This window comes from Pantoea sp. AS-PWVM4, assembly GCF_000468095.1.
Classification (GTDB): Bacteria; Pseudomonadota; Gammaproteobacteria; order Enterobacterales; family Enterobacteriaceae; genus Pantoea; species Pantoea phytobeneficialis.
Genome location: NZ_ASZC01000021.1, coordinates 57,672 through 115,342, shown reverse-complemented (window position 1 = coordinate 115,342; position 57,671 = coordinate 57,672). Strand labels below are relative to the sequence as shown.

Annotated in this window: 52 protein-coding genes and 4 tRNA genes (2 of these 56 cut by a window edge); 27 read left to right on the top strand and 29 right to left on the bottom strand. The window is 54.0% G+C overall.

What is annotated here, in order from left to right:
• The 3 genes in view from yjjG to L579_RS19095 are tightly spaced (at most 20 nt apart) and all read right to left on the bottom strand, a layout consistent with a single transcriptional unit that may run on beyond the window.
• On the bottom strand, positions 1-96 hold the start of the coding sequence (yjjG, locus tag L579_RS19105) for a pyrimidine 5'-nucleotidase (RefSeq protein ID WP_021185813.1). The gene continues 588 nt to the left of window position 1, outside the view; 96 of the gene's 684 nt are visible here — the first part of the coding sequence; its start codon is at positions 94-96; the stop codon falls past the left edge of the window.
• A 20-nt stretch (positions 97-116) separates the two neighbouring features.
• Positions 117-557, bottom strand: coding sequence for a ribosomal protein S18-alanine N-acetyltransferase (gene rimI, locus L579_RS19100; RefSeq protein WP_036627496.1), 441 nt, complete (start codon positions 555-557; stop codon positions 117-119).
• Complete coding sequence (locus L579_RS19095) at positions 529-939, bottom strand: DNA polymerase III subunit psi (protein WP_036627493.1); 411 nt, start codon at positions 937-939, stop codon at positions 529-531. The genes rimI and L579_RS19095 overlap by 29 nt, the downstream gene beginning before the upstream one ends.
• A gap of 106 nt (positions 940-1,045) precedes the next feature.
• Between L579_RS19095 and rsmC the strand changes: the two genes are divergently transcribed.
• The 4 genes from rsmC to L579_RS19075 all read left to right on the top strand — a co-directional run bounded on the left by rsmC (position 1,046) and on the right by L579_RS19075 (position 2,541).
• Positions 1,046-2,077, top strand: a complete 1,032-nt coding sequence (rsmC, locus tag L579_RS19090; protein ID WP_021185812.1) for a 16S rRNA (guanine(1207)-N(2))-methyltransferase RsmC — start codon at positions 1,046-1,048, stop codon at positions 2,075-2,077.
• 142 nt (positions 2,078-2,219) lie between these two features.
• Positions 2,220-2,306: transfer RNA gene (locus tag L579_RS19085), tRNA-Leu, on the top strand.
• Positions 2,307-2,338: 32 nt separating this feature from the next.
• Positions 2,339-2,425 (top strand) — tRNA-Leu (locus tag L579_RS19080).
• Between the two features lie 29 nt (positions 2,426-2,454).
• Positions 2,455-2,541, top strand: a tRNA-Leu gene (locus tag L579_RS19075).
• 84 nt (positions 2,542-2,625) lie between these two features.
• Here the strand turns inward: L579_RS19075 and L579_RS19070 are convergent.
• Positions 2,626-2,910, bottom strand: a complete 285-nt coding sequence (locus L579_RS19070) for a DUF1435 domain-containing protein (protein ID WP_021185811.1) — start codon at positions 2,908-2,910, stop codon at positions 2,626-2,628.
• A 232-nt stretch (positions 2,911-3,142) separates the two neighbouring features.
• Between L579_RS19070 and L579_RS19065 the strand changes: the two genes are divergently transcribed.
• From L579_RS19065 to L579_RS19055, 3 genes are all read left to right on the top strand, one after another.
• Positions 3,143-4,237: a diguanylate cyclase gene (locus L579_RS19065; protein WP_021185810.1), complete on the top strand. Its 1,095-nt coding sequence runs from the start codon at positions 3,143-3,145 to the stop codon at positions 4,235-4,237.
• A 113-nt stretch (positions 4,238-4,350) separates the two neighbouring features.
• Complete coding sequence (fhuF, locus tag L579_RS19060) at positions 4,351-5,154, top strand: siderophore-iron reductase FhuF (protein ID WP_021185809.1); 804 nt, start codon at positions 4,351-4,353, stop codon at positions 5,152-5,154.
• A gap of 85 nt (positions 5,155-5,239) precedes the next feature.
• The gene (locus L579_RS19055) at positions 5,240-5,692 is read left to right on the top strand and encodes a YbaK/EbsC family protein (protein ID WP_021185808.1); all 453 of its coding nucleotides are present in this window, start codon (positions 5,240-5,242) and stop codon (positions 5,690-5,692) included.
• Here the strand turns inward: L579_RS19055 and L579_RS19050 are convergent.
• From L579_RS19050 to L579_RS19035, 4 genes are all read right to left on the bottom strand, one after another.
• Complete coding sequence (locus L579_RS19050; RefSeq protein ID WP_021185807.1) at positions 5,689-6,909, bottom strand: MFS transporter; 1,221 nt, start codon at positions 6,907-6,909, stop codon at positions 5,689-5,691. The two genes, L579_RS19055 and L579_RS19050, sit on opposite strands and share 4 nt — an antisense overlap.
• Before the next feature lie 217 nt (positions 6,910-7,126).
• Positions 7,127-8,110 (bottom strand): nucleoside hydrolase, encoded by a 984-nt coding sequence (locus tag L579_RS19045; protein WP_036627489.1) that lies wholly within the window; start codon positions 8,108-8,110, stop codon positions 7,127-7,129.
• 8 nt (positions 8,111-8,118) lie between these two features.
• Positions 8,119-9,141, bottom strand: a complete 1,023-nt coding sequence (locus tag L579_RS19040) for a LacI family DNA-binding transcriptional regulator (protein ID WP_021185805.1) — start codon at positions 9,139-9,141, stop codon at positions 8,119-8,121.
• A 53-nt stretch (positions 9,142-9,194) separates the two neighbouring features.
• Positions 9,195-10,589 carry an MFS transporter gene (locus L579_RS19035; RefSeq protein ID WP_021185804.1) on the bottom strand — a complete coding sequence of 465 codons (1,395 nt, stop codon included), beginning with the start codon at positions 10,587-10,589 and terminating at the stop codon, positions 9,195-9,197.
• A 584-nt stretch (positions 10,590-11,173) separates the two neighbouring features.
• Here L579_RS19035 and L579_RS19030 point away from each other — a divergent pair.
• A complete protein-coding gene (locus L579_RS19030) occupies positions 11,174-11,728 on the top strand; it encodes a histidine phosphatase family protein (protein WP_021185803.1) in 555 nt (184 codons plus the stop codon).
• On the opposite strand, the gene L579_RS19025 is transcribed toward L579_RS19030, so the two are convergent.
• Positions 11,721-12,671 carry a hypothetical protein gene (locus L579_RS19025; RefSeq protein WP_021185802.1) on the bottom strand — a complete coding sequence of 317 codons (951 nt, stop codon included), beginning with the start codon at positions 12,669-12,671 and terminating at the stop codon, positions 11,721-11,723. The two genes, L579_RS19030 and L579_RS19025, sit on opposite strands and share 8 nt — an antisense overlap.
• A 401-nt stretch (positions 12,672-13,072) precedes the next feature.
• Here L579_RS19025 and L579_RS19020 point away from each other — a divergent pair, with 401 nt between their 5' ends.
• The gene (locus L579_RS19020; RefSeq protein WP_021185801.1) at positions 13,073-14,092 is read left to right on the top strand and encodes a glycosyltransferase family 32 protein; all 1,020 of its coding nucleotides are present in this window, start codon (positions 13,073-13,075) and stop codon (positions 14,090-14,092) included.
• On the opposite strand, the gene L579_RS19015 is transcribed toward L579_RS19020, so the two are convergent.
• Positions 14,066-14,989 (bottom strand): LysR family transcriptional regulator, encoded by a 924-nt coding sequence (locus tag L579_RS19015; protein ID WP_021185800.1) that lies wholly within the window; start codon positions 14,987-14,989, stop codon positions 14,066-14,068. The genes L579_RS19020 and L579_RS19015 overlap by 27 nt on opposite strands.
• A 120-nt stretch (positions 14,990-15,109) precedes the next feature.
• On the opposite strand from L579_RS19015, the gene L579_RS19010 reads away from it, so the two are divergent.
• The 4 genes from L579_RS19010 to L579_RS24210 all read left to right on the top strand — a co-directional run bounded on the left by L579_RS19010 (position 15,110) and on the right by L579_RS24210 (position 20,303).
• Positions 15,110-15,499, top strand: a complete 390-nt coding sequence (locus tag L579_RS19010; RefSeq protein ID WP_021185799.1) for a tautomerase family protein — start codon at positions 15,110-15,112, stop codon at positions 15,497-15,499.
• Between the two features lie 215 nt (positions 15,500-15,714).
• Positions 15,715-18,012, top strand: coding sequence for a phosphatidylglycerol--membrane-oligosaccharide glycerophosphotransferase (opgB, locus tag L579_RS19005; protein WP_021185798.1), 2,298 nt, complete (start codon positions 15,715-15,717; stop codon positions 18,010-18,012).
• Between the two features lie 291 nt (positions 18,013-18,303).
• Entirely contained in the window at positions 18,304-19,905 is a 1,602-nt protein-coding gene (locus L579_RS19000; protein ID WP_021185797.1) for an APC family permease, read from the top strand.
• Positions 19,906-20,078: 173 nt separating this feature from the next.
• Positions 20,079-20,303: a hypothetical protein gene (locus tag L579_RS24210; protein WP_235056628.1), complete on the top strand. Its 225-nt coding sequence runs from the start codon at positions 20,079-20,081 to the stop codon at positions 20,301-20,303.
• A 221-nt stretch (positions 20,304-20,524) separates the two neighbouring features.
• Here L579_RS24210 and L579_RS18990 read toward each other — a convergent pair whose 3' ends face one another.
• A complete protein-coding gene (locus L579_RS18990) occupies positions 20,525-21,235 on the bottom strand; it encodes a GNAT family N-acetyltransferase (RefSeq protein WP_021185794.1) in 711 nt (236 codons plus the stop codon).
• Between the two features lie 103 nt (positions 21,236-21,338).
• Here L579_RS18990 and L579_RS18985 point away from each other — a divergent pair, with 103 nt between their 5' ends.
• Positions 21,339-22,787 (top strand): MocR-like pyridoxine biosynthesis transcription factor PdxR, encoded by a 1,449-nt coding sequence (locus L579_RS18985; protein WP_021185793.1) that lies wholly within the window; start codon positions 21,339-21,341, stop codon positions 22,785-22,787.
• On the opposite strand, the gene L579_RS18980 is transcribed toward L579_RS18985, so the two are convergent.
• The 4 genes from L579_RS18980 to L579_RS18965 form a co-directional block, all read right to left on the bottom strand.
• Positions 22,784-23,230, bottom strand: a complete 447-nt coding sequence (locus tag L579_RS18980) for an RcnB family protein (RefSeq protein WP_036627485.1) — start codon at positions 23,228-23,230, stop codon at positions 22,784-22,786. The genes L579_RS18985 and L579_RS18980 overlap by 4 nt on opposite strands.
• Before the next feature lie 166 nt (positions 23,231-23,396).
• Positions 23,397-24,578, bottom strand: a complete 1,182-nt coding sequence (locus L579_RS18975; protein WP_021185791.1) for a serine hydrolase domain-containing protein — start codon at positions 24,576-24,578, stop codon at positions 23,397-23,399.
• Between the two features lie 144 nt (positions 24,579-24,722).
• On the bottom strand, positions 24,723-25,505 hold the full coding sequence (locus L579_RS18970) for a MetQ/NlpA family ABC transporter substrate-binding protein (protein WP_021185790.1): 783 nt from the start codon (positions 25,503-25,505) through the stop codon (positions 24,723-24,725).
• A gap of 14 nt (positions 25,506-25,519) precedes the next feature.
• A complete protein-coding gene (locus tag L579_RS18965; RefSeq protein ID WP_021185789.1) occupies positions 25,520-26,539 on the bottom strand; it encodes an isopenicillin N synthase family dioxygenase in 1,020 nt (339 codons plus the stop codon).
• A 233-nt stretch (positions 26,540-26,772) separates the two neighbouring features.
• Between L579_RS18965 and L579_RS18960 the strand changes: the two genes are divergently transcribed.
• On the top strand, positions 26,773-27,447 hold the full coding sequence (locus L579_RS18960) for a YecA/YgfB family protein (protein ID WP_021185788.1): 675 nt from the start codon (positions 26,773-26,775) through the stop codon (positions 27,445-27,447).
• 46 nt (positions 27,448-27,493) lie between these two features.
• On the opposite strand, the gene L579_RS18955 is transcribed toward L579_RS18960, so the two are convergent.
• Positions 27,494-28,543 carry a DUF1176 domain-containing protein gene (locus L579_RS18955; RefSeq protein WP_021185787.1) on the bottom strand — a complete coding sequence of 350 codons (1,050 nt, stop codon included), beginning with the start codon at positions 28,541-28,543 and terminating at the stop codon, positions 27,494-27,496.
• A 228-nt stretch (positions 28,544-28,771) separates the two neighbouring features.
• On the opposite strand from L579_RS18955, the gene L579_RS18950 reads away from it, so the two are divergent.
• The gene (locus L579_RS18950; RefSeq protein WP_021185786.1) at positions 28,772-32,005 is read left to right on the top strand and encodes a DEAD/DEAH box helicase; all 3,234 of its coding nucleotides are present in this window, start codon (positions 28,772-28,774) and stop codon (positions 32,003-32,005) included.
• On the opposite strand, the gene L579_RS18945 is transcribed toward L579_RS18950, so the two are convergent.
• On the bottom strand, positions 31,989-32,879 hold the full coding sequence (locus tag L579_RS18945; protein WP_021185785.1) for a LysR family transcriptional regulator: 891 nt from the start codon (positions 32,877-32,879) through the stop codon (positions 31,989-31,991). The genes L579_RS18950 and L579_RS18945 overlap by 17 nt on opposite strands.
• A 90-nt stretch (positions 32,880-32,969) precedes the next feature.
• Between L579_RS18945 and L579_RS18940 the strand changes: the two genes are divergently transcribed.
• Positions 32,970-33,749, top strand: coding sequence for an NAD(P)H-dependent oxidoreductase (locus L579_RS18940; protein WP_021185784.1), 780 nt, complete (start codon positions 32,970-32,972; stop codon positions 33,747-33,749).
• Here the strand turns inward: L579_RS18940 and L579_RS18935 are convergent, their stop codons facing one another.
• From L579_RS18935 to L579_RS18915, 5 genes are all read right to left on the bottom strand, one after another.
• Positions 33,750-34,079 (bottom strand): DUF1493 family protein, encoded by a 330-nt coding sequence (locus L579_RS18935; protein WP_021185783.1) that lies wholly within the window; start codon positions 34,077-34,079, stop codon positions 33,750-33,752.
• A gap of 107 nt (positions 34,080-34,186) precedes the next feature.
• Positions 34,187-35,056 carry an AraC family transcriptional regulator gene (locus L579_RS18930; protein ID WP_021185782.1) on the bottom strand — a complete coding sequence of 290 codons (870 nt, stop codon included), beginning with the start codon at positions 35,054-35,056 and terminating at the stop codon, positions 34,187-34,189.
• Between the two features lie 70 nt (positions 35,057-35,126).
• Positions 35,127-36,083 carry a nickel/cobalt transporter gene (locus tag L579_RS18925; RefSeq protein ID WP_021185781.1) on the bottom strand — a complete coding sequence of 319 codons (957 nt, stop codon included), beginning with the start codon at positions 36,081-36,083 and terminating at the stop codon, positions 35,127-35,129.
• A gap of 215 nt (positions 36,084-36,298) precedes the next feature.
• Positions 36,299-36,766, bottom strand: coding sequence for a hypothetical protein (locus tag L579_RS18920; RefSeq protein ID WP_036627504.1), 468 nt, complete (start codon positions 36,764-36,766; stop codon positions 36,299-36,301).
• Positions 36,767-37,038: 272 nt separating this feature from the next.
• A tRNA-Leu gene (locus L579_RS18915) sits at positions 37,039-37,123 on the bottom strand.
• A 247-nt stretch (positions 37,124-37,370) separates the two neighbouring features.
• On the opposite strand from L579_RS18915, the gene L579_RS18910 reads away from it, so the two are divergent.
• The 3 genes from L579_RS18910 (at position 37,371) to L579_RS18900 (ending at position 39,444) form a co-directional block, all read left to right on the top strand.
• The gene (locus L579_RS18910) at positions 37,371-37,877 is read left to right on the top strand and encodes a DUF2501 domain-containing protein (protein ID WP_021185779.1); all 507 of its coding nucleotides are present in this window, start codon (positions 37,371-37,373) and stop codon (positions 37,875-37,877) included.
• A gap of 176 nt (positions 37,878-38,053) precedes the next feature.
• The gene (locus L579_RS18905) at positions 38,054-38,689 is read left to right on the top strand and encodes a hypothetical protein (RefSeq protein WP_021185778.1); all 636 of its coding nucleotides are present in this window, start codon (positions 38,054-38,056) and stop codon (positions 38,687-38,689) included.
• Between the two features lie 77 nt (positions 38,690-38,766).
• On the top strand, positions 38,767-39,444 hold the full coding sequence (locus L579_RS18900; RefSeq protein WP_021185777.1) for a MarC family NAAT transporter: 678 nt from the start codon (positions 38,767-38,769) through the stop codon (positions 39,442-39,444).
• 173 nt (positions 39,445-39,617) lie between these two features.
• Here the strand turns inward: L579_RS18900 and L579_RS18895 are convergent, their stop codons facing one another.
• Genes L579_RS18895 through L579_RS18885 form a run of 3 tightly spaced genes read right to left on the bottom strand, consistent with a single transcriptional unit; the run spans position 39,618 to position 43,413 of the window.
• Complete coding sequence (locus L579_RS18895; RefSeq protein ID WP_021185776.1) at positions 39,618-40,871, bottom strand: c-type cytochrome; 1,254 nt, start codon at positions 40,869-40,871, stop codon at positions 39,618-39,620.
• A gap of 4 nt (positions 40,872-40,875) precedes the next feature.
• Positions 40,876-42,645 (bottom strand): GMC family oxidoreductase, encoded by a 1,770-nt coding sequence (locus L579_RS18890; protein ID WP_021185775.1) that lies wholly within the window; start codon positions 42,643-42,645, stop codon positions 40,876-40,878.
• Positions 42,646-42,681: 36 nt separating this feature from the next.
• Complete coding sequence (locus L579_RS18885; protein ID WP_021185774.1) at positions 42,682-43,413, bottom strand: gluconate 2-dehydrogenase subunit 3 family protein; 732 nt, start codon at positions 43,411-43,413, stop codon at positions 42,682-42,684.
• A gap of 532 nt (positions 43,414-43,945) precedes the next feature.
• On the opposite strand from L579_RS18885, the gene L579_RS18880 reads away from it, so the two are divergent.
• The 3 genes from L579_RS18880 (at position 43,946) to L579_RS18870 (ending at position 48,447) form a co-directional block, all read left to right on the top strand.
• Complete coding sequence (locus L579_RS18880; RefSeq protein WP_021185772.1) at positions 43,946-45,517, top strand: ABC transporter substrate-binding protein; 1,572 nt, start codon at positions 43,946-43,948, stop codon at positions 45,515-45,517.
• Positions 45,518-45,650: 133 nt separating this feature from the next.
• The gene (locus tag L579_RS18875; protein WP_021185771.1) at positions 45,651-47,153 is read left to right on the top strand and encodes a helicase HerA-like C-terminal domain-containing protein; all 1,503 of its coding nucleotides are present in this window, start codon (positions 45,651-45,653) and stop codon (positions 47,151-47,153) included.
• A gap of 10 nt (positions 47,154-47,163) precedes the next feature.
• Positions 47,164-48,447 (top strand): DUF445 domain-containing protein, encoded by a 1,284-nt coding sequence (locus L579_RS18870; protein ID WP_021185770.1) that lies wholly within the window; start codon positions 47,164-47,166, stop codon positions 48,445-48,447.
• A gap of 79 nt (positions 48,448-48,526) precedes the next feature.
• Here the strand turns inward: L579_RS18870 and lptG are convergent, their stop codons facing one another.
• Both lptG and lptF read right to left on the bottom strand, forming a co-directional pair.
• Positions 48,527-49,603, bottom strand: coding sequence for an LPS export ABC transporter permease LptG (gene lptG / locus L579_RS18865; RefSeq protein WP_021185769.1), 1,077 nt, complete (start codon positions 49,601-49,603; stop codon positions 48,527-48,529).
• On the bottom strand, positions 49,603-50,703 hold the full coding sequence (gene lptF / locus L579_RS18860; protein WP_021185768.1) for an LPS export ABC transporter permease LptF: 1,101 nt from the start codon (positions 50,701-50,703) through the stop codon (positions 49,603-49,605). The genes lptG and lptF overlap by 1 nt, the downstream gene beginning before the upstream one ends.
• A gap of 269 nt (positions 50,704-50,972) precedes the next feature.
• Here lptF and pepA point away from each other — a divergent pair, with 269 nt between their 5' ends.
• From pepA to L579_RS18840, 4 genes are all read left to right on the top strand, one after another.
• Complete coding sequence (gene pepA / locus L579_RS18855) at positions 50,973-52,484, top strand: leucyl aminopeptidase (RefSeq protein ID WP_021185767.1); 1,512 nt, start codon at positions 50,973-50,975, stop codon at positions 52,482-52,484.
• Positions 52,485-52,557: 73 nt separating this feature from the next.
• Entirely contained in the window at positions 52,558-53,016 is a 459-nt protein-coding gene (locus L579_RS18850; RefSeq protein ID WP_021185766.1) for a DNA polymerase III subunit chi, read from the top strand.
• A 5-nt stretch (positions 53,017-53,021) separates the two neighbouring features.
• Positions 53,022-55,877: a valine--tRNA ligase gene (locus L579_RS18845; protein WP_021185765.1), complete on the top strand. Its 2,856-nt coding sequence runs from the start codon at positions 53,022-53,024 to the stop codon at positions 55,875-55,877.
• A 68-nt stretch (positions 55,878-55,945) separates the two neighbouring features.
• On the top strand, positions 55,946-56,449 hold the full coding sequence (locus L579_RS18840; protein ID WP_021185764.1) for a GNAT family N-acetyltransferase: 504 nt from the start codon (positions 55,946-55,948) through the stop codon (positions 56,447-56,449).
• A gap of 93 nt (positions 56,450-56,542) precedes the next feature.
• On the opposite strand, the gene L579_RS18835 is transcribed toward L579_RS18840, so the two are convergent.
• Positions 56,543-57,304 carry a tRNA isopentenyl-2-thiomethyl-A-37 hydroxylase MiaE gene (locus tag L579_RS18835; RefSeq protein WP_021185763.1) on the bottom strand — a complete coding sequence of 254 codons (762 nt, stop codon included), beginning with the start codon at positions 57,302-57,304 and terminating at the stop codon, positions 56,543-56,545.
• Positions 57,305-57,361: 57 nt separating this feature from the next.
• Positions 57,362-57,671 carry the 3' portion of a ribonuclease E inhibitor RraB gene (rraB, locus tag L579_RS18830; protein WP_013507725.1) on the bottom strand. It continues 110 nt past the right edge of the window, so the window shows 310 of its 420 coding nt (coding positions 111-420); its start codon lies off the right edge, out of view; the stop codon is at positions 57,362-57,364.

Here is a 57,671-nt window from a genome sequence, read left to right as displayed (position 1 = left end):
ATAACCGGCAAACATGCGTTGCAAACCGGCATAGGCGTCGAAGTGAAATAGCGTGTCATCCGCATCAAAAATAATGCAGTCCCAGTCGTTTAACATAGATCTCCTCAGCCAAAACGCTACAGCGTCAATGCCATGATAATGGCGTCTTCTCTTCCGCTGGCAGTGGGGTAGTAATTGGGGCGGCGGCTTACCTGGTGAAACTCCAGCTGTTCATACAGCGCTATCGCCGCCAGATTGGAGGCACGAACTTCCAGCCACAGCGTCATGACCTCGCGCTTTTCCAGCTCAGCAATCAGATGCTGCAATAACTGGCGGGCATAGCCACGGCGTTGAAAATCAGGATCGACAGCGATATTGAACAGCGAAGCTTCATCCAGCACCACCTGGGTGATGGCAAAACCGACCAGACGGCCTTCCGCCTCAATGCGAAAATTTAAAAAACGTTCACCCTGATTGCTGGCAAACGTCTGTTCGCTCCAGGGAAACGCATGGCTGCGGCGCTCAATCGCCAGCAGCTGTGGTTGGTCTTCAGGGGTGACTAAAGAGATGGCTGTCATGGTTACACATCTGTTGCCAGAGGGCGCGTTTCGCCGCACCGCTACTGATTAATTCATTGAAAGCGGCGGTCGCAAAAGTGACGCCATTAAAAGGATGCGAGCTCTCGACACCCAGCAACCAGCCGGCACAATCCACCTGTTCCGGTAGCATCTGGAGCTGTTCTGGCGTGAGCGTCATTACCTGCGCGGGTTGCAGGTTTAGGGTACGCAACACATCGCGAACCAACGGCTCATGCAACGCCGGAGCGTGTTCCGCCACCAAGACCAGACGAGTCTCTGGCGTAAGCCGAACGGCAATCTCTCCCTGCAACACGCGTGGACGCCGCAGTTGATACTGCGTAATCCCCATTTGCTGTAAAAGCCAGTCGCGCCTTGATGTCATGCTGTTACCCGTTGTGCTGCCAGAATGCGACGCTATGCTAGCAAACCCATCGAACATGCGCCAACAAAGCACTATAATCCCCGCTCTGATTTAACAGGAGCCATCCATGTCTGCTTTTACCCCGGCCAGTGAAGTGATTCTGCGCCACAGTGATGAATTTACCGCCCGCCATGTTTTGTTTGCTGGCGATTTGCAGGATGACCTGCCCGCTCAGCTGGAAACCGCGTCAACACGCGTGCATACCCAGCAATATCATCACTGGCAGAACCTTAGCCGCCGCCTCGCGGAGCGCGCGGTCTATGGCCTGGTCGCAAGTGCGGCGGATGTGGCAGGCTGCGATACCCTGGTTTACTTCTGGCCGAAGAATAAACCGGAAGCGCAGTTCCAACTGCAAAACCTGCTCTCGCTGATGCCGGTTGGTAGCGATATTTTTGTCGTCGGCGAAAACCGTAGCGGTGTCCGTAGCGCGGAAGGCATGGTGGAGTCGTGGGCCAAACTGGAAAAGATCGACAGCGCACGTCGCTGCGGCCTGTACCACGGGCAACTGGAACAGCAGCCCGGCTTCGATGCCGATGCCTTCAACGACAGTTATATGCTGGATGGCCTGACCATTCACACCCAGCCTGGCGTATTCAGCCGTGACGGCCTTGATGCCGGAAGCGCGCTGCTGCTCTCGACGCTGACGCCGCACACCAAAGGTAAGGTGCTGGATATTGGCTGTGGCAGTGGCGTACTGGCAACCGTGCTGGCGCAACATTCGCCGAAAGTCCGTCTGTGGCTGTGTGATGTGCATGCCGCCGCAGTAGCAGCAAGTAAAGCCACGCTGGCGGCTAATGGCCTTGAAGGTGAAGTCTTTGCCAGCAACGTCTTCTCCGATGTCACCGGTCGTTTTGACCTGATCATCTCCAACCCGCCGTTCCATGATGGCCTGCAAACCAGCCTCGATGCGGCACATACGCTGATTCGTGGCGCGGCAAAACATCTCAACAGTGGCGGCGAACTGCGTATCGTCGCCAACGCCTTCCTGCCCTATCCGCAGGTGCTGGATGAGACTTTCGGAAACCATGAAGTGCTGGCGCAAACCGGACGCTTTAAAGTTTACCGTGCAGTTTACGGCCGCGGCGCGAAAGCACGTTAATTCAGCGATGTTGCTGACGCGGCGGCAGAAACGTTGCTTTTTCCAGCAATCGTTTCACCGCCGCGAAATATGTGTTGACGCATTGAGTAAAATCTCTAAAATGCGCCTCCGTGGTTAGCAATACTTAAGGTATTGCAGGTACGCGAAGGTGGCGGAATTGGTAGACGCGCTAGCTTCAGGTGTTAGTGTCCTTACGGACGTGAGGGTTCAAGTCCCTCTCTTCGCACCAAAAACCACGTAGTTCATATCGCACTGCACAATGCGAAGGTGGCGGAATTGGTAGACGCGCTAGCTTCAGGTGTTAGTGTTCTTACGGACGTGAGGGTTCAAGTCCCTCTCTTCGCACCAATGCGGTGATATGAACAGACAACTACGATGCGAAGGTGGCGGAATTGGTAGACGCGCTAGCTTCAGGTGTTAGTGTCCTTACGGACGTGAGGGTTCAAGTCCCTCTCTTCGCACCAACGTTGTCATCCTTCCCGGTTATCTCATCCATCATGTTTACAGCTTCTGCTCACGCTTATGCGTGATTTTGTCATTTCTGTCATTCAGATCAGATGAAAATTCACTGACACCGCCGCTAATCCGCCCGCCAGCGCCAGGCAGGAAGGCAACAGCAGATAATGACGCAGACGATGATGAAACAACATCACTATTGTCAGCAGCAACGCCACAATCATCACTAACCGCCACTGGCTGAAACTGGGTTCCCATAGTGCGAAGACCGGCATCGCCGCACAGGGCAACAGCACACCCCAGCCGCTATCCAGGCGTTTACCCATAATCCAGCTCACACCCCATAAGCCGCAGGCAGCCAACATCGCCATGATCATCGCGCAACCCTCAAATGATAAGTATTCGTATTATCATATGATAATATTTCTCATTGTGCAGCGGATTTTTTTTATCGAAAAAGCCCTGCGGATGACAGTACTACTGGAAAATGCTAAATTGCCGCCGATAACTATTTTGATAACACAGCAATAATGTGCTCATTACCCTGGCAGGGAGAATATTCCGGCCGGGTAGCGCTTTGATATTTCAGGGCTGTTACGAGTAATAATAATGAAATTACAATCTTACGATGAATTGAAACACAGCAAATATCGGCTCTCACTGATGCTTTTTCTGTTTTTGAATGTCGCTGTTTCACTATTTTCTTTGTTACCATTTTTAGGGGAGGCATCCAGCATCCACTCACTGCCAGCAGTACTGGTGGCAGGCTTTAGCATCTCTTTACTTACACTTTGTTTAATCAGCCCAAAACTAAAATTACCGCTATTAAATCCTGTGGCATTGTTATTTGGTGCATTATGGGCATGGCACATAAACCACAAATACCATCTGGTTTTCTATTTTGATGGTAGTTTTTTAATAATCAGTCTGTTGAGCGTATTTTTTGTCAGTGCCATTGCGCTAAGTGATTATTTAGTTGCTTTCTGTTTACACATCACGCCGCCGGTATTCACTGTTTTACTGCTGGATGATGGTCAGCATTTAATGATGATTTTGTTTACCATCACCTTGCCGTTGATTGGTTTTTCATTACACCATCTGATGCGTCGCCGCTTCGATCATTTCACCCGCCGTCTGGTGCGGCAGCTATATGAAGAGAAAGAGAGTTTCAGCGACTTAAGCATGCTGGACCCGTTAACCGGTTTGTATAACCGCCGGGGGCTGAAAAACCGTCTGGATACCATTCTGGAAAATCACGCAGGCAGCCACTTCGTCTTACTGCTGGATATCGACCATTTCAAGGCCTACAACGACAACTACGGCCATGCGATGGGCGATCAGGCATTGGCACGGGTTTCGGTCGCCATTCGCGATGCCGTACGCTCGCGCGATGTGGTGACACGGTACGGCGGTGAAGAGTTTCTGGTACTGATGACGAACGTTAACGCCTCAATTGCCATGAAACTGGCCGAGCGCATTCGCCAGTACGTGGTCGATCTGGAAATTCCCCATCGCTTTAATGAGAAGGTTTCGACCCACGTCACCATCAGTGCAGGTATCGCCCCGATTTTTGATGATGATTTTGATCAGGCGGTCGCGAATGCTGACCGTGCCCTGTATGTGGCGAAAAATCAGGGACGTAATACCATCCTGGCGTGGGATGATTTACCCAAAGCGCCGCTGGATACTAAAGATCTCGCCTGAAACGTTGGATTCACGGGTGCCATGACGGTGAATCCAACGCCGGGTTGTCTTGTGAGCTGAAGCGGGAACGATTATCATTTGTTTTTCGCTTCCCGTTTTCATTCAGGACCGGCATGGCTACTATCACCCGTCAGGATCATCGCTTCAGCGAACATCCACTGATCTTTATCCAAAGCGACCGCACGCTGGCGAGCGCACTGGAAGATCTGATGCGTGAACAGCGTAGCTACATGCTGGAAACAATCCACCTCGGCCAGCCTGCGCCATCAGGCACCTTAACACTTGCCGAATGGTCCCAGCCCCAGCATTACCGCCGCCTCACCCAGCGCTACAGCGATTATTTGTATCGCAATCATCCTGATGTCCCGCATGAGGCGAAGCCCCTCCAGTCGCTCTGGGCGCAATGGTATTTCGGCCTGTTGCTGTCACCGTTGATGCTGGCACTGCTGCTGGAACCACGCGCGCTTAACTGCGCTCCCCATCTGATTCACGTTGAATTCCATGAAAATGGCCATCCCTGCGCTTTCTGGATTGATGTGCAGGAGGATGAGGATGCTCGTTACCTCAACGCCCAGCAGCGTCTCGATCGCCTGATCCAGCACTACCTGATTCCAGCCGTAAATGGCATGGCACAGCACGGTGATATCAACGCCAAACTGATCTGGAACAACATGGGATTCTCCTTCTGGTGGTTCCTTGGAGAGTTAAAAACGCTGTTGCCCGCAGATGTGGTGTCACAGCTGGAGCAGGCGTTGTTTTTCAGCCGTACCCTGCTGGATGGCAGCGATAACCCGCTTTACCGCACCATGATCCCACGCAATGGCGTGATGGAACGCCGTAGTTGCTGCCAGCGTTACCGCATTCCCGACGTTGAACGCTGTGGTAACTGCACATTAACAGCGGTGTGTGCTCAGTAAATTCTGTTACAGATTCTCCTGCATTCTCGTTTACAGTTGAGAGGGCTTATGGCAGTTTTAGCGCTTGATTTTGCCGGAGAAAAAAATGAGCCTGGAGTCGGTACGGCACTTCTTTGCCGAACATGCACCGGATGTCGATATCATCGAGATGCCGGACGCTGAACTGGCCCTACGCCTGCATGACGTGGAGCCAGGACAACTCGCTAAAACCCTGTCTTTTAAAGTAAAAGATAAAATCGTGCTGATTGTCACGCGCGGTGATGCGCGTCTTGATAATGACAAATTAAAAGCAACACTTGGCAGGAAAGTACGTATGTTGTGCGTCGATGAGGTGGTGAATCTGACAGGCCATCCCGCCCGCGCAGTCAGCCCATTCGGCCTGGAAAATCCGCTAACCGTCTATTGCGATGTCTCATTACGTAGCTACGATGAGGTGCTGCCTGCGGCGGGTTCAATTTACAATGCGGTGCGCATTTCGCCGCAGCGTATGGCGGATCTCACTGCGGCAAAATGGATTGACGTCTGCGAGTCGTTTTAATGCGACTCGCGCGCCACGGCACCGGATATTTCAATGCCACGCGTTTCCCGTCCAAATGCGACAAACACGCATATCAACACCGCCACCGTCCCGGCAACAATCGCCATCCCTAAGCCATAGTTACCGCCGTGTGCCTCCGCAATACGCGATTGTAAGGTGGCGTTAACCGAGGCAATCAGGTTCCCCAACTGGTACACAAAACCCGGCAGCACCGCACGCGCATTGGCAGGCACCAGCTCGGTGAGATAGGTCGGTACCACACCCCATGCGCCCTGCACCATAAACTGCATCAGAAACGCACCGATGCCAATCATCCAGGAACCGCTGGAAAACGCCCACAACGGCAGCACCGGCAGCGCCAGAAACGACGCCAGCATAATGGCTTTCTTACGCCCGATACGCTCCGACAGCGAACCGAAAAAGATACCGCCCAGCATCGCCGCGATATTGTAGCTAATCGCAATAATGCTTACGGTGTGCGGATCAAACTGGTGTTGTACCTTCAGGAAGGTGGGATAGAGATCCTGGGTACCGTGGCTGAAGAAGTTGAAGCAGGCCATCAACAGCACCATGTAAATACAGATTTTCCAGTGCTGGCGAATAATCGGCAGCAAGGCGGTACTCTCTTTACGCTGGCGCGCCGCCAGCCACACCGGGGATTCCGGCACCTTGAAATAGATAAAGGGCAGCAACAAAATCGGCAGCGCACCAATCATAAACATTCCGCGCCAGCCCACGCTCTCGAAGAACAAACCGAAGATGATCGACGCCAGCAGGTAGCCACAGGGATAACCCGCCTGGAAAATTCCGGACATCAAACCCCGTGAGCGATCCGGGATGGTTTCCATCGCCAGCGACGAGGCCACGCCCCAGATGCCCCCCATTGCCACGCCGTAAATCACGCGGAACGTCAGGAAAGCAGCAAAGTTCGGTGACCAGGCTGACAGCAGCTCAAACAGCGAGAACAGCACAATATTGAGCATCAGAATCGGGCGACGCCCATATTTTTCCGCGAGACGACCAAACAGCAGCGCACCAATTGGCCGCACTGCCAGCGTGAGCATAATCGCGATAGAAACATCAGAAACGCTGGTGTGGAAATACTGGGCAAGATCGCTGAGTACAAACACCAGAATAAAGAAGTCGAACGCATCCAGCGTCCAGCTGGCGAAACTGGCAAAAGCCACATTTCGCTGCGTCGCAGTCCAGTTAAACATAGGGGGTATCCTGTCTGACAGCGCCCGGATCGTTGGCCGGACATTCTTGTGAACGTTACCGTGCGAATGATTGCATCGGTTACTATTTTGTTAACTATTTGTATATAGCATGTCAGAAAGGCAGGCTGTGACGCGGAATTGTCAGCGAGTGCGTCCCGGTGTAAGGAAGCATGTCAGGTGAAATACGGTCATCGCCAGCACGATGACCGGGCTTTTTTTAGTTGTTCAGGCCGTTAAATGCCTGCTCGATGATGTCCAGCAACAAGGGGTTATCGACGCTGTGCAGGACATGTACCAGCGCGCCGGCATCGTGCGGAATGCCCACATCCAGACGCAGCGGCGTGCGATAACGCCAACTTTTACCCCGCGTGGCACCAGGCCGTAATTCCACATCGACATGATAATCCATGCCGTCGGCGACACGTTGATTCAACAGCCAGGCGACCACCAAAGCATCGTGGATCCAACAGCCCGGCAAATGGCGGGTACGGATGGAGTAATCAATCCACGGTCGCAGCGTTTCCCGGACAAACTGGGTGAGTGTATGTTGATGGTGGGTAAGACGGCTGAGATCCTGATGCGTCAGCAACGTTTGCGTGGTGACATCCATTGGCACCAGCGTCACCGTCGCCCCGCTGTGCAGCACCTGATGCGCCGCTTCCGGGTCGAGGCCAAAATTGGTGTCTTTGATATAATCGTCCAGCGCAAATACGCCGCCCATGATGACAATCTCCGCCACCGCTTCCGCCATCTGCGGATAACGTTGTAGCGCCTGTGCCACATTGGTAAGTGGACCGATCGCCACCAGGGTAAACTCGCCCGGATTGTCACAAATCAGCTGGCCCATCACGCCTGCGGCATCATTGCCATCGGCTGGCAGCAGCTGTGGCTGACGTACGCCGCGCCACAGTTCGGCCAGTTTTTTGTCCTCGACACCATCAAGACGCGCGCGCCACGGTGCCGGGTCTTCGCGTAATGCCTGCTGGGCACCCTGCACCACCGGAATATTCAGGCCCAGTCGCTGCAACAGATCCTTCACCACCTGGGTTCCCACCGCACAAGGGGTATTACCGGTGACGGTGGTGATCAATTCCACTGACAAAGCAGGTGACGCCAGCGCTAAGGCTAAAGCCAACCCATCGTCGGTGTTTGCACCGGCAATGCCATTCCCCGGATCACAATCAATAATCAATCTTTTCATGGTGTTATTTATTTTCGGCTGGTTAGTTGGCAACCACAGGACTCACCGATCTCCAGATGGTGAGGAAATTCCGCCAGCTCCGCCTCGCCATCCCAGTTTTTCAGCATGGCAATTGCGCGCTGCGCCATTTCACGCAGCGGCTGGCGTACTGTTGTCAGCGTCGGCACATGAAAGGCCGACTGCTCAGTACCGTTAAAACAGACCAACGCAACATCGTGCGGCACGCGTAAGCCAGATTCAGCAAAGGCACGAATGCAGCCAATCGCCTGCCCTTCATTGCTGGCAAAAAGCGCACGCGGCACCCGGTTGCTGTTAATCATCCGCCATGCGGCATCGTAGCCGCCCTGTCGCGTATAACTGGCGGGGAAGATCAACGCCTCATCCACCTGCAAGCCATACTCGGCCTGCGCATCACGCCAGCCCTGAATACGATCCTGCGTATTCAACATTTCCAGTGGACCACTGATCATCCCAACTTGCTGATAACCGTGACTGAGCAGATGCGCTGTCACCTGACGTGCCGCTTCGCGTTCATTCACCCGCAGCATGCTGACGCCGGGTTGTGGCTCAACGCGATCGAGCATGACAAACGGTGTCCCACTGGCTTTGATCACATCGATATAAGGGTGGCGATCGACGCTGTTATAAAACAGGCCGTCGACCTGACGATTCAGCAGTCCCTGAATCAACTCCAGCTCGCGCTGACGATCATCACCAGCATCGCCCAGCAACATGACGTGCCCGTGGTTTAGCGACTCCTGTAACAACAGATGCGCCATCGATGCGACAAACGGGTTGGCAATATTGGGCACAATCAAGCCAAAGGTTTTGGTGCTGCCCGATGCCAGCGCACGCGCCACGGCATTTGGCCGGTAGCCGGTTTGTTTGATCGCCTCCAGCACCCGCTGACGTGTAGCTTCTGCCACCGGGCGAGGTCCGTTGTTGATGACGTAACTCACCACCGCCACAGAGGTGCCTGCGGCTTTGGCGACGTCACTACGCGTGACATTTCCGGACGACGATTTAGCCAATACTTTTACCTCGAATTCTGTTCCTGGCACCCAACCGTAGCGGCAGATGCACGTCAGATCGCATCATCCGGCAGATTGAGGTCACGCCCGCGCGTCTCCGGTGCCACAAAGGTGGTCAGAAACCCAATGGTTGCCATGGCGCTAAAGTAGATAGCAATCGCCCACCAGTGGCCGGTAAACGACAGCAGCGCCGCAGCCACCAATGGCGCAGTGCCTCCTGAAAGGATAGACCCCAGCTCTTTTGCCACCGCCATTTTGGTGTAACGATGCTTCACACCGAACAACTCAACGCCCCACGCCGCCTGTACGCCAAAGATACCGAGTGACGCCAGCGCCATCCCCACCACCATCACCGGAATAACAATGGCCGGGTCACGGCTATCGAGCAGGTGGAACGCAGGCCAGGCGTAGAACATCAGCAGCAGACAGAAACCACGGTAGGTAATGCGGCGGCCAAAGCGGTCAGAGAGCCAGCCGGCCAAAGGAATGATCAGGAAACCCAGAATCGAGGCGATAAACACCGCAGTGGTGGGCACCGATTTGTCCACCATCAGCACTTTCGCCACATAACCCACGATAAAACCTTGCGCCAGATACGATGGTCCATTTTCGCCAATACGCAGGCCAACCATGGTCCAGAAGGCACGGCTACGCTGCCAGAAACTGCGGGTATCGGTGGGTGCGGCATGGGTGGCGAGGCTCGCGTCACGTTCCGCTTTCAGCTCCGCCTGCTGGCGTTCGAATACCGGGGTTTCGCGCAGATGGCGACGAAGCCACAACGCCACCAGCGCAATCAGCACGCTACTGAGGAACGGAATGCGCCAGCCCCAGGCGAGCAGGCTTTGCTGGTCCATCTGCACCACCGCCAGCCAGACCAGTGACGCGATCAACGTACCGCTGTTGGAACCGAGCGCAATCACCGACGAGACCAGGCCACGACGTTGCACCGGTGCATACTCGCCCAGCATCACCGTACCGCCAGACAACTCAGCCCCCGCCCCTAACCCCTGGGTAAAGCGCAACAGGACCAGGCAGGCGGGTGCCCACATACCAATGCTGGCGTATGAGGGGATTAAACCAATCAGCGTGGTAGAGGCCCCCATCAAAATGATGGTGGTGATCATCACCACCTTGCGGCCTTTACGATCGCCAATCCAGCCGAACAGGAGCGCGCCAATCGGACGGGCAATAAACCCAACCGACCAGGTGGCAAAACTGGAGAGCAGCGCCATCGTCGGACTGGCTTCGGGGAAGAATACATCGCCAAAAATGATGCCGGCAGCAAGGCCATAGAGCGCGAAATCCGCATACTCCATTGCCGTACCCAACCAGCAGGATAAGGTGGCGCGCCAGAAATCTTTGCGGCCAGAGGAAGTTTCGAGCCGCGCATCGGCGGCCGAAGAAGAAGACAGTGCGCGTTGTTGCGAAACGGAGTGATGTACCGTCATAACCATTTCCCTGATAGATGAGGATCGAGCAAACGCCCTTCCGTGGTCTGGTTCCCTTGCAACAAGCGGAACGCCCCGGTGGCGACGTTTAGTGGGCAAACCTGGATGCAAGGTCAATAAAGGATTCCCTGGTGTTGGAATTCTCTGATTTGCCAGACTTCGCCGATGTTTTTTTCACCGATCGCATTAACAAGGCAAATGTAACTTCGTCATCTCAAGGCCAACTTCGTCTTTGGCACCGTGAGCTATCACTGTGTAATCAGTCTATCTACGCGCGTAGATAAATCAAGTGATTTCAGTAAAAACAATTAATTTATCTTTACTATTTCTCAGGAATTATCGATAAAAATGGCGTCAATTCATGACATTACAATGCAATGCGAGCGCGCAAAAAAACGTCAAAAATGCACCAGACTGACGATTTCTGCTTATCATTAGCAAAGTGGCGATTGAACCTGCATCGCGCCACTTGTCGCATAATTCAGTTAAGTTTTGATGACAGATGGGAATTTGTCTGAAATCTTGCCACTCTCCCAGGTTGCCAACCGGCTGCATTACACTGGAGAAATTCATTGCGAGGCGTTATGACCATCATTCTTATGCGACATGGCAAACCCAACCATCCGGTGAGCGGGCGCTTTACGGCGCGAGCGCTGGCTGACTGGTGTGAAGGTTACGACCAGGCGGATATCTGTGATTCACCACCACCTCGCAGCATGGCGATCGCCAGCCAGGCCAGTGTCATCGCCTCCAGCCCGTTGCCGCGTGCCCGATCCTCACTGACACGTCTGGGGCTACAGCCACATGCAGTGGATGAAGTCTTCAGCGAAGTGGCAATGCCGCTCTTGCCCTATGCAAGACTACATTTGCCGCTCAATGTCTGGTTGGCGCTGCTGCGCCTGTTGTGGCTGTGTGGCTATTCCGGGCATGTGGAATCGGTGCAGCATGCGCGCCAGCGCGCCCAACAGGCTGCCGACAAACTGATTTTGCTATCAAACCGTGGCACCGTGCTGCTGGTTGGCCACGGCATTATGAACAAACTGATTGCACGCGAACTGCGCAAGCGCGGCTGGCAGGCAGAAAAACACGCCAGCAGCCGCCACTGGAGTAGCGCCATTTATCATCGCCCCTTTATTTGAGGGTGAAATAACTCAGCACCTCACAACCCGTCCCAACCTGCGGCGTGGCCACCACCCTTAACTGCGCCAAATCGATCACGCTCAACGACCCCTCGCCTTCATTGGCAATCAACAACGTGCGTTTGTCATCACTGAAACAGCCATCCATCGGTTTATCACCCACGGCGATATCACCCAGGGGATTGAGAAGATCGTCGAACAGCGTAATCACTGCCTCATGATCGCCAATCGCCACCAGCCGCTCACCGTCTGCGCTGAAACGGACGACCTGACAAGGTTGCTGATGACCCGCTAAACGTAACCGCTGGCGAATGCGATGACTCTGACGATCCACCACATAAAGTAAGGGGGCATCGGCCGCGCTGGCGACCAGATAAGGATGTTTTGGCGAGGCGGCGATACCGGCAATCGGTCCTGGCATCAGAATGGTGTCGATAACCCGCCCTTCAGCCTCACAAAGATCAACCACCGTAATGCTGGCATCTTCTTCGTTTTCAGTGAACAACTTGCGCCCACTGGGTGACAGTGCCAGCCGGTGGGCGTTATGTGACGGCAGGGGAATGGTTTTCTCCAGCCGATCGGTAAGCGGATCAATCACCGCCACGGTGGCGCTGTTTTCGCAGCAGAGATACACTTTACCGTCGCGCCCCAGTTGCCCGCTGTGTGGCGCCTGCAAGGGCGTAACATCGATAAAACCACTGATCACCCGCTGACGCAGATTAATCACCGCGATTTTGTGGCCCGGATGGGGATTATCGCCGTGGATGCCATCACCATAAATCGGGACATAGGCTTTCTCCCACTGCGGCAGCATCAACAACTCATGTGGCCGGGGTGGAAAGGCATTCAGTTCCTGTTGCACTGCAAAAGTGTCCGGGTTGAGAAACAGCACGCGATTGCCCTGTTTATCGACTGCCAGTAATCCGCGGTTATCAGGCTGCATAGCGTCTCCTTTTTTAACAACGTCCTTTAAGCGTAGCTAACGCGGATCAGCGTTGGGTAGGCCAGTGAAAAATCCAGTACGGTTAACCCATCATTTGACTCCTGTTTTTTAATCCTGCCCGCATCAAACCACAGCGAAATTCTATTTTATTAGGAATAGTCTTATCCGTGCTTAATTAAACAACCACCGATTACCAAATTTATTTAATGATAATTTTAACTTGAGTGGCTCATTCATTTTCCGGTTTATCTGAAAGATAAAGAAAATGATGGTCTCGCGCGCAGGAATGTTTTATTAAGCAAGGGTAGTCTTTTACACACAGCCGTGAGGAAACAAGAGCGCGCCCACGCGCCAGCATCAGGGAATCCCCAACCGCGATAATCACAATAATCAGGTGCACCATGACAAAAAAACGCCTCCAAACTGCCCGTATGCTGTGGCAAAACTGGCAGAAAATTGCTTTTACCGGCCAGATGTTACTGCAAAAAAAGCAGCAAAATAGCCTTGTCGCTCCGGAATACGATCCGAGCGAAGAGGATAACGTGGTGTTGATTTCTGCCGAAAAAGAGTTGGCAGATATCCCTAAAATAGTCTGGATGTATTGGGACGATGAATATTTACCGAAATCAATGGCGTTAAATATTCAAAAAATCCGCCAGGATAATCCCGATCATCAGGTGCATTTGTTAAATCGTCAGACGGTAAAAGAAGTCTTGCCCGATTTTATCTTCACTTCACCAGAATTAACGCTGAAACAAAAAAGTGATGCCATTCGGTTGGAATTATTATTACGCTACGGTGGTATCGCCATTGATTGCAGCACCCTGCTGTTTGAAGATCTCGCCTGGGTACATCGTGTGCATCAGGAACGTCCTATGGATGTGATTGGTTTTTATTGCGAAGTCTCAACCATGAATTACCTGTCGCCGGTGATGGAAAACTGGTTTCTCGCCGCCAGCCCCAATAATCCTTTTATCCGCGAATGGCAGAAGCAGTACGCGCCGATTAAACATCTTGGGGCGCAACGTTTCTTCAGTGAATTGAATAAGCGCGATGATTTTACCCTGCTGGCGCAAAAAATTGCCGAGCCGGAGCAGCAACTTTGCTCCCTGGCGCAACAGGCGGCGATGCGTGAATATCGCCGGGCGAATATCTATCTGCGCAAGGGCGAAGCGAATGCCTACTTTTATCAACGCCTGAGCGGCTGGAATAGTGCGGCGTTTGCTAAATCGGTGTTATTTCAGCAGCGCCCGCACACCCCGCCACCGGTGATTAAATTAAGCGGTAATGAACGTCAGCATCTCGACTTCAACTTGCGCCTTGGCAACTACAATCGCACCAGCCTGCTGGGACAAATGATGCAACCCCATGCACCGGTTGCGCTGGTGTCGCCCTCAGCCATCAACAAAGCGCGCGCGTAGCCAGTGAATAAAGGTGGTGACCGCCCGTGGCACCTGGGCCGCATAAGGGCGCACCACCCATAAACGATCGGCGAAGGCGTCCACCGACTGCCATTGCGGTAAAACCCGTTGTAACGTACCCGCCGCCAGCGCCGCGCTGGCGCTGAAATCTGGCAGCATAGCAATGCCCAGCCCCTGCAACGCCGCATCGCGAATCGATTCGCTATTGTTAGTGGCAAAATTCCCCTGGATTCTGACCAGCACCGTTTCGCTGGCGTCGTTAAGTTGACGGAAACGCCACTGTGGTGACTCCAGCCCGCGCGGATAGTACAGGCAATTATGCTGCTGCAATGCCTGTGGGGTTTGTGGTGTACCCTGCTCCGCCAGGTAAGCGGGGGACGCCACCAATAAGGTCTGGGTTTCACACAGCGGCAATGCGACATGCGTTTCCGGCAACTGCTGGCTGTGACGAATCGCCAAATCAAAACCCTCACTGCCGAGCGAGACTAAGCGGTCGGTCACATCCAGTTGGATACGCACCTGCGGATATTCACGCAAAAAATCGCCGATGATCGGCACCAATTGCTGCCGGGCAAAGGCTACGGGGGCGCTGACACGAACCATGCCGCGTACCGGGCCCGCTTCATCACGCACGCTGAAAAAACTCTGCTCAATACGCGCAAAGGGATCTCGCAGCTCATCCACCAGCTTTTCTCCGGCAGATGTCAGGCGTACGCTGCGGGTGGTGCGTTGCACCAGCGCGACGCCCGCCATTTCTTCCAGCTCTTTAATCTTTTGACTCATCGCCGCCTTACTGACGTCCAGCCGTTCAGCCGCACGGGTAAAGCTCCCCAACTCAGCCAGCACGGTCAGCCAGTGCAGGTGCACCCAAAGTGCATCGGTTTTAATCTCTTTCATGATGATTGTTCAAAATAATAAATAATCATTTCAGGCAGCGCGCTTTTTCTTTGCAACGGTACACGGCAGCATAGCACCACATCCTACTCTTTCCATGTGAGCAAAAACGAGGGTTTATTTATGCCGTTACTGCAATTTGACGTGATTCAGGGCCGTTCTGAATCAGAATTACGTACTCTGCTGGATGCGGCTCATCGCGCCGTTCTGACTGCTTTTAAAGTCCCACCCCGCGATCGTTATCAGATTGTTCACGAAAACAAAAGATATCAGATGGTTTTTCAGGATACCGGCCTCGGTTTTGAGCGCAGTGACAATCTGGTGATGGTACGGGTCTACACCAGCCCGAGAAGTGAAGAACAGAAAACGCTCTTCATGGCAGAGTTAGCACGCGAGTTACAGGAAAACTGTGGCGTGCAGGGCAATGACCTGATGATCAGTTTTATTACCAATAATAAAGGTGACTGGAGCTTTGCCGATGGCGAAGCGCAGTACCTGACCGGCAAACTCTGATCCTCTTCTCTTCCCCCTTATCTGGCAGCGATGTTTGATTGCTGCCAGTGCAAACCATAGCCTGCCTAAACCCGCTTTAAACAAAGTCAAATCAGCCGCACAAATCTGACTGGTCGTGTTGCAGACATGTGACAGCCAATATAGATTGACGCAAAAACCCCCAAAGAGGGTGGTTACGCACGGATTGCGTATTCAATCAGCCTGAGGATCCGACCTTGTCCGAAGTATTATCGGTTGTACTTTTTTTAGCTGCGATTGCAGTCTATTCCCACAAAGCCGGGCGTAATAAGTTCTGGTTTGGTGTGATTTTGCTTCTTCTTACCCTGTTCATCGTGCTCAACATCACGCTGTTTGCCAGCAACTATTTTACTGGCGACGGGATTAATGACGCGGTGCTCTATACCCTGACTAACAGCCTGACCGGTGCGGGTGTCAGCAAATACGTGGTGCCGGCGATCGGTATCATCATTGCCTTATTTCTTCTGTTCTGTCTGCTCACATGGCTGCTACGTCGCCGCAAACAGAAACACCATCTTGGCTGGAGCCTGCTGGCTATCGCCTGTGCTGCGGGTTCAGTGCAAACCACCCCGGCGTTTCGTCAGGTGAAAGATTTAATTGCTTCCCATAATCGACTGGCGGATTCCGATTTCGAGACTTACTACAAGACGCCAAAATCGGTGATTAGCGAGCCAAAGCTCAACCTGGTCTATATCTATGGCGAAAGTCTGGAGCGAACCTACTTTAACGAAAAAACGTTCCCCGGCCTGGCGCCCGAGCTGAGTCGTGAAAAAGATCAAAGCCTGGATTTCAGCAACACCGAACAACTGCCCGGCACGGATTACACCATCGCCGGTATGGTCGGCTCACAATGTGGGATTCCGCTGTTTGCTCCGTTCCAGGACAATGCGTCGGCCGCACTGTCCAGCTTCTTCCCACAAAATATCTGTCTCGGCGATATCCTGAAGAATTCCGGCTACGAGAACTGGTTTATTCAGGGTGCCGACCTGCGCTTTGCCGGTAAAGATACCTTCCTGAAATCGCATGGTTTTGACCCGGCACATATGTACGGTGCGCAGGAACTGAAAGATCGCGTGGCTGACCCTGACTATCGCAACAACTGGGGTTATTACGATGATACCGTGATGGATGAAGTGTTTAAGAAGTATGAGGAACTGTCGCGGCAGCAGAAACGCTTTGCGCTCTTTACCCTCACCGTCGATACCCACCACCCGGACGGCTTTATTTCCCGAACCTGCCAACATAAAAGCTATAGCTATGATGGCAAACCAAATCAGTCATTCAGTGCGGTGGCCTGCTCCCAGGAACATGTGGCGCGACTGATTGAACGTATTAAAGCCTCGCCGTGGTTTAAAAACACCATCATTGTGGTGACGTCCGATCACCTGGCGATGAATAACACCGCGCATCAATATCTGATCCAGCAACCACGCCATGACCTGTTTATGGTGATCCGTGGCGATCAGCCTGAAGCGAAGGTGCTGGATGGCAAGCGCAGCACGCTGGATAACGGTGCCACCGTGTTGGATATTCTCGGTGGCGATAAAGCCATTGGCCTTGGCCGCAGCGGGCTCAGTTCCCCTTCGCTTTCCGCGCAGTTTGATAACATGACGCAGAAGGTGTTGACATGGAAACCGGATATCATCCAGCTGTGGAATTTCCCCAGCAAGCTCGATGCCTTCACCATCGACCAGCAGAAGAACACTTTCAGTTTCTCAGGTACCACCTTCAAGCTGCCGATTCTGTTCCGCGTGGGCGACAAACGCGTGGAACCGCTGCCGGAAGGTGAGTATTCCGCGCCGCTGCGATATCAACTGGCAGACTTTACCGCTGCGGAGAAGTTCGTCTGGGTGGATCGCTGCTTTAAGATGGCGCGCCTGTGGCAGCCTGATCTGGCACTTTCCAGCGACCTCTGTCTCTCAATGGGGCAGATGGGCGGTCAGCCAACGGTTACGCGTATTGATAAACCGGTGTGGAAGGGAAAAGCGATCTTCCCGCTAACCACCCTCAGCGATGCGCAATATCAGCACAATGAGCAGCAGATCCGTATTGAAGACAACGCCATTCGCTATAGCGCTGACAGCTTTATGCTCAACGTGCCCGGCGCACCGCAAAGCGTGAAAAGCTTTACCGGTATTTCACGCCCGGAGCTGTGGGGACGCTGGTCCAACGCCAATCTGGCACCGGAAGTGAACATCGAATATGTCGATCCGCTGCCGGGAAGTTTTGATGTGGTGATCACCGCCCGTGCATTTGGCCCCAATGCGCATCGGCCAATTCCGGTTCGCGTTGGCGATCAGCAGCAGGAATTAACCTTGGGTGACGATGTATCGACCACCACGCTGCATTTCACCAATCCTGGCGGCAGCCATAATTTAATTATTGCCCCGCCGGAACCTCAGCTCTCCAATGTGGGAAATATCATCGGCCAGGACCCTCGTAAATTAGGTATTGGCATGGTGGATATTAAAATTATTCCACAACCGCAGGGTTAACGGGAATTATGTCATTCCTGTTGCAGGGATGACATAATGTTTCAACTACATGCATAATGTATATTTCGGATCATCGCGGTGCGTCCTGCACCGCGAATCCATAGGTTCAGGTAGTTCCCGAATATATTGAATCCCTATTTCCATGTCAGGCATTTACCTAAACCGCCCATTCTCCAGGTGATGCCAGAATATTTATTTCATCGCTAAACCTTCACATCCGTAAAATATTACTGGCACGCAATATGCTTTATTCCCCTCTCACAACATCTAATAATCAGACAGGGGCATGTTATGGCGTCAAGTGGGCTAAAACAGAAATTAGGGCTGGTCGATCTGTCGTTACTTGGCATTGGATCGATGATTGGGTCGGGCTGGTTATATGCCGCACTCAATAGTTCCGGCTATGCGGGCAGCCATACTGGCTGGGCGTGGGTATTAGGGGCAGTGATCGTGCTGCTGATTGGCCTGGTGTATGCCGAGCTTTCATCGGCGCTGCCGCGCGCGGGCGGCTTTGTGCGCTATCCCAACTATTCACACGGCAATATCGTCGGTTTTGTTATTGGCGTGAGTTCACTGCTCGCCTACACCAGCACGGCCGGGGTGGAGGTTGAAGCCGTGCGTCAGTACGCCATTTATTGGTGGCCAGCGCTGGGACATGCTGATGGCAGCCCGACCGGACTGGGTTTTGCCGTGCAGATTGGGCTGCTGGTGGTGTTTTTCCTGCTTAACTACTGGAGCGTCAGTTTCTTTGGCCGCGTTAACACCATTGTCACCACCTTCAAATTTATCGTGCCGCTGCTGACCATTGTCACCCTGCTGCTCTACTTCCATGCGCCAAATCTTGAGGTGCCACCGGCACCTCCGGGTGGTGCTCATGGCGTGTTCAGTTCACTGACCGGCGCAGGGATCGTGTTTGCCTACCTCGGTTTTCGTCAGGCGGTGGATTTTGCCAGCGAAGCCAAAAACCCACAGCGCAACGTGCCGCTGGCGATTGGTATCGCTATCGCCGTCAGTTTCGTTATTTATCTGGCACTGCAATACGCCTTTATGGGTGCAGTGCCGACAGATTTACTGTCGCAACACGGCTGGGCTGGTCTGAAGCAGGTATTCCAGTCTCCCTATGCTGACCTGGCACGCAGCCTTGGTCTTACCTGGTTAATTAACCTGATCTTGATCGACGCCGTCATTTCACCGGCCGGGACCGGTAACATCTATCTGGCTGGGGCCGCACGCGTACTTTTCGCGTGGGCGCGCAACGGCCATCTGTTCAAGGTGTTTGGTGAAGTGGATGCGAAATCTGGTGTGCCTCGTGGCGCGTTGTGGCTGTCACTGCTACTGGCGATCGTCTGGACGCTGCCATCAGAGTTTCAGGTATGGGGTGGCTTGATTGGTGCAGTGACCTCCGCAACGGTGTTTACCTATATGCCCGGTCCAATTACCCTGGGCGCGTTCCGTAACCACTTGCCAGATATGCAGCGCCCGTTCCGTTTACCGATTGCCGCGATCCTCAGTCCTCTGGCCTTTGTTGCCAGTACTCTGCTGATCTACTGGAGTGGCTGGTCAGTGAATGAGATCCTCATCCCGATCCTGATCGTCGCCTGGATTGGCTATGCCATTTTTGGCAAGAAAAACAGCCAGTTCCGTCAGGATTTGCAGTGCGCATGGTGGCTACTGGCCTACTACATCGCCGTAATGGTGATTTCCATGCTCGGCACCTATGGCGGCAGCGGTGTGATTGGTGCGCCACTGGATATGATCCTCGCCATCGTTGCTTCACTGGTCTGCTACTTTTGGGGAGTAAAAGCCAGCCTGTCCGTGCCCGCCATCACCGATGAAGAGGATGAAACCCCAACTTCCGGCAAAAAAATTAGCGGTAAATACGCACATAATTAATCCCCCACCCGCCTGTGCCACGGCACAGGCGGCCTGCCCCTGAAAATCTCGTTACTCGTTGTCCTAATTGATTTTTTTCGAGATAGCGCGCAAAATACATACTGTCACATGGCGCAACTATCACATCCCAGATAGGTTTCTCCCCAGGAGAAAACCATTCAGGGAGAACAGGGATGATACTGACGATGATGAATACCCATAAAGCGTTCAAATCGTTGCAGCAGGCAGGTGTGGACGAACGCCAGGCAGAAGTGCTGGTCGAGATCTTCGCCGAAATGCAGCAGGAACATTCACTGACTAAAGCCGATTTATCCCAGGCGATGGAAGGGGTGGTAAAAGGACAACAAGCGCTCCAGACACGCGTTGACCGCCTTGAAGATCGGGTCGACCAGTTTTAGAAGAACGTCAATCAGCGCTTTGAACACGTTGATCAACGTTTCGACCAGGTTAATAAGCGCTTCGAAAAACTTGAAGCGCGTTTTGATCACACGGATTCCCGTATCAGTGGCATGAATCTCGACATTGTTGGGATGAAGAAAGAGCTGCAATGGCTGAAGCGGGTCATGATGGCAGCAACCTGTGCCATCGTGCTTGCCGCCAGCAAATATATCTTTCTCACTTAACCCTGACGCAGCGCTTCCAGTCGGTTGCGCTGCCTTCCCCCGGCGTCGAAGTTATCCGCTGACAACCAGCGTTCAAAGCCCAGTTTCACCTGCGGCCATTCGCTATCAATAATCGAAAACCAGCAGGTATCACGGCTGCGGCCTTTATAGACAATGGCCTGACGGAAAATCCCTTCCAACTGGAACCCCAGCCGCAGTGCCGCATTACGTGATGGCTGATTGCAGCTGTCACATTTCCACTCGTAGCGGCGGTAGCCAAATTGTTCGAAGGCATAGCGCATCAGGAGATAATGGGCCTCGGTTGCCATACGCGTTTGCTTTAAAAGCGGAGAAAACGCCACATGCCCAATCTCCATCACGCCATGCGTAGGTTCGATGCGCATCAACGCCAGCGTTCCGACAGCACGCCGACTTTCTTTATCAATCACCGCGAAATGCATGGGGTCTTGCCCATTCTCAATCTGACGCGCATACGCCAGATAGGCCGCTTCATCCTTGAAGGGTTGCGCAAACATATAGGTCCAGTCCCGGCCATCTTCCGCCAGCGCATAGGCAGCATAGAGTTCGCGACCATGACGTTCGGCACTGAGCGGTTCGAGGAAGCAATAGTCGCCGGTAAAGGGGATAAATTCCGGTCGTGGACGCGGTTGCCAGTCAGGTAATGCAAACCCCACGGGTTGCCCCCAGGCATTGGTGTTCTGAGACATCGTGTTTCCCTGTCGTTGGATTGGGTAGAGGTAATTTGCCACTTTGCTGGCCCTGTAAAAAGCGCCACAATCATGCTTATTGTTAGATCCACGCGAGCACGGCATGAACGACTTCGACCTCAGCACCCTGCTAACGGCACCGCTGGCAAGCCATCACCCTTTGACGCTACAGCAGCAGCTGTTCCAGCGTATCCGGCAGGCGATTCTGGCTGGCAAACTCCCCGCAGGCACCCGACTGCCCGCCACGCGCCAGTTGGCACTTGAACTTCAGGTTTCACGTAATACGGTGATCGCCGTCTGGACACAGCTACAGGCTGAAGGTTTTCTGGTGAGCGATCGCCAGGGTAGCCGCGTCACGCCGGTTGCACAGCTCCCCGCCCCTGCTGCTATGGCAGGACATGACAGCGAGCCACGGCTGGCAACTCGCGTGGCCCAGTTAAATTCATCACACCGTCCGTTCAGTCAGGAAATGGCGCTGAGGCCAGGCGTGCCGGCGCTGTCGCATTTTCCACTCGCCCAGTGGCGACGCGTATTTAATCGCGTGATGCAACATCAGCCTCACCAGTTGCTGGGCTATGGCGATCCGCTTGGGGAAAGTGCATTACGTGAAGCGTTGGCCCAACATCTTGCTCTGGCACGCGGAGTACGCTGCACCCCGGAGCAAATTGTCATCACCGAAGGCGCACAACAGGCGCTGTCATTATGTGTGTTGCTCCTCAGCAATCCGGGTGACATCGGTTGGGTGGAAGAACCGGGCTATCGCGGGGCGAAAGCCGCGATGCGCACGGGAGATCTGCACATCGAGCCTGTCGCTGTAGACACTCACGGGCTGGCACCGCAGCCGCAAGACTGGCAACAACGTCCACCAAGGTTGATTTACACCACACCGACCCATCAGTATCCCACTGGCGTGGTGATGAGTGCGCCACGCCGTCTGGCGTTACTGGCGGCGGCGCGGGAGCATCAGGCGTGGATTATTGAAGATGACTACGACAGTGATTTTCGTTACAGCGGCGAACCCATCGCGGCAATGCAGGGGATGGCGCAGCACGCCCCGGTGATTTACGTGGGTTCATTCAGCAAAACCCTGTTTCCTGCATTGCGTCTGGGTTTTATGGTGTTGCCGCCCCAGTTGTTACCGCGTCTGCGCCCGGCGCTGCATGAAGTGCTGCGTGGCGGTAATCGCCTGGAGCAGCAGGCGCTGGCGGCTTTTCTCCGCAATGGCGATTTCAGTCGTCATCTGAGCAAAATGCGTCGCCTGTACCGACAACGTCAGACCGCATTGCGCAACGCACTCATCCAACAATTGGGTGAAAAGGTTTCATTGCTCGGTGGGGAATGTGGCATGCATTTGGTATTACAGCTCCCACCCGCAATACAGGATATCGCGTTGGCAGACCAACTGATTCAGTCAGGTTGCGCGCCCGGCGCACTGTCAGGGTTTTATCTGGGAGAGCACAAACAGCAAGGACTGGTGCTGGGATACGGTAATACCAGCACCAGTCAAATCAGCAATGCGGTGGCGCAGTTGGCGCGCCTGATTAATCGCTAGCCTTTAAAGAAGATGTCACCGGATTTCGCCATCACGATTTTACCGGTGTCATTGGTGATCAGGATGTAGTTAGCGTTGATATATGCCCAATGGGTATCTTCCTGCGGTGCTGGCAGGTGACGCGGCTGCCATTCGCTAATGATGTAGGATTTACCGCGATACTCATCCGGCACCACATCGCCGACTTTATATTCTTTGTAATCAATCACGATAGTGGTGAGATCGTAGTTGTTCGGTGCGACAGGCTGTGCGGCGTTATCCTGCGGTTGCGCCGGGGTTGCCACTACCGGTGCCTGGGCCTGTGCGTCTGGCGCGGTTTGCTCAACCTGCGGCGGCGGTGGCACGTTATCAGTTTGCTCGCCTTCGGCCAGCGCGGCGGGCGTCAGGGTTAACGAGCCCAGAAAAAGTCCTGCAGAAAGAAGTACGGCGTGAGTCCTGCGCATGGTGATGTCCACTCTGGTTAATTATTCAATGTTCAATTTACTGACAATTGCGGCACGCAGAAGGTTCCCCGGTGCGCTTTGCACCGCGTCCTGCGCGTCAAATTTCGCCGGACAGCATACAACAGCCGCCACGCAATTCTGCAAGGCTTAATTGCAAGCAACCGTGTTACTGCCGCACCAAATCCCTCAATAACGCAATGCCAAGGTAATTACTCCAGTTAAACGCGTTTTGCAGCACCACGATGGCATTGCCGTTGGCCTGATCAAACCCGATAAAGCTGGAGTAACCGCCAATATAGCCTACCTGCCAGGTAATGCGCTGATCGCCGTAGCTGTCGGTAACCCAGGCAATATTTTGTGACTGATTACCGTGCTGCTGATAGCCCTGCCCGACCTGGGCAAAAGCCTGATTAATGGCCTCATCAGGCGTGGCGCTGAGATGCGCACCGAGATAGCGGATGAGATCCCGCGCGTTGCTGTACAGGCTCGCCGCAGCCACCATGTTGTGACGAAATTGCCAGTCTGGCGTCAGCTGACCTCGCGGAATCAACTTTGGCTGATCGCCAGCATGGCCCAGCGCACGGTAAGGGAAATTGTGTAGATGAGAGGCAGCAAAGCTGGTGCTGGTCATGCCCAGTGGAATAAATACATTATGTTGGGCCAGGACTTCGATGCTCTGATGAAAGTGATATTGCAGGATATAGCCAAGCAGGGCGTAACCCAGGTTGGAATATTGTGCCTGTGGATTGCCTGGTGCACGGAAATCCGCCAGATAGTTCAGCACCTCATCGCTATCTAAATTGCCGTAAAAATTCTCGCCGCTGGAGAGGTAGCGCATGAATTTGATAAACATCGACAAATCCATGTCCTGACGTGGCAGGCCCGAGGTGTGCGTCACCAGTTGTAGCAAGGTTATGCGCCTGGCATCAGCGCTGAGTGGCACAGCCGTGGGCAGCAACGTCGCCAGGGTATCCGTCCAGTGCAGCTCGCCACGATTGACTAACTGGATAATCACCTCTGCGGTGATCCCTTTGCTCAGCGATCCCAGGGCAAACAAGGTATCCGGTGTGATGGGATAACGATGCACAGCATCAGTGACGCCATAGCTGTAAAACTGGGGTTCACCACGCTGATGAATAATGGCGATGCTGATGCCGGAGACCTGCTTTTGCTGCATGTAATGCCGCACCATGTCATCGACATTATCCTCGAATGACGCATGCGAAAGGTAAATATTGTCACTGACCGGGGCCGATGTCTGCGAGAGCGTGCCACAGCTACTGAGCAAAAAAACCGCCGTTGCCACCGTTAACAGACGCAAGCAACAGGTGACGATGCCATGTTGCATCACAAAACCCCGGATGTCAGAAAGGAACCACAGTTGATTTAAGTTAAATCAATAAATTAGAACAAAACAGACCGTGAAATATCCGGCGAAATATAACACAGATGGAGGGGAACACCACCCGCCAGATACGGGTGGTGGCAGGAATTATTGGTGCACCGGGATCACCGAACCTTTGTACTGCTGGTTAATAAATTCAGCAGTTTGCTTTGACTCAAGATCTTTCGCCAATTCCAGAATACGTGGGTCGTGTGCCAGCTTCGGTGTTGTAACCAACACATTGGCATACGGGTTGTCTTTCGCCTGCTCCAGTCCCAGCGCATCCTTTGACGGTACCAGACCTGCCTGCAACGCATAGTTACCGTTAATAATCGCCAGCGTGGCATCATCCAGCGCGCGAGGCAGTTGCGGTGCTTCGATTTCAATAATTTTCAACTGATGCGGGTTATCGCTGATATCTGCGGTGGTGACCAACGAACCGGCACTGCCACTTTTTAGTTTGATTAACCCGTTAGCCTGCAACAGATACAACGCACGACTCAAATTGGTCACGTTGTTGGGTACCGCTACCTGCGCCCCCTGAGGCACATCTTTCAAGGATTTGATTTTGTGCGAATAAATCCCCAATGGCTCGATATGGACCGTTGCCACCACGGCGAACTTCTCGCCCAGCGCCTTTTCCTGGTCACGCAGGTACGGCACATGTTGGAAATAGTTAGCATCAACATCCCCCCGCGCCAGCAGCTCGTTGGCATTCAGGTTGCCGTTCAGTTCAATCACCTGCAAATCGAGCTTTTTATCGGTTTGCTTGATTTGATTGAGAATTTCGCTGTGCGGTACCGGATCGGCAGCCACACGCAGTGCGGCCGCGGAAGCATAACTGCTCGCCAGAGAAAATAAAGCCAGTGCTGCTATCACTTTTTTGTCCATGAGTTTCCCTTTTCTTATGATTTAACGGTATTGAGTGCATCGGTGTAGTAACGCAGAGCCACGTCACGATGGGATCGCAAACGTCCTTTCAGGTAATTCCAGCCAACGTCACGAATCAGTGGATTTGCCGGATCGCTGGTTGGCCCCGTCGCCTCGGCCGCCAGCGATGCCGGCAATTGATAGAGCGGCACCTGTGCGTCCAGTTGCGCGCCAAGAAAAAAGGCGATGGAAATGCGTTCTTTACGTGCCGGAGGCGAAACCACACGATGCACGGTGGCACGCAAATAGCCATTGGTCGCCAGCTCCAACAGTTCGCCAATATTCACCACGAAAGCGCCAGGTTTCGGTAACGCATCAACCCAATTGCCCGGCGTGACCTCTACCTGCAATCCCCGCTGTTCGTCCTGCAACAAAAAGGTGAGAAAGCCGGAATCCTTATGCGCCCCGACACCCTGCTGGCTCTCATGTGCCGCCTGCCCAGGGTAGCGAATCAGCTTCACATGTTCGTTTGGATGGGTGCCGTAGAGGGCATCAAAGGCATTAGCAGGCAGAGACAGCGAGCGGGCAAATGCACGCAGCAGGCGCAGTGCCACACCGGTCATCTCCTGCTGCCATGCATGGATCACCGGACGCAACTGCGGCAATGCGTCCGGCCACAGATTGGGTCCCTGCAATCGCTTCCATGCCGGATCGCCAGGTTGTAGCGTTAACGCGACACGCTCGGCACCGATATCAAACTGTTCACGCTGGTCACGTTGCTCACGGGTATATTCCACCCCGGCACGGTTGTAACCGCGAAAATGGGGTGAATGGATCATCGACACGCGTTGTTTTTCCGCCTCTGGCAGGGCGAAGAAAGCGCGGGTGATGCTCTGCACATTTTGCAGCAGCTGCGCATTGACGCCGTGATTCACCAGGTAAAAGAAACCGACATCGCGTGCCGTTTCGCGTAACTCAGTGAGATGTTCTGCCTGCGCAGCGCCGGGTAACTCCAGCAGCCCTAAGTCCAGTACCGGCAAAGTGCCAACACTCATGATATTTGCGTCCTTAATGCAGCAAGTTCAGTGTTTACGCTGACATTGGTCGCGAATCAGAGCCAATAATGTTGCGAAATATGTTATGGGAAATGATTTTTAGGAAAGGTTCAGCAATGGATAGCTGAAAAGTGGCAATTGATGGCTGAATCCCTCCGCTTCCCGCTATAATCGCGCGTTATCGACGTCGGGCAATGAGCCCGTCAATGAGCACCGATCGCAGGAGATACCGTATGAACCACGGCCCGTTAACCGAAAAAGAGCTGAACTGGCTTGAAGAGATGCTGGAGAAATACGGCACTGAGCACTCCGTGGTGGATGTTGCTGAACTGGATGGCATGCTGACTGCGTTGCTTTCCGGCCCCAATGATATTGAACCAAGCGAGTGGCTGGTGGCGATGTGGGGCGGCCAGAAATACATCCCGAAGTGGTCGAGCGAACGTGAAATGGATCGCTTTATGACCCTGACCTTCCAGCATATGAACGATATCGCCGAGCGCCTGAGCGAGTTCCCGGACCAGTTTGATCCGCTGTTCGGCACTCGTGAGATGGAAGGTCAGGAGTTTACCGTGGTGGAAGAGTGGTGCTTTGGCTATATGCGCGGCGTGGCACAGGATGACTGGTCAGCCCTGCCGGAAGCCCAGCAACCGGCACTCGACGCCATTGCCTTACACGGCAGCGAAGAAAATTTTGCCCAACTGGACGGCTTCACCCCGGAACAGTTTGAAGCCAGTATCGCAGCGATTCGCCCGGCGGCCTTGCAGCTACATGATTACTGGCAGGAGCAGCGCCTGTCACAGCCTGAGCCAGCCCCCCAGGTGCCCTATTTTGCCGGTGAGAAGATTGGACGTAACGATCCCTGTCCGTGCGGCAGCGGCAAAAAATATAAGCAGTGCTGCATGAAATAATACCTGGCGTAGCGGCGCGATTTATCGCGTATCAGGCAAAACCATCTCATCGCGCTGGCTTCACATTGGTCACCAGCGTGGGCAATTGCCAGGGGCCACCCGCCCGGATAGCACGACACATGCCCGTGGTGGCCTCGCTGGTTTGCTGGAAGTCTTTGCCATCCCACACCCAGGCGGCAGTACTCCAGCAATCACCGATGCCCCGCCCCTTCTGCGCCAGCGAAATCACGCCGTCGTGGTAGTCAGAGGCGGAATCGGTAATCAGTTCGGGTTTTTGCTGCAATCGCTTGTCCATCAACCAAAAGCCATAGCCTTCGTTGTAGGCGCCGCGCCAGCACAGTGCGGAGATCAGCACATGCGTTTTATCGACTGGCGTCAGGGTGATTGGCTCAGCCCCCTCTTCTGGCTGGTCATCGGACGGTTGCAAATTATCGCAGCTGTCATCATCGGTAAGCGACTCAATCAATTGCGGTTTAACCGATGACAACTCCTGGGCAGTGAGCGCGCGCGGCTGGGCTTGCATCACTTTAACCTGCAGAATGACTGGCGCAGCAACCGCCACCAACACGCTACTTTCCGGCTTATCGCCTTTTCTGACCAGCGCCCCTGGCGTGCCGGGACGCCCCTGCGCATCATCCATTTTTAGCAAGGTCGCAAAGGCGCCATTATCCGACAGTTCAAACGGTTCTTCACCACCACGAAACTCGACCGTGCCGTTGCCTTTCACTGCGCGGATCACCGCCTGTGTCTGGGCCTCCGTTAAGCGCCATTCGTCGTTATCGGCTTTCTGCAACTCACCCAGTGAGTTGTCATCGATCCATAACGACAGCATCGCCACGGGTTTCGGCTCATCCTCCATTGCATCTGCCAGCACTACCTCGCCACTTACCGGGGTATTTGCCCCGGCCTGGCGTGTCAGCAGTACCGAACCACCCGCGCCCTCTTCGGTGCTGTAGCCTGCCGCCCGACAGGTCAGCGTGTTATCACACGCCAGCTCCCAGTCTTTATGGCTGAAGGAAATACCGCTGTCATCAGCCCACAGCGGCGCGGCCATGCTGGCAAACAGCGCGATCGCCAGCAGGTTTCGGGATGTCATACCATCTCTCCATAATGATAAAGGTGGATAGTGTGCGCAGTTTTTCAGGCCGGGAGAAGTGAATTTTTAGCGATATAAGATGGGTCCAATCATAGCCATGAGAACGTCTTCGAATTTCCGACTAAATCCGCAGAAAATTAAGCAACGTTGCTAATCATTGAACAAGTATCATTCAACGCAGTAGTATGTCCAAAACTGCGTACTTTTCCATAAGGACTGCAACTTAACATGGACAGCCATAACTCAAATTCCGCAACGCACCAGGCCATTCATATTCTCGAGTATTGGCACAAAATTGAATTCTTCGAATCGACAGATATTAAAGATCTTGAAGATAATGCCGATGGCGTGTTGCAAATTGAGATGGAAGCCCTGCAATCGCTGACTATCCTCCCGTGGATCAATCCTGAGCAAGTGAGGCGGGCTGGCCACCGCTACTCTCCCACTAAAAAATATCGCTATGAGCTTTTTTTCGGTATTTTTGATCGTCAGGAAATATTCCAACAAGCACAGCAATCCTTTCCGACAATCAGCGATATTGATGTTGAAAAGATTGGCGATGACGGGCGTACTTGCTCGATAAAATGTGTGGTTGATCCGCATGGCGTTATAGACAGCGATAGCTTTGAATTTTCCACCGTGACCTGGGCATTAGGACAATTAAAAAAAGGCAGCCTGGATAATCTGCGGTTTGAAAACTATGAACTGAGCACAAAAAAACTTCACGACCGCTTTAAAAGTATTATTACCGTTGCGAATAATATTAAGCAGCAACACCATTTACCACAAGTTCTGACGACCTTTGAGATTATCGAGTTTTTGCAGGCAATGGCCGAGTGGACATCTTTCCAGCCGCAAATCCAGGTTCCTGCATTATTTATTAAATTAAGAGAAGTGAGGAATCAGCAACAACCTGGGGAAACAATCGATCCCCGACGCCTGCCGGAACTGAGCCAAATAACGCAACAAGCCCTGATAACCGGCAGTCATCATGCCTTATCCGCAGAGGATCGCTCAGGTGACATCAGCATTCTGAACAGTTTTTATCTGCGTGATATTGAGCAGGCGATGACATATATCCGCCAGCATGGGCTGGATGCGGCCTCACCTTTGGGTCGCTATCTGACGGGTGATCGCCAGCGAAAAGCGGATTTGCTGTTACCGGAAGGGCGAGCGCTGCTGGTTGATCATCTGCGGTTAAATAAACTGCCTCCCGGACGCTGGCTGTCCGATGCTCAGCACAATATGAGTCTGATGCAGCAATTTGCCATTAATACGCTTGCAGATGAACTGACGGAGACCGGGCTTTTTTCCGTTAATGGGCCGCCGGGCACCGGGAAAACCACTTTATTACGTGATGTGATTGCCAATAATCTGGTGAAACGCGCTGGCATGCTGGCGAATCTCCACCAGGTTGAAGATGCCTTTTCCTCTAGCATCCCGTTAAGGGTAAATAATGAAACCCGCATGATTCCCTGCCTGCGTGATGAACTTACCGGCTTCGAGATGGTGGTGGTTTCAAGTAACAATACCGCGGTAGAAAATATCTCACGCGAGCTGCCACAAATTAAAAGTCTCGGCGATGACTGGAAAGAGGTTGATTATTTAAAACCCTCAGCACGTAAAGTTGCAGCAACCTCGCGCCATCTCACTCCAGGCGAAAAGCAACAAGGCAAAACATTTGCCATTGATCCGCTGTCAGCGGAAGAAGATTGCTGGGGACTTATCGCGGTCGCGTTGGGGAAACAAAAAAATCGCGAACAATTTAAGGAGCGGGCTTTTACGCAGAGCCATAAATCCGCCATTGCCCCGGCGCCAGCAGATGAATATCGCAATCTTTTCTCTGCCATCAATGGTGCCAATATAACAACCTTCGCAGAAGCGAAGCTCGCCTTTAAGCATGCCGAAAAGCACTATCAGGATATTTTGCGCGATCTTCAGTTGCTTGAAACACAAAATGATCGGCGCAACGCCCACCAGCAACAGCTGCGCAAGCGGGAAAAATTAAACCTGCGTCTTTACCAACTTCAGGCCGTCATCGCTAAACGCGCTTTACGTATTCCTGGCTGGTGGACATTACGTATTGAAAAAATTTGTCGGGAAAAAGCCATTTGTGCGGGATTACATCGTCGCCTGGTCGCCACGCAGGCAACGCTAAATCTTGAAGAACAACGGGCAAAACAGGTGCTTGCAGAACTAGAAGCCGCGCAGCAGCATTGCGACGAGCTACAGCGGCAGTACCCGGATGTGATGTTTGCTGGCGCGGATACCGATATCGAAGCGGAACAGGTGCAGCGCAGCGCGTTTGGTCAGGGTGCAGCGTTAAATGCCGCGCGCAGCCAGCTGATGGCATGCGCACTGGACCTGCATCAGGCCTGGCTGAAAGCGTCTTACCGTAAGTGCAATTTAAAAGAGGTTTTGTTCTCGTTAAGTGATGCAATCAATGGCAGCATCACCGATCGACGAGCAAGCCTGGCGCTCTGGCAGCTGTTATTTATGATTGTGCCAGTGGTGTCATCGACCTTTGCTTCGGTCCATCGACAGTTTAAACATTTCAGCTTCGCAGAGATTGGCTGGCTATTTATTGATGAAGCAGGACAGGCAACGCCACAACAGGCCGCTGGTGCGCTGTGGCGAGCCAGACGGGCCGTGGTGGTTGGCGATCCACTGCAAATCGAGCCCGTGTTTACTATCCCCCCGGCATTTGTCGAAACCCTCGCCGAACGCGCCTTTGGCGCTGAATGGCTAGAATGGTCGCCAACCACCCAATCGGTGCAAAATCTGGCTGACCGCGTCAACCCTTATGGTACTGCGCAAATCGCGAAGAATAACTGGCTTGGCAGCCCGTTACGTGTCCATCGACGTTGCGATGAACCGATGTTTAGCATTGCGAATGCCATTGCGTATAACAACAAAATGCTGCATGGCCGCGATCAACGCTGGCCCAGGGACAGTAGCGTTTGGGGAGCCAGTCGCTGGCTGGATATTGGCGGCGAGGTTCAGGGAAAACACTATGTGCCTGCCCAGGGACAGCGGGTGCTGCAAATGGTGACATCATGGTTAGACGCTCATGACAATCTGCCGGATGTGTATGTCATTTCGCCCTTCCGCCAGGTCAAAAACCAATTGAAGTCGTTGCTCCGTGCCGAACTTGGTCACGTAGAAGGGATTAAACGCTGGTTAGATGACCGGGTGGGAACGGTACATACCTTCCAGGGGAAAGAAGAGAAAAATGTGATTATCGTGCTCGGGCTGGATGCCCGAACCCGGGGAGCCGCTAAATGGGCTTCCGCCAAACCTAACCTGCTTAATGTCGCGGTGACCCGCGCACAAAAACGCGTCTATATCATTGGCAGCAAAAACATTTGGGCGAGCTGTCCCGGATTTCAGGTTGCCGACGAGAAATTAGCCGCAATGGCAGCCAAAAATCCGCCAGAGTACGAGGTTACACTGCGGCCATAATCTGTTGCCTTAACCACTGATGGGCCGGATCGCGCTGCATACGTTCGTGCCACATCATTAAAATATCAAACCCCGGCACATCAAGCGGCGGCTCGATAACCTGCAATTGCGTTGAGCGGCGTACCAGCCGCTCCGGCAGCACCGCGACCATGTCGCTGCTCGCCAACACTTCCAGCATAAAAAGAAAATGTGGCACCGATAACACCACGCGCCGCGTGCGTCCGATCCTGGCCAGCGCGCTGTCGGTAGCGGCGCTGAATCCGCCACCGTCCGGCGAGACGATAAGATGTTCCAGCTGACAGAACGTATCCAGCGTCAGGCCCGGATGTAAATGCGGATGACCAATACGTCCGGCCAGCATGTAACGCTCACTGAACAATTTGCGCTGATGCAACGTCTCAGGGGCGCGATCGCCAGTATGGAAAATCAAATCCAGCTCGGCTTTCTCCAGTTGCTGCGCCACCAGCGGCGGATTAAGACCAAACACCGCCACACGGCAATCCGGTGCTGCGACCCGCAACGTCCCGATCACCGGCAGCATGATCGCCGAGGACATGTAATCGGTGGCAGCAATACGCCAGGTCAGGTTTGCCTTGTCAGGTTCAAAAGCCTGCGGAGGGGCAATCGCCCGTTGCAGCGACTCCAGCGCCAGCCGTAGCGGCTCGCGCAGCGCTTCCGCCCGAGACGTCGGTGCCATGCCACGCGGGCCGGGCAGCAACAGCGGATCGTTAAAGATGCTGCGCAGCCGCGCCAGTTGCGCACTCACCGAGGGTTGCGACAGATTGAGGCGCTGTGCCGCTCGCGTCACATTCAGTTCGGCCAGCAGCACATCGAGTGTGAGGAGTAGATTTAAATCCAGCGCTCCGATATTCACCGTGTCTATACCTGAGATATCAGCAATTGATTTCTACTATATCCAGCCATGACGTAGCCTGCATCCACTTTGTTCTCACAGGATTACACCATGAATGTATTGATTGTCTTCGCTCACCCGGAAGTCCATTCACTGAACGGAGCGTTAAAAGATTTCAGTGTACAGCAGCTAAAAAACGCCGGGCATCAGGTGCAGGTGTCAGATCTCTATGCCATGAACTGGAAAGCGCAACTGGATGCTGCGGATACGCAGGCTCCGCTGGTGGGCGAGTATTTTCACGCTTCGCTGGATTCCCGGTTCGCCTATGAACATCAGCAACAGGCGGCGGATATCACCGCAGAACAGGAAAAATTGCGCTGGGCGGATGCGGTGATTTTCCAGTTCCCACTGTGGTGGTTCTCCATGCCCGCCATCATGAAAGGCTGGTTTGACCGCGTCTATGCCTGTGGCTTCGCTTATGGCGTGGGCGAACATAACGAAAGCCGCTGGGGAGAACGCTACGGTGAAGGTAACCTGGCGGGTAAACGGGCGATGCTGGTGGTCACCACTGGCGGCTGGGAATCACATTACAGCCCGCGTGGCATCAATGGTCCCATCGACGATCTGTTGTTCCCCATCCAGCATGGCATGTTGTTCTATCCGGGCTTTAGCGTGCTGCCACCGGTGGTGTTGTATCAGGTGCAGAAAGCGGCGGACGCGCGTTTCGCCAGCTGGTGCGATACGCTGGCTACCCGACTGGATACCTTAGCGACCTGCGAACCGATTGCGTTTCGGCGGCAAAATGGTGGCGATTATGTCATCCCGGCGCTGACGCTCAGGGAGGACATTGCGCCAGGGGAAAGCGGCTTTGGCGTGCATCAGAAACGCTAATTATTCATACAACCAGCGCCCGGCCTTAGCCGATTCAATCAACATACCCAACGTGAAATCCGGCACCACCGGCACCTGGCGTTTGTTGAAAGGATTGAGGATCGCGCCCAGCGATGGTTCAGGTGGGTAGTAGGTTTCGATAGTAAAGGTGCCGCGCGCCACGTTGAACTCGGAGAAAAACTCCTCCATCAGCGCGGCCGCTTCATCGGCGTCAAAATTGAGATCGCTATCGATATCAATCTGCGGCGACAGCGTTTTTTGCTTAAACAGATAAACGCCATCATAACGACGGACAAGTTCATAGATGCGCTGCTCGATATCATCTGACATATCGTCTCTCTCTTGCACGATTCTGATGGGTCGGGCGGCTATTCTGCCACGATATGGGCGCGCTGTGTCGAGAAACTCCCGCCAGCAAACGCTGTCGGGAGTTTCTGCTATTTCAATGGCAGATAGATGTCAGTGATCAGTTGGTGTTCCGGCACATCGTGAATAAAGTTCTGATAATGAAAGAACAGTGGAAAATCTCGCAGTTCCTCACCGTTGGCGGGCAGCCAGTCGCTATAAAGCCTGCGCGCGCTTGCGGCAATCGCATCATGCGAACCATGATGACGCAACAGCGCACAGCGACCGGCGGGGATAAGCGCATTGACCACACCAAACGCATTATCTTCCGGGATCGGGGCTGTTATCGAGCCACAGATATCAAAGCGGAATATCTCTGCGGGCGTGCTGGCCGGGTCATGGTGGGCAATGCCAAATGTCTGACTGCTGACAATCGGTGATAACCCGGTAGTTTTGCGCCAGCTGATAAAACGCGCCGCCGTCTCCATAATGCGTTCGGGCTGGCCGTAATGTGACAACATCGCCACCTGGGTGGCGGGAAAATTGATGATAGTGACCGGCATCGTTTCTCTCCGTTTGGTCTGTAACTGCGGCATACGCTGGTGCCAACTGACCCAGGCGGGCTGCTGACGAAATTCGCTCGGCGTCATCGCAAACATCTGCTTGAACGCACGACTGAACGACTCCGCATGCTGAAAGCCTGCATCCAGCGCAATATCGATAATCTTCTCGGACGGATTGAATGCCAGCCGGTATGACGCACGTTTCAGACGCATCAACTGAATGTAGCGCCCCGGCGCGACACCGCAGTAACCGGTAAATTGCCGGTGGAAATGGTAGGGCGAAAAATGGGCGACTTCGCTAAGTTGTTCCAGCAACAGCGGATCGTCAAGGTGTTGATCGATATAATCAAACACCTTGTTAAAGCGCTGGTGGTAAACCTCAGTTTTGTTGACGGGCATGGCATTCTCCTTGCCATTAACTATGCCTGAGCGGTGGCGCATTTGGCCTGACGGATCTTGCTGAGTTGGGCTAGCATCCGGCGGCGATATAATCCCCGTTGGCGCTGATCGGGATAACGGTGAGGAACAACACGGTGGCAAAAAGGATGATAATCACACCGCCCGCGATCCGTACCACCGGAATCAACCAGCGATAGTTTTCGTTGTCACGACTGAAGAAGGTCACGGTACGATGGCGCGCATAACGCACCGCCAGCGACAACCCCAGTATGGACAGTGCCGTCCCCAATGACATGGTCATCACAGCGGCGATCCCCCAACTGACAATCCCCAGCGTATTGGAAAAGAGCAGAATCATAATCGCACCGCTGCATGGCCGCGCACCAATCGCCAGTACCACGCCGAGGCGGGTTTTCCAGTCTGCGTGGGTTAAATCCGCGCCGACACCGTGATGCCCACAGCCGCATTGTTCCGGGTGCTGATGCAGCGGTTTGATCGTGCTGATGGCTATTTTTCGTGGTCGCTGCTGGTACAACGTCTGCCAGATAACAAACGCACCAAACGCGCCAATCAGCAGCGCGCTGACTTTTTCCACATACCAACGGCTGGTACTGAGATCGCCAGCCGCCAGGTTAAAACCGACAGCCAGGATATAGACAAACAAAATGGCACAGATGCCCTGCATCAGGCTGCCAAGAAACGGCACCACACGCGCCGCAAGCTGGCTTTCTTTGTTGGTGCTGAGATAAGTGGTGACGATAAATTTGCCATGCCCCGGCCCGACCGCATGCAGCACGCCGTAAATAAATGCGCCGCCCAGCAGCCATACCCCGCCGGTGTAGTCGTGGCTGTTGAGTTGCAGCAGGTACGTCACCAGCCTGCGGTGTAAAGAGATTTGTGTAGCGAGGCTCCATTGCAGGAATGCGGGCCAGTGGGTGTAGAGCGTGGTGGCGATCAGCAGCAATGTCAGGGTGAGGAGTGCTGCGATGGGGAGACGCCAGTCACGGGTGAGGGAGCGAGTTAACATGCGGTGGCCTGGGTGGTGGGTGTAGGGGATATGGTGGGAATGCTAGTGGGTGTTGGGGGGGAATGCTACGACATTCGGTTGAATGGATTTCAGACACAAAAAAAGCCGCCCTTGAGCGACTTGATTTCTTCATCAATCATTGGTGCCGAAGGCATGACTCTCAAGATAAATCAGTTATTTCACACCCGCTTCGAATTAACATCTTTTCTCGTTTTTCATTTAACACTTTCCGAAACGGGGTGTGTCGAAAAAGTCATATAGGTTTTTAATCCAGAAGGACGCTTCACGCCGCGCGGATCAGACAGGAAAGGAATGCGCAAATGAGGTGACTTAGAAATTTTTACGGTCCATCTGACATCATCGATAAACTGAAAATGAACACTCTCTTCATCTGTGGAGGCATTTTCAAATACGCCCGAAGCGTATTCTCCGCCAAGATGGGCAATCTCAATAACGCCCTGCTCACGGCTTATCAGGGTAATTGTCAGCGACTCTTCAAACAGAATGTCATCGGTGGTAAAGATCAAATATCGATCCTCATCCACCCTAAAAGCCGCTTCCAGTACCTTTCCGGGTACCACTATGCCAGATGGCTTACCATCAAAATAAATCTCTGAACACGCCTGCGAGAACTCGGTTTGCCCGGAATGTTCGACCAGGGATAATGTGCTGAGCTGTTGCATGATTACCTCCAAAAATATCCCATTTCCCATGCGGCAAGCGCACCACCGATAAATCCACCGATGAGAACACAAACAGGTGCTCCCGGACCACACACCGGCCATTCCATCCTGAACTCTCGTTATGCCAATGGAGCTGGTCAGGATCAACCGCAGTTGCATCCATATCAATAAGTTGATGTAGATTGAATCAAGCTAAAAAACGAGGAAATTTTTGCAGATACCGAATTTCAGATACAAAAAAAGCCGCCCTTGAGCGACTTGATTGCATCATATGGTGCCGAAGGCCGGACTCGAACCGGCACGTATTTCTACGGTTGATTTTGAATCAACTGCGTCTACCGATTTCGCCACTTCGGCACTGAAGAGGATGCGGAAAACGTTGGGGATTATACCGTTACCGACAAGGCACGCAACCGGAATCGATCCGGATGTGCACTAAGCGCTGAAAAAACCACCACCACCTCGACTATCAGCAAATTTCCGCGCAAAATCCCGCCAAAAACCAGAACATTCCCAATCTCCCCTCCCCCCTGGAACTTTCTTAGGTCTACCCTTTCTTAAGCAACACTGACACCAGTCAGCCATAAAGATAAATGAGGTTGAGATGACTAAAGCAACACAACGCGTGATTTGGGGATGGGGCATTGCTGCGGTACTGGTTGCAGGCAGCGCATCGGCAGCGAGCTGGCAGGATCAACTGAGCAGCGCCGCTTCACAGCTGAGCAGTGGAACCACCAGCGGCAGCAGCACGTCGAGCGAAGGGATGTCGCTTTCATCGGTCACTGGCTTGCTGAACGGCGGTGATAAAGCCGTCAGCGCCAACAGCATGACCAATGCGGCAGGTGTGATGCAGTACTGCGTTGAACACAATGTGGTGAAAAACAACGTAGAGTCGGTAAAAGATCAGGTATTGGGCAAACTTGGCCTGAGCAGTACCACCGCCCAGGAACAGAAAACCGATTACCAGCAGGGTCTGCAAGGCTTGCTTAACACCGGCAACGGCCAGCAGTTGAACCTCGAAAGCCTGAGCAACTCCACCATGGGCGAAAAGCTGAAGACCAAAGCCTGTGATGTGGTACTGAAGCAAGGCAAGAAATACATCGGGATGTAATGACATTGGGCAGCGCAGGACCGTGAGGCAGGCTGTCCCCTGGTTCAATGTCCTGCGTTGCCCCTCCCGCCAACTCCCTGCATCGTGCTGCCCGTCACGCCCTTCCCTTGAGGGGTGATTTCCCCGCACCACCATTAACGCTATAGTGGGACTTTAGACCTCACAGGACAGCGCGCATGAAAGGCATCAACATTGCGATTTACTTCGATCCCGACCTGATTCGCATTTGCGTACATCAACAGGACGGCAGCTATCTCAGCCAGAACTTCAATTACGACGACAGCGTGATTGAAGAGATTTACCAATGGCTGGAGCAGTTCACTCCCAATCGCACGCACATTTGCCTGATTGAGCATGACACCGCCGACCTCCTCGCGGATGAACTGGTGGATAATGGTTATCACGTCCATCAGGTAAGCCAACACGATTTGCTGAACTGGTTTGCCAGCGAACCGCCGTCCTCACCCGATGGCTCGCCGGTACGCGCCCTGCTGCGCTATCTGGAAAACGAAATGCCGCCTGAATATCAGTCACGCACCCCGCAGATTGAAGCTTTGATGGATCTGCTGGATGAGCTGGACGCACTGGAGGCGGTAGAAGAAGCCGAAGATGAAGACAGCCTGCCCGATGACGTACTGCGTCTGATGAAGCAGAAAAAAATCAGCGCCCATGATGCTGCGTTGCGCCTGATCCCTGATGTCAACGAACGCATTCGCGAACATCTGATCAACTATCCTGATTTGATGACACCCGAATTGCTGGAAGACTTTTTCCCTGAGTTGATCGAAGCGCTGGATCGCCCGAAACACTAATCACCTACATCACGTTGTCTCCGTAAACTGAACCGCGCCGAGCTGTCATCGGCGCGCCTGCATCAGAAGGAACCGACATGCTGGATCTTTTCAAAGCCATTGGCCTCGGGCTGGTGGTCATTCTCCCCCTTGCCAATCCACTCACCACCGTCGCGCTGTTTCTTGGTCTCGCCGGTGATATGAATTTTCAGGAACGTAATCGCCAGGCCATGCAGGCCTCCATCTATGTTTTTCTCATCATGATGGTGGCCTGGTACGCGGGCACTGCGGTGCTGCACACCTTTGGGATCTCCATTCCCGGCCTGCGCATGGCGGGCGGGCTGATTGTGGCCTTTATCGGTTTTCGTATGCTATTTCCCGCCAAACCCGTGGGCCATTCAATGGAGGCGGAGCATAAACAGGATGAGCTGGAATCGAGTGATAACCATCGCGAAAGCGTGAATATCGCCTTTGTGCCGCTGGCGATGCCCAGCACCGCCGGTCCGGGCACCATTGCGATGATCATCAGCTCAGCCTCGACGATACGCAGCGGCGTTGATTTCCCTGGCTGGGTAATCGCGGTGGCACCGGTGATGATCTTCTTTTTGGTTTCACTGATTTTGTGGATATCGCTGCGCAGTTCAGGCGCGATAATGAAACTGGTAGGGAAAGGCGGTATTGAGGCGATTTCACGCCTGATGGGCTTTTTGCTGGTGTGTATGGGTGTGCAGTTTATTATCAACGGCGTGCTGGAAGTGATTCATACCTATCACTAATCCGTTGAAAATCAGCGCGATAAATCGCGCCGCTACCATTAAATCCGTGCACCTGGGCATAAAAAATCAGCGCGATAAATCGCGCCGCTACAACTAAATCCGTGCCCTTGGGCATAAAAATCGCGCCGTTACTATGAATGACAGGGGCGGCCTGAACGCCGCCCCGATGATCATTAGTGCTTCAGAGTCTTACGAACATCAGCAACCTGATCTTTCGTGACTGCCGGAGCGTTGTTGCTCCAGCCCTGGCGAATAAAGGTCGCCAGTTGCGCCACTTCATCATCGCTCAGACGGTTGGCAAAACCAGGCATCAACAAGGTTGAGGCTGTTTTCTCAGTCGATGGCTGCTGCGCACCTTCCAGAATGGTGTGGATCAGTCCGGTTGGATCTTTGGCGTTGACGATAGTGGCCTGATCCAGTTCCGGGAACACGCCCGGCGCGCCTTTACCGGTGACAAAGTGGCACGCACCACAGTTGTCGAGGTACAGACGCTCACCTTCCGACAGATTTTTGCCTGCGGTCAGCTTCGCTTCCGTCGCCTGCTGGGCCTGAACGTTGTACGCCTGCAACGGCGGGTTACCGCCCAGGAACTTCAGGTAGGCCGCGATGGCTTTCAGGTCGGCATCGGTCATGTGCGAGCTGCTGTGCTCAATCACCGACTTCATCTCACCGCCCACCGCCGCTTTATCGTTACGACCGGTTTGCAGGTAATCAACGATCTCCTGCTCGCTCCAGCGCGGCAGACCGCGCAGTGAAGGCACGTCCCAGTTGTTCAGGCTACCACCGGCGAGGAACTGATCATCGCTGCTGTCGAGCGCTTTCTCGTTCATACCCAGACCGCGCGGCGTATGGCAGCTACCGCAGTGGCCAAGGCTTTCCACGATATAAGCACCACGGTTCACCTCTTCAGAGGCACCGCCAATCGGCTGGAACGGCTTGTCAGAGGTGAACGCCCAGTTCCAGAAACGCATACCCCAGCGCTGGCTGAACGGGAAGCTCAGTTTGGTTTCCGGTGGCTGCTCCGCACTCGGTTTTACGCCCTGCATAAAGTAGACATACAGCGCGTGCATATCTTCATCGCTGATTTTGGCGTAATCCGGGTAAGGCATCGCCGGATAAAGGTGGGAGCCATCCGGCAGCACGCCTTTACGCACCGCGTCGGAGAACTGCTGCTCGGTATAGTTACCGATACCGTGTTCTTTATCCGGCGTGATGTTGGTGGAGTAGATGGTACCCAAATTAGACTCAATCGCCAGGCCACCGGCATAGTCCGGCTTACCCGCTACCGAGTGACAGGCCATACAGTCGCCGAGACGCGACAGGTATTCACCCTTTTTGATCAGTTGTGCGTCATCTGCCGCGTGCGCCTGCGCCGCAATGCTTCCCAGCAACACGGCATTAGCGATTAACAATGATTTTAATTTCATGTGCTTATGCCTGTACCAGTGGACCGGGGTTTTTCAGATAATGTTCTTTGATTGCCTGTGCCGCCATCAGGGTGATCGCGCCGATAGTATCGGTCGGGTTCGCCTGGAAGTTCTGCGGGAAGGCGTTACCGCCCGGTACAAACACGTTATGCACGTCCCAGCTTTGCAGGTACTTGTTGAGCGCGGAGGTTTTCGGGTTGTCACCCATTACCGCGCCGCCCACGTTATGGGTGGATACGTATTTGGTCAGGTCAAAGTCTGCGCCCATTGGCAGGAAGCTCATGCTCATGCTATCCGGGTTCAGCTCTTTGGCGATGTTGCCCACAATGCCTTTCAGATGCTGTTGCAGCTTCAACTCGTTCTCTTTCCAGTTGAAGGTCATACGCAGCAGCGGCAGGCCACGGTGGTCGGTGTAGTGCGGGTCGAGATCCAGATAGATATCACGATACGACTGGCAGGTCGTGGTGATGCTGATCTTCATCGAATGGTTGTACCACTGCTCCAGACCTTCTTTGTAGCCCATACCCCAGCTCGGTGTGCCTTTTGGCAGCGAGGTGGCGATTGGCGTACCGGTCGCCTGTGAACTGTGGATCTTGGCACCGCCGAGGAAGCCGAGGCCCGGACCATCGAAGTTGCCCGGAGAGATGTCGTTGAACATCTGGCCGGTCGCACCAGCGGTCGCGAACGAGTTGAAGTTCTTGTCTTTGAAGAACAGGGTCGCGCCACCGTTCGACAGGAACGCATAGTTACGACCAACCACACCTTCTTCGGTGATCGGGTTGTACGGCTTACCAATGCCGGACAACAGCATCAGACGCACGTTGTACAACTGGAAGCTGGAGAGCACCACGATCTTCGCCGGCTGGAACACTTCGTTGCCGTCTACGTCGTAGTAAATCACCCCTTTAGCGGTCTTCTGGTCATCGTGCAGAACCACTTTCACCACTTCCGCGTGCACTTCATAGGAGAAGTTCGGCATACGCTTCAGCGCATCCATCACCGCCGTTTGCGGTGAAGCTTTGGAGTAGTTCAGGCACGGATATTTCGAGCAGTAACCACAGTAGTTACAAGGCGCGATGGTGTTGCCATACGGGTTCTTCCACGCGCGTGAAACGCAGGCAGACGGGTTCGGGAACGGATGGTAGCCCAGTTTGGTCGCCGCTTCTTTAAACATCACGTTGTTCAGCGTGTCTTCCAGCGCTGGCAGCGGATAAGGCTCAGAACGTGGACCTTCAAACGGGTCACCGCCTTCGAGGATCTGACCGCGCAGGTTGCCGGTGTTACCGGACTGACCGCAAATTTTTTCAAACTTGGTGTAATACGGCTCGATCTCATCCCAGGTGAACGGGAAGTCCATCACGCGCATATCTTCCTGGAGAATGCCCGGCTTGTACGCCTGATCGACATAGGTTTTCAGTTTGATATCGGTCGGGGTAGGACGAATCAGTACCGCCGTCCAGTGCATGCCCGCGCCACCCACACCGGTACCCGGTGCAAACGCGCCCCACTTACGGGTCGGCAGCGCCGTCTGGTCCATGTTGTAACGCACGGTCACCGCCACTTCTTTCGGCGTAGCGAACACCTTGTTACGCACGTTATAGGCGTACTCATCCGCCGGTTTCGGGTAAGCGAACTCGGGATAGTCGCGCTCACCACCGCGCTCCAGCGCGCGTACTTCTAAGCCAGCCAACGCCAGCTCAATGCTCATTAACGAGCCTGCCCAGCCGAGGCCGCAGACAACGACGTCGACTTCTTTTTTAGTAATCTGTGCCATGATAATCCTGTCTCAAATACCTGATGCGAAACGCAATTACGCGCGCTCACCCATGATGCTAACCGGGCCAAGCGGGTACGGTACGTTGTGCTGTTTAACCCACTCGGTGAAGCTGGCGCGCGCGCCAGGGAAGCCGATGGCAATCCAGGCTTTCATGCCTTTGTTGCCGCCGTACATCGGATCAGCGAGGTAGCCATGTTTGGTATCTGCAAGCAGTTGGCTGAAGAACTGGGAGGCTTTCAGGTTCGGCTCGCCCAGTGCGGCGAAGTCGATACCGTCATTTTTATTCACTTTAGTGAGAACCGCGTCTTTCTCTTCCAGCGTCAGCTCGTGGAACGCTTTCTGGTAGCTGCTCTGCGTCCACTGATTCACCAGCTTGATGCCGGTGTGATACATCTGCTGCGGAGTAAACGGAATCTGATAGCCCATCGTGGCAGGCGCATGCACGTCAAACGGACCCTGCATGTAGATTTCGTCACCGAACTCAGGGCTGTGAAGCTGCTGGTCGATAAAGATCGGTACGTTCGTTTCCAGCGCGCCCGGAGCCTTGCCATTACCGCCGGCAGGGATCAGACGATCGGTGGCGGCAAGAATGAATTGCCACTCATCGCTGCTGAAAAAGATCGGTTTATAGTCGGCAAGTTCCGGTGCTGCCATTTCCGCGGCCTGGGCCGCAGTCAATCCCTTAAATACCAGGTCACTTAATGGCAAAGCCAAAAGCGACCCAAGCAGAAATTTACGTCTGGTGGTCGGTTTTTGTAAAAGCATGGCCTGACGACTCTCACTTGCTAAGAAAGATAATTATTTTTGTTAATGACTTAATTCATCGGTAAACAACCTGGCAATCTTAGGGATACAGATATTTCAAAGTGTAAGAATTAAATTAAGGATGTGTTTTGATGAGAAAGCATCATCATGTTGAATTTTGGTTACGAGCTGGTGAAGGGCTTTCGCGGCGGGAATTTCCGTTTTAACCGTACAAATGTCAGGTTTTTGTTCGAATCGACTGTGCAAATGACCAAAACAATTTACGCATCGCAATAATACCGGGAATTAATCGATAAAAATAAATCACACTTCCATACAAGAGAACCATTCTCATTAATAACATCTTATTTACTTACAGGAAACACAATCTCCATATCTATTTCCGAAAAATGACAGGCAGCGCACAAAATAAGCGAAATAATTGAGCGCCGAAATGGATTGTTAATTTCTGGCACAGCTCAGAACAAACCGGCATTTTGCCATTTGCGCCTCAGCGATAGAGTCAGTTAATCAATCACTCGGGATGACAATAATGCGATCATTAGTTTTGTTGCTGGCGCTAATCAGTTGCGCTTTTACGTTACAGGCGGCGACGCCGAAGGACACCTTAGTTGTCGCCGTGCCGCTCGATGGCATCATCAGTTTTGACCCTGCGGAAAGTTTTGAAACCGTCAGCAACAGCGTGCAGCGCAATCTGTATCAAACGTTGGTGGAGGCCGATCGCACGACGCCGCAGAAACTCGCGCCGCTGCTGGCGACCTCCTGGCAAGCGGGCAGCACGCCGCACAGCCTGGTCTTTACCCTGAAATCCGGCGCGCATTTTGCCAGCGGCAATCCGGTAACGCCGCAGGATGTGGTGTTCTCCTTAACCCGCGCGGTACAACTTAACAAGGCACCGTCGTTTATCCTCGCCGAGTTTGGCTGGACGCCAGACAATATCACCGCTCAGTTTAAAGTGTTGAATGACCACCAACTGGAAATTCAGTGGCCTGCGGCGATTGGGCAGGATCTGGCGCTACGCCTGCTGACGGCGCCGGTGGCCTCGATTGTTGACAGCAAAACCGTGCAACAGCATGAAGCCAACAACGATCTGGGTAACGGCTGGCTGCACACCCATTCCGCAGGCAGTGCGGCCTTTGTCATTCAACAATATGTCCCGCAGCAGGCATTGGTGTTGACCGCTAACGCCCAGGCACAGCCCCAGCCACACCTAAAACGTATTCTGCTAAAAGGCGTGGCCGATGCTGGCGCACGTCGTTTGTTGATTCAGCAGGGTGATGTCGATGTCGCCTACCAGCTTGGTCCGGATCAGATTGACGCGCTGAAAAGCGATAAAAACCTGCGCATCGCTGCTTTCCCGTCCAGCCTGGTGTATTACCTCGGCTTCAATACGCAGAACAAAGCACAACCGGCACTTGGCAATCCTGCATTCTGGCAGGCCGCTCGCTGGTTGGTGGATTATCACGCCATCGCCGATCAACTGTTAAAAGGCCAATACGCTATTCATCAAAGCTTCCTGCCGCAGGGGTTTGACGGCGCGCTGGAAAACCAGCCATTCCACTACGATGTGGCGAAAGCCAAACAAATTCTGCGCCAGGGCGGCATTCAGCCCGGCACCCGGTTCTCGCTGACGGTCATCAATCAACCGCCTTATATCGATGTGGCCCAGGCACTGCAAGCCAGCTTTGCCAAAGCGGATATTCAGATTGAGCTGCAACCGGTGGCGGAGTCGGAGCTGTGGAGCAAAATGCGCGGGCGCGATTTCCAGTCGATCTTTATTTACTGGGGGGCGGATTATGTCGATCCCAATACCAACGCCAGCGCCTTTGTGTACAACGTACCCGGTGGCTCGAAAACCCTCGCATGGCGCGTCGGCTGGGACATTCCGGATCTGAGCGCCAAAACCCGCGCCGCAGCAGGCGAAAGCGATGCGGCCAAACGTCGCCAGCTCTACACCGAATTGCAGCAGTCGGTGCAGCAGAATTCGCCGTTCGTTATCACCTTACAGGGCGCGCAGCAGGTGGCGGTGCGTAATAATGTCGATCATGTGCAGCAGGGGATCGGTGTGAGCCTGTTGTATTTCGATACGGTGCAAAAGAAATAACCGGTCCCGTAGCGGCGCGATTTATCGCGCATCTTTTCGCAGACGATAAAGACGCGCGATAAATCGCGCCGCTACGCCTGGTCCACGTTTGCTATCCTTTCAGGCATCACCGCATGCCTGAGAGAGAAAAATCATGACCACCCCGTTGTTGATTGCCCAAACCCCGGAAGTGAAACTGCAACTGCTGCCAAACATGGCGAACCGTCACGGCCTGATTACCGGCGCGACCGGCACCGGTAAAACCGTCACCTTGCAAAAACTGGCGGAATCTTTCTCCTCCATTGGCGTGCCGGTGTTTATGGCCGATGTGAAAGGCGATCTGACGGGTATCGCCGCTGAGGGCGAAGGTTCGGAGAAACTGCTGGCTCGGCTGGCGAAGATCGGCGTGACCGACTGGCAACCTCAATCCAATCCGGTGATGTTGTGGGATATCTTTGGCGAGCAAGGCCATCCGGTGCGCGCCACCGTCTCGGATGTTGGCCCGCTGCTGCTGGCGCGTTTGCTCAACCTCAATGACATCCAGAGCGGCGTACTGCAAATCATCTTCCGCATCGCCGACGATCAAGGCCTGTTGCTGCTGGATTTCAAAGATTTGCGCGCTATGACGCAATACATCGGCGACAACGCTAAAGAATTCCAGACGCAATATGGCAACATCAATAGCGCCTCGGTCGGCGCGATTCAGCGTGGCCTGCTGACGCTGGAGCAGCAGGGTGCTGAGCATTTCTTTGGTGAACCGATGCTGGATATTCGCGACTGGATGCGTTGCGACGATCAGGGCAAAGGCTTTATCAACATCCTCTCCGCCGAAAAACTCTATCAACTGCCAAAACTCTACGCCACCAGCCTGCTGTGGCTAGTGGCAGAATTGTATGAACAATTGCCCGAAGCGGGTGATCTTGATAAGCCGAAAATGGTGTTCTTCTTTGATGAGGCGCATCTGCTGTTTAACGACGCGCCCGCGGTGCTGCTGGAGAAGGTTGAACAGGTGATTCGCCTGATTCGCTCGAAAGGCGTTGGCGTCTATTTTGTCACGCAGAACCCCGCCGATATTCCCGACAGCGTGTTGGGCCAACTCGGCAACCGTGTGCAGCATGCACTGCGCGCCTTTACCCCGAAAGATCAGAAAGCGGTGAAAACGGCGGCCGACACCATGCGCGCCAACCCGGCGTTTAATATCGTCGAGGCCATTCAGGCGCTGGGGACTGGCGAGGCGTTAATCTCCTTCCTCGATGAAAAAGGCAGCCCGTCGATAGTGGAACGTGCGATGGTGATTGCGCCCGGTTCCCGCATGGGGCCAGTCAGCAGTGATGAACGTAATGGCCTGATTAACCACTCGCCGTTGTACGGTAAATACGACAGCGAAGTCGATCGTGAATCTGCCTTCGAAATGCTACAAAAAGGGGTGCAGGTTGCCACCGATCAGGCCAATGCCCCCGCAGCGAAAGGCAACAATGTGGCGGTGGATGACGGCATTCTCGGCGGCCTGAAAGATATTCTGTTTGGCAGTACCGGCCCGCGCGGCGGCAAGCGTGATGGGGTGGTACAGACGATGGCAAAAAGCGCCGCACGGCAGGTCACTAATCAAATCATTCGCGGCGTGTTGGGTAGCCTGATGGGAGGGCGTCGTCGTTAAGGAGCAGTCAATGGATAAACATCAACAACTGAAACGGAGCAAACGTCTGGCGCTGTCGCTGCTGCTGATTGCCGCCGCGATTTTTGTCATTACGCTGTTTCTGCCGCCCAACTTTTGGGTCAGTGGCGTTAAAGCCATTGCCGAAGCGGCGATGGTCGGTGCGCTGGCCGACTGGTTCGCGGTGGTGGCGCTGTTTCGCCGCGTGCCGGTGCCCTTTATTTCACGTCACACCGCGATCATCCCGCGTAATAAGGATCGCATCGGCGAAAACCTTGGCCGCTTTGTGCAGGAAAAATTCCTCGATACCGATTCGTTGCTGGCCCTGATTCGTCGTCACGACCCTTCGCAGATGCTGGCGCAGTGGCTGAATGCGCCCGGTAATGCCGACCGCATTGGCCGCCATCTGTTGCAGGTGATGCGCGGCTTTCTCGACCTTACCGACGATGCGCGTATTCAGCAGTTTCTGCGTCGGGCGGTACATCGCGCGCTCGACAAGGTTGACCTCACCCAATCCAGCGCGCTGCTGCTGGAAAGCCTGACCAAAAACAACCGTCATCAGGAGCTGCTGGATGCGGCGGTGCAGCAACTGCTGCGTATCCTGCACAAGCCCGGCACGCGGGAATTTATCGCCATGCAGATTGTGCGCTGGCTGAAACGCGAGCATCCAATCAAGGCCAAAGTGTTACCCACCGAGTGGTTGGGCGAGCACAGCGCCGAGCTGGTGGCTAACGCCGTCGATTCGATTCTGGATGAGGTGGCGCTGGATCAGGGCCACGAATTTCGCCTCGGTTTTAACCGCGCGGTGGAGCGGCTGATTGTGAAGCTGAAAAACGATCCTGAGATGGCCGAACGCGCTGAGGTGATCAAAAGCTGGCTGAAGGAAGATGAGTCGCTGAATCGCTACATTGGTGAACTGTGGCAGGATTTACGCGGCTGGCTGAAGGAGGATTTGCGCAGCGACAACTCGCGTGTGCAGGAACGCGTTCGACTGGCTGCGTTGTGGTTGGGTGAAACGCTTGCCGCTGACCAGGCGCTGCGCACCTCAATGAATCAGCATCTGGAAGATGCCGCACGTAGCGTCGCACCGGAGTTTGCCCAGTTTCTGACACGCCACATCAGTGACACGGTGAAAAGCTGGGATGCGCGCGAAATGTCGCAGCAGATTGAGCTGAATATTGGCCGTGATTTGCAGTTTATTCGTATCAACGGCACGCTGGTGGGCGGTTCGATTGGTCTGGTGCTGTATTTGTTGTCGCAGTTGCCGATGTTGCTGAGATATTTGACGCTCCCGTAGCGGCGCGATTTATCGCGCAATTCCGTGCGTGAAGCCGGAAAAATCCGCGCGATAAATCGCGCCGCTACGGGGATGGTGCTTAACGACGTTTCAACATCAAAAACAGGCTGATGGCGAAGAACGCCGCGCTCGGCAGAATCGCCCCGAGAATCGGTGGAATGCCATACACCAGACTCAACGGACCGAAAATCTGATCCAGCACGTAGAACAGGAAACCAAAGCTGATACCGGTTACGACGCGTACCCCCATCGACACGCTACGCAACGGTCCAAAGATAAACGACAACGCCATCAGCATCATCACCGCCACCGAGAGCGGCTGGAAGATTTTGCTCCACATGTTGAGCTGATAACGGCCCGCCTCTTGTCCACTTTGTTTGAGGTACTTGCTGTAGTTGTAAAGCCCGCGAATCGACAGCGCATCCGGGTCCAGCGCTACCACACCCAGCTTGTCTGGCGTCAGGTTGGTTTTCCATTCGCCGCTCAGGCTTTGTGAACCGGTAATCTGCTTCGCATCTTTCAGGTCCGACTCATCCACCTGGGACAACACCCAAAGTTTCTTGGTTTTATCCCAGGTGGCAGTCGCTGCATAACGAACGCTCAACAGGCGACGTTGATCGTTGAAGTTGTAGATGCTGACGCCATCAATCTGGTTATCGCCCTTGATACGTTCGATATAGATGAAGCTGTTACCGTCTTTCGCCCACAAACCATTCTGCGTTGACACCAGTGCACCGCCGTACAACTGCTGCGCACGGTAGTTACGTGCCATCTGCTCACCCTGCGGCGCAACAAACTCACCAATCGCCATGGTCAACAACACGAGCGGAATTGCGGTTTTCATCACCGCCAGTGCTACCTGCATCCGGGTGAAACCCGATGCCTGCATCACCACCAGTTCGCTGCGTTGCGCCAGATTGCCAAGACCTAACAACGCCCCGAGCAACGCCGCCATCGGAAAGAAGATCTCAATATCTTTCGGCACACTGAGCAGGGTGTAGTACCCAGCATCCAGCGCGGTATACATGCCCTGCCCGGTTTTACGTAGCTGATCGACAAACTTGATGATGCCCGACAGCGACACCAGCATGAACAACGTCATCATGATGGTGTTAAAAATGGTTTTGCCGATATACCGGTCAAGTACCTTAAACATCACACTGACCCTCCACGGCTAAAACGGGCGCGGATGCGGCGCATCGGCACCGTATCCCACAGGTTCAGGCCGACGGCCAGTGCCAGGTAACCGAAGTTCACCACCCACATCCAGATGGTTGGATCGAATTTCCCCTTCGCCGAGTTTGATTTCAGCGAGCTTTGCAGCAGGAAGAAGATCAGATACAGCAACATCGCCGGTAACATCGACAGGACACGGCCCTGACGCGGGTTCACCACGCTAAGCGGCACCACCATCAACGCCATCACCAATACTGAGAACACCAGCGTCAGACGCCAGTTCAGCTCGGCAGTGAAGGTAGGATCTTTGCTTTGCCACAGCGTGCGCATATCCGCCTGCTCAGCATCGTTGGGATCCAGCACCGCCTGTTTGTAGCCAATCAGCGCCTGGTAATTCACAAAGTCGGTGATACGGAAATCACGCAACATTGCGGTCCCTTCAAAACGCGTGCCTTTATCCAGCGTCACAATTTGTGACCCGTCCGGGCGTTGCTCCATATGCCCGCTATCTGCCAGCACCACTGAAGGTCGCGCATTCCCCTTTGGACGCAACTGGGCGAGGAAGACGTTGCCGAAGGTGTTACCCCGCACGTTTTCAACGAACAACACCGCGTTACCGTCGCTGGAGGTCTGGAATTGCCCTGCCGCCAACGCGGCCGCGCCGGGGTTGGCTTTGGCATTCTGCGTCACTTCATCCTGATAACGTGAAGACCAGGGGCCCAGCCATATCACGTTAATCGCCGCCACCATCGAGGTGAGCAGCATCAGGATCATCGCTGATTTAACCAGCACGCTTTTCCCCAGGCCACAGGCATGCATCACCGTGATTTCACTTTCGGTGTACAGCCGCCCAAGGGTCATTAAAATCGCCAGAAACAGGCTTAGGGGCAGGATAAGTTGTGCCATTTCAGGCACGCCAAGTCCTAACAATGTCAGAACCAGGTTTGTTGGGATCTCGCCATCCACCGCGGCACCCAGGATCCTCACTAACTTCTGACAAAAGAAGATCAGTAGCAGGATGAACAGGATAGCCAGCTGGCTTTTGAGCGTTTCCCGAACCAGATATCTAATGATGATCACGCTTAGTACGCCTGTGATAACTTGTCTTTTTGCAGGAAAATCGCTAGTTTCAACGCTTATCAGCCATTTTTCTTCATCAATGGCCGTCATCGCAGCTAAAATAGTATGACAAACGCGTCCGGGTGGTGAAAAAACAACACATTGCCACCCTAACTCATTATGACCGCCGGCGTTTAAATGTCATGGCGTCGCAACAAATTTAATGCGTTACGAGCGCGCTACATTCTAACGACAGCTTAGGCCGTTGTCTTTAAGATTCAGGAGAGTGCATGGAGTTCAGTGTAAAAAGCGGTAGCCCGGAAAAACAACGCAGCGCCTGCATTGTGGTTGGCGTTTTCGAACCGCGTCGTCTTTCACCGATTGCCGAACAGCTCGATAAGATCAGCGACGGTTACATCAGCGCCCTGCTGCGCCGCGGTGAGCTTGAGGGTAAAGTGGGCCAGACACTGCTGCTGCACCATGTGCCGAATATCCTTTCCGAGCGCATCCTGCTGATCGGCTGCGGCAAAGAACGCGAACTGGATGAGCGCCAGTACAAGCAGGTAATTCAGAAGACCATCAACACGCTGAATGATACCGGCTCAATGGAAGCGGTATGCTTCCTGACTGAACTGCACGTCAAAGGCCGCAATACCTACTGGAAAGTTCGCCAGGCGGTGGAGACCTCCAAAGAAGCGCTCTACAACTTTGATCAACTGAAAAGTAACAAAGTCGAGCCACGCCGCCCGCTGCGTAAGCTGGTGTTCAACGTGCCGACACGCCGTGAACTGACCAGCGGCGAACGCGCAATTCAGCATGGTCTGGCAGTAGCCTCTGGCGTTAAAGCGGCGAAAGACCTCAGCAACATGCCGCCAAATATTTGTAACGCCGCGTATCTGGCGTCGCAGGCACGCCAACTGGCGGATGCGTTCAGCAAAAATGTCACCACCCGCGTCATCGGCGAACAGCAGATGAAAGAGCTGGGGATGAATGCCTATCTCGCCGTCGGTGCGGGTTCGCAGAATGAGTCACTGATGTCGGTGATTGAATACAAAGGCAGCAGCAACGCAGACGAACGCCCGATCGTGCTGGTCGGTAAAGGCCTGACCTTCGATTCCGGCGGTATCTCGATCAAACCGGCGGAAGCGATGGACGAGATGAAGTACGACATGTGCGGCGCTGCATCGGTCTATGGCGTGATGCGCATGGTGGCGGAACTGAATCTGCCGCTGAACGTGGTCGGGGTGCTGGCAGGCTGTGAAAACATGCCTGATGGCCGTTCGATGCGTCCGGGTGACGTGCTGACCACCATGTCAGGCCAGACGGTAGAAGTGCTGAACACCGATGCCGAAGGTCGTCTGGTGCTGTGCGATGCCCTGACTTATGTTGAGCGCTTCGATCCTGAAGTGGTGATTGATGTCGCCACCCTGACCGGTGCCTGCGTGATTGCGCTGGGTCATCATGTCAGCGGTCTGCTGTCAAACCACAATCCGTTGGCGCATGAGTTGATCAGCGCCTCTGAGCAGTCTGGCGACCGTGCCTGGCGCTTGCCGATGGCGGATGAATATCAGGAGCAGCTGGAATCCAATTTTGCCGACATGGCAAACATTGGCGGCCGTCCGGGTGGTGCTATCACCGCAGCGTGCTTCCTGGCTCGCTTCGCGCGCAAATTTAACTGGGCGCACCTGGATATCGCCGGTACTGCCTGGCGCTCCGGGAAAGCCAAAGGCGCAACCGGTCGCCCGGTGCCGCTGCTGTCGCAGTTCCTGCTGAACCGTGCAGGTCTGAACGGCGACGATTAACGCATCCGACGTGCAGCAATTAAAACCGGGGCGCATAATGCGCCCCAATGTCATTAATGGAATCTAGCCCGCCATGAAAAACGCCACCTTTTATGTGATGGAGTCCGATACCGCCAGCGACGGCCTGAGCGCCATTGAAGCGCTGGTGTGCGATTTGGCCGAAGCACGCTGGCGTGACGGCAAACGCATCCTGATTGCCTGCACCGATGAACAGCAGGCCAATCGTCTGGATGAAGCCTTATGGCAGCGCCCGGCAAACGCCTTTGTGCCGCATAACCTTGCAGGCGAAGGCCCGCGTTATGGCGCACCGGTCGAGTTAGCCTGGCCGCAACGACGCGGCAGTTCGCCACGCGACTTGCTAATCAGCCTGCTGCCGCAGTTCGCAGATTTTGCTACTGCTTTCCATGAAGTGATAGACTTCGTTCCTTACGAAGAATCCCAGAAACAGCTGGCGCGTGACCGCTATAAAGCGTATCGCAGCGTTGGCTTCCAATTGAATACGGCGACGCCACCACAGCCGCAAACGACATAGCAGAAATGGAAAAGACATATAACCCGCAAGATATCGAGCAGCCGCTCTACGAGCACTGGGAACAGCAGGGCTACTTTAAACCGAATGGCGACACCAGCCAGGAAAGCTTTTGCATCATGATCCCGCCGCCGAACGTCACCGGCAGCTTGCATATGGGTCACGCCTTCCAGCAAACCATCATGGACACCATGATTCGTTACCAGCGCATGCAGGGCAAAAACACCCTGTGGCAGGCGGGTACTGACCACGCGGGTATCGCTACCCAGATGGTGGTTGAGCGCAAAATTGCGGCTGAAGAGGGCAAAACGCGCCAGGATTACGGTCGCGAAGCCTTTATCGACAAAATCTGGCAGTGGAAAGCGGAATCAGGCGGCAATATCTCCCGTCAGATGCGTCGCCTCGGCAACTCCGTGGACTGGGAACGCGAGCGCTTCACTATGGATGAAGGGCTTTCCAATGCCGTGAAAGAAGTGTTTGTACGCCTGTATAAAGAGAACCTGATTTACCGTGGTAAGCGCCTGGTAAACTGGGACCCGAAACTGCGTACCGCGATTTCTGACCTCGAAGTTGAAAACCGCGAAACCAAAGGTTCGATGTGGCACATCCGCTACCCGCTGGCCGATGGCGCAAAAACCGCGGAAGGTAAAGATTACCTGGTGGTCGCGACCACCCGCCCGGAAACCCTGCTGGGCGATACCGGTGTGGCCGTCAACCCGGAAGATCCACGTTATAAAGATCTGATCGGCAAAGAGCTGATCCTGCCGCTGGTAGACCGTCGTATTCCGATCGTTGGCGATGAACACGCCGACATGGAAAAAGGCACCGGCTGCGTGAAGATCACCCCGGCCCACGACTTCAACGACTACGAAGTTGGCCGTCGCCATGCGCTGCCGATGATCAACATCCTGACCTTCGACGGCGACATCCGCACCACTGCGGAAGTGCTCGACACTAACGGTGAAGAGACTGATGTTTACAGCAACGCCATCCCGGCTGAGTTCCAGAACATGGAACGTTTTGCTGCGCGTAAAGCGATCGTCGCGGCGATTGACGCCCTCGGCCTGCTGGATGAGATCAAGCCTCACGATCTGACCGTACCTTATGGCGACCGTGGCGGCGTGGTGATTGAGCCGATGCTGACCGACCAGTGGTATGTGCGCACTGCCCCGCTGGCAAAAGTCGCGGTTGAAGCGGTGGAAAACGGCGACATCCAGTTCGTGCCGAAGCAGTACGAAAACATGTATTTCTCCTGGATGCGCGACATTCAGGACTGGTGTATTTCCCGTCAACTTTGGTGGGGCCACCGTATTCCGGCGTGGTACGACAATCACGGCAACGTGTATGTCGGCCGCACTGAAGAAGAAGTACGTCAGGAAAACAACCTTGGCGCTGACGTGGCGTTGCGCCAGGACGAAGACGTGCTGGATACCTGGTTCTCTTCTGGCCTGTGGACCTTCTCAACCCTCGGCTGGCCGGAGAACACCGAAGCGCTGCGTACCTTCCACCCGACCAGCGTGCTGGTGAGCGGCTTCGACATCATCTTCTTCTGGATTGCCCGCATGATCATGCTGACCATGCATTTCATGAAAGATGAAAACGGCAAACCGCAGGTGCCGTTCAAGACCGTGTATATCACTGGTCTGATCCGCGACGAAGAAGGACAGAAAATGTCCAAGTCGAAGGGTAACGTCATCGATCCGCTGGATATGGTGGACGGCATTTCGCTGGAAGAGCTGCTGGAAAAACGTACCGGTAACATGATGCAGCCACAACTGGCTGACAAGATCCGCAAACGCACCGAGAAGCAATTCCCGGACGGAATCGTCCCATCAGGTACCGATGCGCTGCGCTTTACCCTGGCGGCCCTGGCCTCGACCGGCCGTGACATCAACTGGGATATGAAGCGTCTCGAAGGTTATCGCAACTTCTGTAACAAGCTGTGGAACGCCAGCCGCTTTGTGCTGATGAACACCGAAGATCAGGATTGTGGCCAGAATGGCGGCGAAATGAAGCTGTCGCTGGCGGATCGTTGGATCCTCACCGAGTTTAACAGCACCGTTAAAGCCTACCGTGAAGCACTGGATAGCTATCGTTTCGATATCGCTGCCAACCTGCTGTACGACTTCACCTGGAACCAGTTCTGTGACTGGTATCTGGAGCTGACCAAGCCAGTGATGAACAGCGGTAGCGAAGCGGAACTGCGCGGCACGCGTAACACGCTGGTGACGGTGCTGGAAGCGTTGCTGCGCCTGGCCCATCCGGTCATTCCGTTTATCACTGAAACCATCTGGCAGCGTGTTAAAGTACTGAAAAATATCAGCGACGACACCATCATGCTGCAACCGTTCCCGCAGTACGAAGCGGCGAAAGAAGATGCGGAAGCGAAAGCGGATATCGAGTGGATGAAGCAGGCGATCGTCGCGGTGCGTAATATCCGCGCCGAGATGAACATCGCCCTGAGCAAACCGCTGGATGTGTTGTTGCGTGATTGCTCACCGGCGGCGCTGCGTCGCGTGGAAGAGAACCGTAACTTCCTGTCGCGTCTGGCACGCCTGGAAAGCCTGACCATCCTGCCTGCGGGCGAGAAAGGCCCGGTATCGGTGACCAAGATCGTTGAAGGCGCTGAACTGCTGATTCCGATGGCGGATCTGGTTAACAAAGAAGCGGAGCTGGATCGTCTGGCGAAAGAGCTGACCAAGCTGGATGTTGAGATCGAGAAGATCCAGACCAAGCTGGCGAACGAAGGCTTTGTTGCCCGTGCACCGGAAGCGGTGGTGGCGAAAGAGCGCGAACGTGCAGCTGAGCTGGAACAATCAAAAGCAAAACTGATTGAACAGCAGGGCGTGATTGCGGCATTGTAATCGCTTCAGGCCAACTGCTTAACCGAAGCCGGGCACTGCCCGGCTTTTTTCTATCGGATGAGATGCTAATGACCACTGTCACCCCGCTGGATCTTCAGGTACGTCCCATTACCGCAGCCGATAATCCGCTGATTGCTCGGGTCATTCGCGACGTCTCTGCCGAGTTCGGCCTGACTGCTGACAAAGGCTATACCGTGTCTGATCCCAATCTGGACCGGCTGTTTGAATTGTACAGCGAGGCGAACAGCGCTTACTGGATTGTCGAGCATCAGGGCAAAGTGCTGGGTGGCGGCGGTGTGGCACCCCTGGCGTGTAGCGCGCCGGATATTTGTGAATTACAGAAGATGTACTTTCTGCCGGAAGCGCGCGGTTTTGGCCTGGCCCGCGATCTGGCACTACGCGCGATGGATTATGCACGCCAGCAAGGTTTCCGTCGTTGCTATCTGGAAACCACCGCCAGCCTGACGCGCGCCATTAAGTTGTATGAATCGCTGGGTTTTACCCTGATTGATACCGCGATGGGCTGCACCGGGCATGTGGATTGTGAAGTGCGTATGCTGCGTACCCTGTAATTATTCCGTCCCGTAGCGGCGCGATTTATCGCGCGGGTTGTAGCGGCGCAATTCATCGCGCGGGTTGTAGCGGCGCGATTTATCGCGCGGATTTTATAAGGTTGGCACGCCGCTGTGAAAACGCAGCTCGGTATCCGGTTCGCTGATTAAGCGCCCTTCCGTCTCACCAATCGCGCGCACGCGTGGCGCAATATCTTTCGGCGAAATCTGCGCCGCCAGCGTCAGGTAATCCTGGTAATGACGCGCTTCGGAACGCAGCAGCGAGATATAAAACCTCTCCAGTTGCTCATCCAGATAAGGTGCCAGGCTGGCGAAACGTTCACAAGAACGCGCCTCGATATAAGCACCGCAAATCAGCTTATCTACCAACGTATCCGGCTCATGAGTCGTGACCTCACGCAGCAACCCTTTGGCGTAACGACTGGCGGTAATTTTCCGATATGGCAGACCGCGCGCCTGCATAATTTCCCAGACCTGATAAAAATGGTGCAGCTCTTCTTTAATCAGCAGCACCATCTTTTCCACCAAATCATCCGCCCACGGTAGCTCATTACGCACAATGATGCTTTTGGTCAGATTTTTGTGGGCGTTGATAAAGTTGCTGTCGTGATCTTCGCCAAAAATAAAATCTTCGTAGGGCTTCAGCCACGCCAGAATAGCGTCACCACTCGGCTTGTCAGCCACATATTTACGAATCAACCAGACGGCGGTTTGCGCGGCTTTTAACTCACAAACCATATGATCGGTGAGCAGCAACGTCAGGTTTTCCGGCTTGCGTGCTTCATCAATCCACGCCTGTGGTGTGCGGCAATGCAGAAACTGATGGATAGGTTCTAATAGCGGGGCGTAATTCATGAATGTCTTTATCTGCGGGGAAAAAATACGGGCAGCAACGCGGCTGCCCGTTCATTTTTAGTGACGTACACCGTCGTCTTCATCATCAATGAAGTCGCCGTCATCATCTTCGTCTTCCGCGTCCGGGTCTTCGAAGTAGGTGCCCCAACCGTCGTAATCTACGTTGTATTTGCCCGCCAGATTCACCAGTTGCTCAACCTGCGCATCAATCAGCTCGGGTTTCAGCGCGGCTTCGCTCAGGATGTCGACACACATCACCGTGCTGCCATCTTCCAGCTCCAGCTCTTCCGGTTCAGTTACCTCGTAACCCAGCTTAAAGGCATCTACCGCCGCTTTTTCCAGCGAGTCAAAATTGTTGCAGGAAAGA

Excerpts from the sequence above, each read along its gene's own strand:
- L579_RS19095 (WP_036627493.1), bottom strand. The coding sequence starts at position 939 with ATGACATCAAGGCGCGACTGGCTTTTACAGCAAATGGGGATTACGCAG.
- L579_RS18970 (WP_021185790.1), bottom strand. The coding sequence starts at position 25,505 with ATGGACAAAAAAGTGATAGCAGCACTGGCTTTATTTTCTCTGGCGAGC.
- L579_RS19045 (WP_036627489.1), bottom strand. The coding sequence starts at position 8,110 with ATGAAAAGATTGATTATTGATTGTGATCCGGGGAATGGCATTGCCGGT.
- L579_RS19050 (WP_021185807.1), bottom strand. The coding sequence starts at position 6,909 with ATGTTTAACTGGACTGCGACGCAGCGAAATGTGGCTTTTGCCAGTTTC.
- L579_RS18985 (WP_021185793.1), top strand. The coding sequence starts at position 21,339 with ATGAACGACTTCGACCTCAGCACCCTGCTAACGGCACCGCTGGCAAGC.
- L579_RS18930 (WP_021185782.1), bottom strand. The coding sequence starts at position 35,056 with ATGCCCGTCAACAAAACTGAGGTTTACCACCAGCGCTTTAACAAGGTG.
- L579_RS24210 (WP_235056628.1), top strand. The coding sequence starts at position 20,079 with ATGATACTGACGATGATGAATACCCATAAAGCGTTCAAATCGTTGCAG.
- L579_RS19035 (WP_021185804.1), bottom strand. The coding sequence starts at position 10,589 with ATGACGGTACATCACTCCGTTTCGCAACAACGCGCACTGTCTTCTTCT.
- L579_RS18935 (WP_021185783.1), bottom strand. The coding sequence starts at position 34,079 with ATGTCAGATGATATCGAGCAGCGCATCTATGAACTTGTCCGTCGTTAT.
- L579_RS18925 (WP_021185781.1), bottom strand. The coding sequence starts at position 36,083 with ATGTTAACTCGCTCCCTCACCCGTGACTGGCGTCTCCCCATCGCAGCA.
- L579_RS18975 (WP_021185791.1), bottom strand. The coding sequence starts at position 24,578 with ATGCAACATGGCATCGTCACCTGTTGCTTGCGTCTGTTAACGGTGGCA.
- L579_RS18850 (WP_021185766.1), top strand. The coding sequence starts at position 52,558 with ATGAAAAACGCCACCTTTTATGTGATGGAGTCCGATACCGCCAGCGAC.
- L579_RS18990 (WP_021185794.1), bottom strand. The coding sequence starts at position 21,235 with ATGTCTCAGAACACCAATGCCTGGGGGCAACCCGTGGGGTTTGCATTA.
- L579_RS18875 (WP_021185771.1), top strand. The coding sequence starts at position 45,651 with ATGACCACCCCGTTGTTGATTGCCCAAACCCCGGAAGTGAAACTGCAA.
- L579_RS18840 (WP_021185764.1), top strand. The coding sequence starts at position 55,946 with ATGACCACTGTCACCCCGCTGGATCTTCAGGTACGTCCCATTACCGCA.
- L579_RS18885 (WP_021185774.1), bottom strand. The coding sequence starts at position 43,413 with ATGCTTTTACAAAAACCGACCACCAGACGTAAATTTCTGCTTGGGTCG.
- L579_RS19025 (WP_021185802.1), bottom strand. The coding sequence starts at position 12,671 with ATGCAGCCTGATAACCGCGGATTACTGGCAGTCGATAAACAGGGCAAT.
- L579_RS18845 (WP_021185765.1), top strand. The coding sequence starts at position 53,022 with ATGGAAAAGACATATAACCCGCAAGATATCGAGCAGCCGCTCTACGAG.
- L579_RS19065 (WP_021185810.1), top strand. The coding sequence starts at position 3,143 with ATGAAATTACAATCTTACGATGAATTGAAACACAGCAAATATCGGCTC.
- L579_RS18980 (WP_036627485.1), bottom strand. The coding sequence starts at position 23,230 with ATGCGCAGGACTCACGCCGTACTTCTTTCTGCAGGACTTTTTCTGGGC.
- L579_RS18890 (WP_021185775.1), bottom strand. The coding sequence starts at position 42,645 with ATGGCACAGATTACTAAAAAAGAAGTCGACGTCGTTGTCTGCGGCCTC.
- L579_RS19030 (WP_021185803.1), top strand. The coding sequence starts at position 11,174 with ATGACCATCATTCTTATGCGACATGGCAAACCCAACCATCCGGTGAGC.
- L579_RS18895 (WP_021185776.1), bottom strand. The coding sequence starts at position 40,871 with ATGAAATTAAAATCATTGTTAATCGCTAATGCCGTGTTGCTGGGAAGC.
- L579_RS18880 (WP_021185772.1), top strand. The coding sequence starts at position 43,946 with ATGCGATCATTAGTTTTGTTGCTGGCGCTAATCAGTTGCGCTTTTACG.
- L579_RS18905 (WP_021185778.1), top strand. The coding sequence starts at position 38,054 with ATGAAAGGCATCAACATTGCGATTTACTTCGATCCCGACCTGATTCGC.
- L579_RS19015 (WP_021185800.1), bottom strand. The coding sequence starts at position 14,989 with ATGAAAGAGATTAAAACCGATGCACTTTGGGTGCACCTGCACTGGCTG.
- lptG (WP_021185769.1), bottom strand. The coding sequence starts at position 49,603 with ATGTTTAAGGTACTTGACCGGTATATCGGCAAAACCATTTTTAACACC.
- L579_RS19070 (WP_021185811.1), bottom strand. The coding sequence starts at position 2,910 with ATGATCATGGCGATGTTGGCTGCCTGCGGCTTATGGGGTGTGAGCTGG.
- L579_RS18960 (WP_021185788.1), top strand. The coding sequence starts at position 26,773 with ATGAACCACGGCCCGTTAACCGAAAAAGAGCTGAACTGGCTTGAAGAG.
- L579_RS18955 (WP_021185787.1), bottom strand. The coding sequence starts at position 28,543 with ATGACATCCCGAAACCTGCTGGCGATCGCGCTGTTTGCCAGCATGGCC.
- L579_RS19055 (WP_021185808.1), top strand. The coding sequence starts at position 5,240 with ATGAGCCTGGAGTCGGTACGGCACTTCTTTGCCGAACATGCACCGGAT.
- L579_RS18965 (WP_021185789.1), bottom strand. The coding sequence starts at position 26,539 with ATGAGTGTTGGCACTTTGCCGGTACTGGACTTAGGGCTGCTGGAGTTA.
- L579_RS19020 (WP_021185801.1), top strand. The coding sequence starts at position 13,073 with ATGACAAAAAAACGCCTCCAAACTGCCCGTATGCTGTGGCAAAACTGG.
- L579_RS18950 (WP_021185786.1), top strand. The coding sequence starts at position 28,772 with ATGGACAGCCATAACTCAAATTCCGCAACGCACCAGGCCATTCATATT.
- rsmC (WP_021185812.1), top strand. The coding sequence starts at position 1,046 with ATGTCTGCTTTTACCCCGGCCAGTGAAGTGATTCTGCGCCACAGTGAT.
- L579_RS18920 (WP_036627504.1), bottom strand. The coding sequence starts at position 36,766 with ATGCAACAGCTCAGCACATTATCCCTGGTCGAACATTCCGGGCAAACC.
- L579_RS18870 (WP_021185770.1), top strand. The coding sequence starts at position 47,164 with ATGGATAAACATCAACAACTGAAACGGAGCAAACGTCTGGCGCTGTCG.
- L579_RS18835 (WP_021185763.1), bottom strand. The coding sequence starts at position 57,304 with ATGAATTACGCCCCGCTATTAGAACCTATCCATCAGTTTCTGCATTGC.
- rimI (WP_036627496.1), bottom strand. The coding sequence starts at position 557 with ATGACAGCCATCTCTTTAGTCACCCCTGAAGACCAACCACAGCTGCTG.
- L579_RS18900 (WP_021185777.1), top strand. The coding sequence starts at position 38,767 with ATGCTGGATCTTTTCAAAGCCATTGGCCTCGGGCTGGTGGTCATTCTC.
- fhuF (WP_021185809.1), top strand. The coding sequence starts at position 4,351 with ATGGCTACTATCACCCGTCAGGATCATCGCTTCAGCGAACATCCACTG.
- L579_RS19000 (WP_021185797.1), top strand. The coding sequence starts at position 18,304 with ATGGCGTCAAGTGGGCTAAAACAGAAATTAGGGCTGGTCGATCTGTCG.
- pepA (WP_021185767.1), top strand. The coding sequence starts at position 50,973 with ATGGAGTTCAGTGTAAAAAGCGGTAGCCCGGAAAAACAACGCAGCGCC.
- L579_RS18940 (WP_021185784.1), top strand. The coding sequence starts at position 32,970 with ATGAATGTATTGATTGTCTTCGCTCACCCGGAAGTCCATTCACTGAAC.
- L579_RS18910 (WP_021185779.1), top strand. The coding sequence starts at position 37,371 with ATGACTAAAGCAACACAACGCGTGATTTGGGGATGGGGCATTGCTGCG.
- L579_RS19010 (WP_021185799.1), top strand. The coding sequence starts at position 15,110 with ATGCCGTTACTGCAATTTGACGTGATTCAGGGCCGTTCTGAATCAGAA.